The 55,275-nt window shown below is 68.3% G+C and carries 54 protein-coding genes (2 of these 54 running past the window's edge); 23 read left to right on the forward strand and 31 right to left on the reverse strand.

Translation table 11 applies throughout. The features are described 5' to 3' along the window. A protein-coding gene (locus WS45_RS30225; protein ID WP_044847841.1) for a response regulator transcription factor crosses the window boundary here: on the forward strand, positions 1 to 158 show its 3' end. Its footprint begins 385 nt before the window's first position; the window shows 158 of its 543 coding nt (coding positions 386-543); the start codon falls outside the window, past its left edge; it ends in the stop codon at positions 156 to 158. Positions 159 to 242: 84 nt separating this feature from the next. Here the strand turns inward: WS45_RS30225 and hslU are convergent, their stop codons facing one another. The 9 genes from hslU to lpxL all read right to left on the reverse strand — a co-directional run bounded on the left by hslU (position 243) and on the right by lpxL (position 9,577). Then, entirely contained in the window at positions 243 to 1,586 is a 1,344-nt protein-coding gene (hslU, locus tag WS45_RS30230) for an ATP-dependent protease ATPase subunit HslU (RefSeq protein ID WP_059703136.1), read from the reverse strand. Between the two features lie 10 nt (positions 1,587 to 1,596). Continuing rightward, the gene (hslV, locus tag WS45_RS30235; RefSeq protein ID WP_006760749.1) at positions 1,597 to 2,133 is read right to left on the reverse strand and encodes an ATP-dependent protease subunit HslV; all 537 of its coding nucleotides are present in this window, start codon (positions 2,131 to 2,133) and stop codon (positions 1,597 to 1,599) included. 237 nt (positions 2,134 to 2,370) lie between these two features. Then, a complete protein-coding gene (gene dksA, locus WS45_RS30240) occupies positions 2,371 to 2,787 on the reverse strand; it encodes an RNA polymerase-binding protein DksA (RefSeq protein WP_006477498.1) in 417 nt (138 codons plus the stop codon). Between the two features lie 495 nt (positions 2,788 to 3,282). Next, positions 3,283 to 4,356 (reverse strand): CobW family GTP-binding protein, encoded by a 1,074-nt coding sequence (locus WS45_RS30245; protein ID WP_059691931.1) that lies wholly within the window; start codon positions 4,354 to 4,356, stop codon positions 3,283 to 3,285. Positions 4,357 to 4,554: 198 nt separating this feature from the next. Beyond that, positions 4,555 to 5,769, reverse strand: coding sequence for a class I SAM-dependent rRNA methyltransferase (locus tag WS45_RS30250; RefSeq protein WP_059703138.1), 1,215 nt, complete (start codon positions 5,767 to 5,769; stop codon positions 4,555 to 4,557). A 77-nt stretch (positions 5,770 to 5,846) separates the two neighbouring features. Further along, the gene (gene xerC, locus WS45_RS30255; protein WP_059534976.1) at positions 5,847 to 6,767 is read right to left on the reverse strand and encodes a tyrosine recombinase XerC; all 921 of its coding nucleotides are present in this window, start codon (positions 6,765 to 6,767) and stop codon (positions 5,847 to 5,849) included. A 10-nt stretch (positions 6,768 to 6,777) separates the two neighbouring features. After that, on the reverse strand, positions 6,778 to 7,503 hold the full coding sequence (locus tag WS45_RS30260) for a DUF484 family protein (protein WP_059703140.1): 726 nt from the start codon (positions 7,501 to 7,503) through the stop codon (positions 6,778 to 6,780). 36 nt (positions 7,504 to 7,539) lie between these two features. Then, on the reverse strand, positions 7,540 to 8,409 hold the full coding sequence (gene dapF / locus WS45_RS30265; RefSeq protein WP_059534980.1) for a diaminopimelate epimerase: 870 nt from the start codon (positions 8,407 to 8,409) through the stop codon (positions 7,540 to 7,542). Positions 8,410 to 8,692: 283 nt separating this feature from the next. Then, positions 8,693 to 9,577, reverse strand: a complete 885-nt coding sequence (gene lpxL, locus WS45_RS30270; RefSeq protein ID WP_059534982.1) for a lauroyl acyltransferase LpxL — start codon at positions 9,575 to 9,577, stop codon at positions 8,693 to 8,695. 265 nt (positions 9,578 to 9,842) lie between these two features. Between lpxL and metK the strand changes: the two genes are divergently transcribed. Next, positions 9,843 to 11,030, forward strand: coding sequence for a methionine adenosyltransferase (gene metK, locus WS45_RS30275; protein ID WP_043184698.1), 1,188 nt, complete (start codon positions 9,843 to 9,845; stop codon positions 11,028 to 11,030). 118 nt (positions 11,031 to 11,148) lie between these two features. On the opposite strand, the gene WS45_RS30280 is transcribed toward metK, so the two are convergent. Continuing rightward, complete coding sequence (locus tag WS45_RS30280) at positions 11,149 to 11,490, reverse strand: hypothetical protein (RefSeq protein ID WP_059534984.1); 342 nt, start codon at positions 11,488 to 11,490, stop codon at positions 11,149 to 11,151. Between the two features lie 353 nt (positions 11,491 to 11,843). Here WS45_RS30280 and WS45_RS30285 point away from each other — a divergent pair, with 353 nt between their 5' ends. Continuing rightward, entirely contained in the window at positions 11,844 to 12,617 is a 774-nt protein-coding gene (locus WS45_RS30285) for a phytanoyl-CoA dioxygenase family protein (RefSeq protein ID WP_059534986.1), read from the forward strand. 157 nt (positions 12,618 to 12,774) lie between these two features. Here the strand turns inward: WS45_RS30285 and WS45_RS30290 are convergent, their stop codons facing one another. Then, positions 12,775 to 12,981: a DUF3185 family protein gene (locus WS45_RS30290; RefSeq protein ID WP_059534988.1), complete on the reverse strand. Its 207-nt coding sequence runs from the start codon at positions 12,979 to 12,981 to the stop codon at positions 12,775 to 12,777. A gap of 184 nt (positions 12,982 to 13,165) precedes the next feature. Between WS45_RS30290 and mgrA the strand changes: the two genes are divergently transcribed. Continuing rightward, on the forward strand, positions 13,166 to 14,209 hold the full coding sequence (gene mgrA, locus WS45_RS30295; protein ID WP_059691935.1) for an L-glyceraldehyde 3-phosphate reductase: 1,044 nt from the start codon (positions 13,166 to 13,168) through the stop codon (positions 14,207 to 14,209). Between the two features lie 119 nt (positions 14,210 to 14,328). On the opposite strand, the gene WS45_RS30300 is transcribed toward mgrA, so the two are convergent. Continuing rightward, positions 14,329 to 14,514, reverse strand: a complete 186-nt coding sequence (locus WS45_RS30300) for a hypothetical protein (protein ID WP_014895742.1) — start codon at positions 14,512 to 14,514, stop codon at positions 14,329 to 14,331. A gap of 303 nt (positions 14,515 to 14,817) precedes the next feature. Further along, the gene (locus WS45_RS30305) at positions 14,818 to 15,699 is read right to left on the reverse strand and encodes a DMT family transporter (RefSeq protein WP_059703142.1); all 882 of its coding nucleotides are present in this window, start codon (positions 15,697 to 15,699) and stop codon (positions 14,818 to 14,820) included. A 626-nt stretch (positions 15,700 to 16,325) separates the two neighbouring features. On the opposite strand from WS45_RS30305, the gene WS45_RS30310 reads away from it, so the two are divergent. Together WS45_RS30310 and WS45_RS30315 are read left to right on the forward strand one after the other, a co-directional pair. Then, positions 16,326 to 16,538 (forward strand): hypothetical protein, encoded by a 213-nt coding sequence (locus WS45_RS30310; RefSeq protein WP_011886311.1) that lies wholly within the window; start codon positions 16,326 to 16,328, stop codon positions 16,536 to 16,538. Positions 16,539 to 16,596: 58 nt separating this feature from the next. Continuing rightward, complete coding sequence (locus WS45_RS30315) at positions 16,597 to 17,619, forward strand: serine/threonine protein kinase (protein ID WP_373559453.1); 1,023 nt, start codon at positions 16,597 to 16,599, stop codon at positions 17,617 to 17,619. Between the two features lie 72 nt (positions 17,620 to 17,691). On the opposite strand, the gene WS45_RS30320 is transcribed toward WS45_RS30315, so the two are convergent. Further along, positions 17,692 to 19,134 (reverse strand): coniferyl aldehyde dehydrogenase, encoded by a 1,443-nt coding sequence (locus WS45_RS30320; RefSeq protein WP_059703147.1) that lies wholly within the window; start codon positions 19,132 to 19,134, stop codon positions 17,692 to 17,694. A gap of 720 nt (positions 19,135 to 19,854) precedes the next feature. Between WS45_RS30320 and WS45_RS30325 the strand changes: the two genes are divergently transcribed. Further along, positions 19,855 to 21,498 (forward strand): GMC family oxidoreductase, encoded by a 1,644-nt coding sequence (locus WS45_RS30325; RefSeq protein WP_059703150.1) that lies wholly within the window; start codon positions 19,855 to 19,857, stop codon positions 21,496 to 21,498. Between the two features lie 33 nt (positions 21,499 to 21,531). On the opposite strand, the gene WS45_RS30330 is transcribed toward WS45_RS30325, so the two are convergent. From WS45_RS30330 to fliF, 6 genes are read right to left on the reverse strand one after another with little or no spacing between them, the layout of a single operon-like run. After that, on the reverse strand, positions 21,532 to 22,899 hold the full coding sequence (locus WS45_RS30330; RefSeq protein ID WP_059703153.1) for a flagellar hook-length control protein FliK: 1,368 nt from the start codon (positions 22,897 to 22,899) through the stop codon (positions 21,532 to 21,534). A gap of 31 nt (positions 22,900 to 22,930) precedes the next feature. Beyond that, positions 22,931 to 23,389: a flagellar export protein FliJ gene (gene fliJ, locus WS45_RS30335; RefSeq protein WP_059607431.1), complete on the reverse strand. Its 459-nt coding sequence runs from the start codon at positions 23,387 to 23,389 to the stop codon at positions 22,931 to 22,933. A 5-nt stretch (positions 23,390 to 23,394) separates the two neighbouring features. Next, complete coding sequence (gene fliI, locus WS45_RS30340) at positions 23,395 to 24,936, reverse strand: flagellar protein export ATPase FliI (protein ID WP_059703155.1); 1,542 nt, start codon at positions 24,934 to 24,936, stop codon at positions 23,395 to 23,397. After that, complete coding sequence (fliH, locus tag WS45_RS30345; protein WP_059703157.1) at positions 24,930 to 25,613, reverse strand: flagellar assembly protein FliH; 684 nt, start codon at positions 25,611 to 25,613, stop codon at positions 24,930 to 24,932. The genes fliI and fliH overlap by 7 nt, the downstream gene beginning before the upstream one ends. Then, entirely contained in the window at positions 25,606 to 26,601 is a 996-nt protein-coding gene (gene fliG / locus WS45_RS30350; RefSeq protein WP_059535009.1) for a flagellar motor switch protein FliG, read from the reverse strand. The genes fliH and fliG overlap by 8 nt, the downstream gene beginning before the upstream one ends. Then, positions 26,591 to 28,354, reverse strand: coding sequence for a flagellar basal-body MS-ring/collar protein FliF (fliF, locus tag WS45_RS30355; protein WP_059703159.1), 1,764 nt, complete (start codon positions 28,352 to 28,354; stop codon positions 26,591 to 26,593). Before fliF ends, fliG begins: the two co-directional genes overlap by 11 nt. 250 nt (positions 28,355 to 28,604) lie before the next feature. On the opposite strand from fliF, the gene fliE reads away from it, so the two are divergent. The 6 genes from fliE to WS45_RS30385 all read left to right on the forward strand — a co-directional run bounded on the left by fliE (position 28,605) and on the right by WS45_RS30385 (position 32,634). After that, a complete protein-coding gene (fliE, locus tag WS45_RS30360) occupies positions 28,605 to 28,949 on the forward strand; it encodes a flagellar hook-basal body complex protein FliE (protein ID WP_059448462.1) in 345 nt (114 codons plus the stop codon). Between the two features lie 172 nt (positions 28,950 to 29,121). Beyond that, complete coding sequence (gene fliS / locus WS45_RS30365; protein ID WP_059535013.1) at positions 29,122 to 29,556, forward strand: flagellar export chaperone FliS; 435 nt, start codon at positions 29,122 to 29,124, stop codon at positions 29,554 to 29,556. Continuing rightward, positions 29,553 to 29,885 carry a flagellar protein FliT gene (locus WS45_RS30370; RefSeq protein ID WP_059703161.1) on the forward strand — a complete coding sequence of 111 codons (333 nt, stop codon included), beginning with the start codon at positions 29,553 to 29,555 and terminating at the stop codon, positions 29,883 to 29,885. The genes fliS and WS45_RS30370 overlap by 4 nt, the downstream gene beginning before the upstream one ends. A 75-nt stretch (positions 29,886 to 29,960) precedes the next feature. Beyond that, a complete protein-coding gene (fliK, locus tag WS45_RS30375) occupies positions 29,961 to 31,316 on the forward strand; it encodes a flagellar hook-length control protein FliK (protein ID WP_059703165.1) in 1,356 nt (451 codons plus the stop codon). Continuing rightward, entirely contained in the window at positions 31,313 to 31,633 is a 321-nt protein-coding gene (locus WS45_RS30380; protein ID WP_059703167.1) for an EscU/YscU/HrcU family type III secretion system export apparatus switch protein, read from the forward strand. Before fliK ends, WS45_RS30380 begins: the two co-directional genes overlap by 4 nt. Before the next feature lie 266 nt (positions 31,634 to 31,899). After that, complete coding sequence (locus tag WS45_RS30385) at positions 31,900 to 32,634, forward strand: PepSY-associated TM helix domain-containing protein (RefSeq protein ID WP_059703169.1); 735 nt, start codon at positions 31,900 to 31,902, stop codon at positions 32,632 to 32,634. 81 nt (positions 32,635 to 32,715) lie between these two features. Here the strand turns inward: WS45_RS30385 and WS45_RS30390 are convergent, their stop codons facing one another. From WS45_RS30390 to WS45_RS30425, 8 genes are all read right to left on the reverse strand, one after another. Beyond that, complete coding sequence (locus tag WS45_RS30390) at positions 32,716 to 33,741, reverse strand: XdhC family protein (RefSeq protein WP_059607548.1); 1,026 nt, start codon at positions 33,739 to 33,741, stop codon at positions 32,716 to 32,718. A 302-nt stretch (positions 33,742 to 34,043) separates the two neighbouring features. Further along, positions 34,044 to 35,450: an amino acid permease gene (locus WS45_RS30395; RefSeq protein ID WP_059535024.1), complete on the reverse strand. Its 1,407-nt coding sequence runs from the start codon at positions 35,448 to 35,450 to the stop codon at positions 34,044 to 34,046. Positions 35,451 to 35,648: 198 nt separating this feature from the next. Next, positions 35,649 to 36,305 (reverse strand): response regulator transcription factor RqpR, encoded by a 657-nt coding sequence (gene rqpR, locus WS45_RS30400; RefSeq protein ID WP_059535026.1) that lies wholly within the window; start codon positions 36,303 to 36,305, stop codon positions 35,649 to 35,651. A gap of 7 nt (positions 36,306 to 36,312) precedes the next feature. Further along, on the reverse strand, positions 36,313 to 37,128 hold the full coding sequence (rqpS, locus tag WS45_RS30405; protein ID WP_059703170.1) for a quorum system sensor histidine kinase RqpS: 816 nt from the start codon (positions 37,126 to 37,128) through the stop codon (positions 36,313 to 36,315). 415 nt (positions 37,129 to 37,543) lie between these two features. After that, entirely contained in the window at positions 37,544 to 38,314 is a 771-nt protein-coding gene (locus WS45_RS30410; protein ID WP_059535031.1) for a ferredoxin--NADP reductase, read from the reverse strand. Positions 38,315 to 38,588: 274 nt separating this feature from the next. Beyond that, positions 38,589 to 39,404 carry an endonuclease/exonuclease/phosphatase family protein gene (locus tag WS45_RS30415; RefSeq protein ID WP_059448471.1) on the reverse strand — a complete coding sequence of 272 codons (816 nt, stop codon included), beginning with the start codon at positions 39,402 to 39,404 and terminating at the stop codon, positions 38,589 to 38,591. A 5-nt stretch (positions 39,405 to 39,409) separates the two neighbouring features. Further along, the gene (locus WS45_RS30420) at positions 39,410 to 39,898 is read right to left on the reverse strand and encodes a hypothetical protein (RefSeq protein ID WP_059703172.1); all 489 of its coding nucleotides are present in this window, start codon (positions 39,896 to 39,898) and stop codon (positions 39,410 to 39,412) included. Positions 39,899 to 40,044: 146 nt separating this feature from the next. Beyond that, a complete protein-coding gene (locus WS45_RS30425; protein ID WP_059703174.1) occupies positions 40,045 to 40,764 on the reverse strand; it encodes a nitroreductase in 720 nt (239 codons plus the stop codon). Positions 40,765 to 40,991: 227 nt separating this feature from the next. Between WS45_RS30425 and WS45_RS30430 the strand changes: the two genes are divergently transcribed. From WS45_RS30430 to WS45_RS30475, 10 genes are all read left to right on the forward strand, one after another. Next, a complete protein-coding gene (locus WS45_RS30430; protein ID WP_059535036.1) occupies positions 40,992 to 41,972 on the forward strand; it encodes an AAA family ATPase in 981 nt (326 codons plus the stop codon). A 153-nt stretch (positions 41,973 to 42,125) separates the two neighbouring features. Further along, the gene (locus WS45_RS30435) at positions 42,126 to 43,235 is read left to right on the forward strand and encodes an NAD(P)/FAD-dependent oxidoreductase (protein WP_059703176.1); all 1,110 of its coding nucleotides are present in this window, start codon (positions 42,126 to 42,128) and stop codon (positions 43,233 to 43,235) included. A 149-nt stretch (positions 43,236 to 43,384) separates the two neighbouring features. Next, positions 43,385 to 43,696 (forward strand): high-potential iron-sulfur protein, encoded by a 312-nt coding sequence (locus WS45_RS30440; RefSeq protein ID WP_059535040.1) that lies wholly within the window; start codon positions 43,385 to 43,387, stop codon positions 43,694 to 43,696. A 188-nt stretch (positions 43,697 to 43,884) separates the two neighbouring features. After that, on the forward strand, positions 43,885 to 45,192 hold the full coding sequence (locus WS45_RS30445) for an MFS transporter (protein ID WP_059703177.1): 1,308 nt from the start codon (positions 43,885 to 43,887) through the stop codon (positions 45,190 to 45,192). A gap of 312 nt (positions 45,193 to 45,504) precedes the next feature. Next, the gene (locus WS45_RS30450; protein ID WP_059535044.1) at positions 45,505 to 47,133 is read left to right on the forward strand and encodes an ABC transporter substrate-binding protein; all 1,629 of its coding nucleotides are present in this window, start codon (positions 45,505 to 45,507) and stop codon (positions 47,131 to 47,133) included. Between the two features lie 118 nt (positions 47,134 to 47,251). Continuing rightward, complete coding sequence (locus WS45_RS30455) at positions 47,252 to 48,262, forward strand: ABC transporter permease subunit (RefSeq protein ID WP_059691952.1); 1,011 nt, start codon at positions 47,252 to 47,254, stop codon at positions 48,260 to 48,262. Positions 48,263 to 48,266: 4 nt separating this feature from the next. After that, a complete protein-coding gene (locus tag WS45_RS30460; protein ID WP_059535048.1) occupies positions 48,267 to 49,184 on the forward strand; it encodes an ABC transporter permease subunit in 918 nt (305 codons plus the stop codon). A gap of 1 nt (position 49,185) precedes the next feature. Then, positions 49,186 to 50,184: an ABC transporter ATP-binding protein gene (locus WS45_RS30465; RefSeq protein WP_059535050.1), complete on the forward strand. Its 999-nt coding sequence runs from the start codon at positions 49,186 to 49,188 to the stop codon at positions 50,182 to 50,184. Further along, positions 50,181 to 51,197 carry a peptide ABC transporter ATP-binding protein gene (locus WS45_RS30470; protein ID WP_059703179.1) on the forward strand — a complete coding sequence of 339 codons (1,017 nt, stop codon included), beginning with the start codon at positions 50,181 to 50,183 and terminating at the stop codon, positions 51,195 to 51,197. Before WS45_RS30465 ends, WS45_RS30470 begins: the two co-directional genes overlap by 4 nt. Continuing rightward, a complete protein-coding gene (locus WS45_RS30475) occupies positions 51,190 to 52,335 on the forward strand; it encodes a TraB/GumN family protein (protein WP_059703180.1) in 1,146 nt (381 codons plus the stop codon). The genes WS45_RS30470 and WS45_RS30475 overlap by 8 nt, the downstream gene beginning before the upstream one ends. Before the next feature lie 558 nt (positions 52,336 to 52,893). Here the strand turns inward: WS45_RS30475 and pxpA are convergent. The 3 genes in view from pxpA to pxpB are tightly spaced (at most 55 nt apart) and all read right to left on the reverse strand, a layout consistent with a single transcriptional unit that may run on beyond the window. After that, positions 52,894 to 53,658, reverse strand: coding sequence for a 5-oxoprolinase subunit PxpA (gene pxpA, locus WS45_RS30480; RefSeq protein ID WP_059535055.1), 765 nt, complete (start codon positions 53,656 to 53,658; stop codon positions 52,894 to 52,896). Between the two features lie 55 nt (positions 53,659 to 53,713). Further along, positions 53,714 to 54,781: a biotin-dependent carboxyltransferase family protein gene (locus WS45_RS30485; protein ID WP_059703181.1), complete on the reverse strand. Its 1,068-nt coding sequence runs from the start codon at positions 54,779 to 54,781 to the stop codon at positions 53,714 to 53,716. Further along, positions 54,778 to 55,275 carry the 3' portion of a 5-oxoprolinase subunit PxpB gene (gene pxpB / locus WS45_RS30490; protein WP_059703183.1) on the reverse strand. Its footprint extends 159 nt past the window's final position, so only the last 498 of its 657 coding nucleotides appear in the window; the start codon falls outside the window, past its right edge; it ends in the stop codon at positions 54,778 to 54,780. Before pxpB ends, WS45_RS30485 begins: the two co-directional genes overlap by 4 nt.

A 55,275-nucleotide genomic window follows, 5' to 3' on the forward strand; every position in this document is an offset into this window, starting at 1 on the left:
AGAATCCGGTCGTGCTGTCGGTCGACCGGCTCGAATGGGAGCACATCCAGCGCGTGCTGGCGGAGAACAACAACAACATCTCGGCGACCGCGCGCGCGCTGAACATGCACCGCCGCACGCTGCAGCGCAAGCTCGCGAAGAAGCCGGTGCGGCAGTAAAGGGGCGCGGCGGCATCGGCCGGACGCACCAACGAAAACGGGCGGCCCGCCGGGCCGCCCGTTTCGCATTCGACGCCGCGCGCGTTACAGCACGTAGCGCGACAGGTCTTCGTCCTGCGACACTTCGCCGAGCGCGCGATCGACGTACTTCGCGTCGATCGTCACGCGCTCGCCGGCGTGGTTGCCGGCCGAGAACGACACTTCCTCGAGCAACTTCTCGATCACCGTGTACAGCCGGCGCGCACCGATGTTCTCGGTCTTCTCGTTGACCGCGTACGCGATCTCGGCGAGGCGGCGGATGCCGTCTTCGGCGAACTCGAGCTGCACGTCTTCGGTGGCGAGCAGCGCCTGGTACTGCTTGACGAGGCTCGCGTCGGTCGCGACGAGGATCGCCTCGAAATCCTTCACCGACAGCGAGTCGAGCTCCACGCGGATCGGAAAGCGGCCCTGCAGTTCGGGAATCAGGTCGCTCGGCTTCGCGAGATGGAACGCGCCGCTCGCGATGAACAGGATGTGATCGGTCTTCACCATCCCGTACTTCGTGTTGACCGTCGTGCCCTCGACGAGCGGCAGCAGGTCGCGCTGCACGCCCTGGCGCGACACTTCGCCGCCGCTGCCTTCGTTGTTGCGCGACGTGATCTTGTCGATCTCGTCGAGGAACACGATGCCGTTCTGCTCGACGTTCTGCACGGCCTTCGTCTTCACTTCCTCGTCGTTGAGCATCTTCGCCGCTTCCTCGTCGGTCAGCAGCTTCAGCGCTTCCTTGATCTTCACTTTGCGGCGCTGCTTCTTGCCGCTGCCGAGGTTCGAGAACATCGAGCGGATCTGCTCGGTCATCTCTTCCATCCCCGGCGGCGCCATGATGTCCATGCCGGCCGACGGCTGCTCGAGGTCGAGCTCGACTTCCTTGTCGTCGAGCTGGCCTTCGCGCAGGCGCTTGCGGAAGGTCTGGCGCGTGGCGTTGTTGTCGTCGTTCGCGTTATCCGCGTTGCCGCCGAAGCCCACCGCGCGCGGTTGCGGCAGCAGGATGTCGAGGATGCGGTCTTCCGCCTGGTCGGTCGCCTTGCTGCGCACCTTGCGCATCTCGGATTCACGCGTCTGCTTGACCGAGATCTCGATCAGGTCGCGCACGATGCTGTCGACGTCGCGGCCGACGTAGCCGACTTCGGTGAACTTGGTCGCTTCGATCTTGATGAACGGCGCGTCGGCGAGCTTCGCGAGGCGGCGCGCGATTTCGGTCTTGCCGACGCCCGTCGGCCCGATCATCAAAATGTTCTTCGGCGTGATTTCCTGGCGCAGCGGGTCGGCGACCTGCTGGCGGCGCCAGCGATTGCGCAGCGCGACGGCCACTGCCTTCTTCGCCTTGTCCTGGCCGATGATGTGCTTGTCGAGTTCCGAGACGATCTCGGCAGGGGTCATGGTGCTCATGGTGCGGTCCTTACTCGATCGTTTCGATGATGCGGTTGTGGTTCGTGTAGATGCACATGTCGCCGGCGATCTCGAGCGATTTCTCGACGATCTCGCGCGGGGACAGCTCGGTGTTCTCCGCGAGCGCGCGGGCCGCGGCCTGCGCATAGGCGCCACCCGAGCCGATCGCGCAGATGCCGCCTTCCGGGTCGAGCACGTCGCCGTTGCCGGTGATCACGAGCGTGGTGGTCGCATCGGCCGTGATCAGCATCGCCTCGAGGCGGCGCAGCATCCGGTCGGTGCGCCAGTCCTTCGCGAGCTCGACGGCCGCGCGGGTCAGGTTGCCCTGGTGCTTCTCGAGCTTCGCCTCGAAGCGATCGAGCAGCGAGAACGCATCGGCGGTGCCGCCCGCGAATCCGACCAGTACCTGGTTGTTGTAGATCCGCCGCACTTTCCGCGCGCCACCCTTCATGACGATGTTGCCGAGGGTTACCTGGCCGTCGCCGCCGAGCGCGACCTTGTCGCCGCGCCGGACCGAAACGATGGTCGTGCCGTGAAATTGCTCCATCTGCGTTCCTTGAGAAAAACGGGGAAGAGTCGGGCGGCGCGGGGCGCCGCCGCTTGAATCGCAGTGCGCCGGGGAGCGGCCCGGCGCGCGTCCGTTTCATTTTAGGGCGGGCGCCGGGATATCAAGAGGGGGAGGCAAATCGGCCGGCGGGCCGGGAACCGGTGCCGGAAAAACAAAAAGCGCGCGGCAGGCCGCGCGCTTTCGGGAAGCAGCGTGTCAGAGCGGAACGCCGCTCGATCAGTCGCCGAACAGCTTCTGGCGCAGCTCGCGGCGCTCTTGCGCCTCGAGCGACAGCGTGGCCGTCGGGCGCGCGAGCAGGCGCGGGATGCCGATCGGCTCGCCGGTTTCCTCGCACCAGCCGTAATCGCCGGAATCGATGCGGGCGAGCGACTGCTGAACCTTCTTGAGGAGCTTGCGTTCGCGATCGCGCGTGCGCAGCTCGAGCGCGTGCTCTTCCTCGATCGTCGCGCGGTCGGCGGGATCGGGGACGATCACCGTCTCGCGCAGGTTCTCGGTCGTCTGGCCTGCGTTCTTGAGGATGTCCGCCTGCAACTGTTCGAGCCGATTTTTGAAGAAGGCGAGCTGATCCTCATTCATGTAATCCTTGTCGCTCATCTTCAGGATTTCGGCTTCGGTCAAGAGTTTCTTCGTCATCTGCTTGCTTCTTCAATGTGCGGCAAATCAGGAGATAGTGCCTGCACTTTGGGATTACCCGCAACTGCGCTTGCAATCATTTGCGATTTGCCGCCGCGGGGCCGAAAGCCTCTGGAAAACCGGTTCTCAAATACCAGGATAGGCCTGGCGCGGAGTTGCGCGCGCTGCGAACCGGTGTGCTGCGCGGCACATTGCATCGGCCGCGGCCGAGAGGCGGATTGGCGATCCGGCGCGGTTGCGATGCCCGGAAAACTGGTTCAGCAAGAACCGGGCCTGTTTGTTGCCGTACTCCAGCGGGCACGTATTGTAACTGAATCGCAAGCGGGCGCCGTATCGGGTCGATCCCCGTCGGCTGCGCCAATATCTAGAAAATATAACGCGCAAATCGCGAAAAAGCGATGACGGCGAAACCCTGCCCGGAAAAGGCACCGCGCAAGCGCCGCGGCCGCCCCGGAAGGCGGCCGCATGGAAGGCGCGCAACGCCGGCCCGAAGGCTCAGGCGAGGCAGGCGTCGAGGCCGTCGGTGATCAGGTCCTGCGGCAGGTCGACGCCGATGAACACCATCTTGTTGGTCTTCTTCTCGACTGGCAGCCACTTCGCGGCGAGGTCGCTGCCCATCATCTGGTGCACGCCCTGGAACACGACCTTGCGGTCGACGCCCTTCATGTACAGCACGCCCTTGTAGCGCAGCATCCGTTCGCCGTAGATCTGCAGGATGCCGCCGAGGAAGTCTTCCAGCTTGTTCGGGTCGAACGGGCGGTCGTTGCGATACACGAACGACTTGATCTTGTCGTCGTGGTGCGCGTGGTGGTGATGGCCGTGGTCGTGATCGTGCGCGCATTGACCGTGATCGTGGTCGCAATGCGCGTGATCGTGATCATGGTCGTGATCGTGGTGATGGTGCGCGTGGTCGTCCTCGGCGAGGAAGTCCGGGTCGATCTCGAGCTTCGCGTTCAGGTTGAAGCCGCGCAGGTCGAAGATTTCCTTGATGTCGGCATCGCCGAAGTTCACGATCTTGATCGTCGCCTTCGGGTTCATGTGCATCAGGCGGTGCTTGAGCGCCGCGACGGTCTGGTCGTCGACCAGGTCCGATTTCGTGACGAACAGGCGATCGGCGAAGCCGACCTGGCGCTGCACCACTTCGTGTTCGTCGAGTTGCGCGTCCGCATGCTTCGCGTCGACGAGCGTGATGACCGCGTCGAGCAGGAAATCGTCGGCGATCTCGCTGTCGATGAAGAAGGTCTGCGCGACGGGGCCCGGGTTCGCGAGGCCGGTCGTCTCGATCACGATGCGGTCGAAGTCGAGCTTGCCTTCGCGCTTCTTCGCGGCCAGATCGCCGAGCGCGCGCGCGAGGTCGCCGCGGATCGTGCAGCAGATGCAGCCGTTGCTCATCTGGATGATCTGCTCGTTCGTGTCTTGCACGAGGATCTCGTTGTCGATGTTCTCTTCGCCGAACTCGTTCTCGATCACGGCGATCTTCATGCCGTGCTGTTCGTTCAGGATGCGCTTGAGCAGCGTCGTCTTGCCGCTGCCGAGGAAGCCGGTGAGGATGGTGACGGGAGTGGCCATGTCGGTCGCCTGTGGTTCGTGAATCGGGGTCAAAACCAGGATGTGTGCGTCGCGCCGTCGACTCGCGAGCCGGGGCGCACAACCATCCATTGAAACATACCTGTCAAGCCCTCGCCCGTCGTCCGGACGACAGGCTCGAGCGCGGAGCCGCCAGCGGGGCGGCCGGGCGGACGCGGGTGTGCGCGTAGATCGGGGCGGTCACACGATTTGCAACAGCAGGCCCTTCAGATATTCGCCTTCCGGGAACGCGGCGAGCAGCGGGTGATCGACGCCCGCGCCGAGCCGCTTCAGGATCCGCGCGTCGACCTTCGCGTCGGCGGCCGCGCCCGCGACGATCCTCTGGAACAGGTCCATGTCGATCGCGCCCGAGCACGAATACGTGAACAGCAGGCCGCCCGGGCGCAGCAGCCTGAAGCCGCTCAGGTTGATGTCCTTGTAGGCGCGTGAGGCGCGGTCGACGCTGTCGCGGGTCGGCGCGAACTTCGGCGGATCGAGCACGATCAGGTCGAAGCGCTCGCCTTCGTCGACGAGGCGGCGCAGCGTCTTGAACGCATCCGCGTCGAGCCAGGTCGCGCGCCCGGCATCGAAGCCGTTCGCGACGACGTTCTGCTGCGCGAGCGCGAGCGCGTCGCCCGACGAGTCGATCGACACGACACGGTTCGCGCCGCCCTTGAGCGCCGCGAGCGAGAAGCCGCCCGTGTAGCAGAAGCAGTTGAGCACGTCGCGGCCGGCCGCGTATTGCGCGACGAGCGCGCGGTTGTCGCGCTGGTCGACGTAGAAGCCTGTCTTGTGGCCGTTCGGCACGTCGACGTGATAACGCACGCCGTTTTCGTTCGCGATCAGCGTCGCGGGCGGCGCGTCGCCGGCGAGCACGCCGGTCGTCTGCGCGAGCCCTTCCTTGTCGCGGATCGACACGTCCGAGCGTTCGTACACGTTCGGGCAGCCGGTCGCGCCGCTGAGCGCCGCGACGATCGCGTCCTTCCACGCCTCGACGCCCGCGGCCATGAACTGGCACACGAGCTGGCCGCGCGGCGCGGCGCCCGGCTCGGCCGTGTCCGCGACGTAGTAGTCGACGATCAGCCCCGGCAGCCCGTCGGCTTCGCCGAACACGAGCCGCACCGCGCCCGTGCCCGACACCATCGTCGTGCGGTGCGCGACCGCGCGCTGCACGCGGCGCTTGAAGAACGCGTGATCGATCGGCTCGTTCTCGTCGAAGCTCCACACGCGCACGCGGATCTGCGACTGCGGGCTGTACGCGCCGCGCGCGAGGAAGCGGCCGTCGTGCGCACGCACGATCACGGTCGCGCCGGGCGCAGGCGTGCCGTCGACGCGGTCGATCGCATTGGCATAGATCCACGGATGCCGGCGCAACAGCGATTTTTCCTTGGACGGTCTGAGTGTGACGGTTTGCATGATCGGATCGAAAGGAGCCGCGGACGGCGCCGGCCGTGGCCGGCCGCCATGCGCGGCGGGGAGGGCGGGGGCGCGCGTCAGTCGCGCTTCTTCGCGCGCGGATGTGCGCTGTCGTAAATTTTCGCGAGATGCTGGAAGTCGAGCGACGTGTAGACCTGCGTCGCGGCGACGCTCGCGTGGCCCAGCAGTTCCTGCACCGCGCGCAGGTCGCCGCTCGACTGCAGCACGTGCGTCGCGAACGAATGGCGCAGCACGTGCGGGTGGACGTTGGCGGGGATGCCCGCGGCCAGCGCCGCGCGCTTCACGCGGTCGCGCACGACGCCCGGCGCCATCCGGTTGCCGCGCACGGACACGAACAGCGGATGCGGATCGTGCTTCACGAATTCGCCGCGTACCGCGAGCCACGCGTTCAGCGCCTCGATCGCCTTGCGGCCGACCGGCACCTTGCGTTCCTTGTTGCCCTTGCCGCGCACGGTGACTTCGGCTTCGGCGAGATCGAGCCAGCCGGCCGAGCGGTAACCGTCCGCCTGCGTGTACATGACGTCGAGGCCGACCAGTTCGGCGAGGCGCAGCCCGGACGAATAGAACAGCTCGAGGATCGCGTGATCGCGGATGCCTTCGGTCGTGCCGGCGAGCGGCGCGTCCATCAATGCCGATGCGTCGTCGACCGACAGCGCCTTCGGCAGGGTCTTCGGTCGCTTCGGCGCACGCACCGCGGCAACGGGGTTCGCGGGCATCTCGATGCGCTGCGCGAGCCAGCGGTAGAACGCACGCCATGCCGACAGCCGGTGCGCGATCGAGCGCGCGGACAGCCCGCCCGCATGCGCGCGCGCGACCGCGCCGCGCATGTCGGCGGCCGTCAGCGCGTCGAGCGGGCGGCCGGCGGCGAGCTTCTTCAGTTCGTCGAGTTCGTGCGTGTACGCGCGCAGCGTGTGTTCCGACAGCTGCCTGACGTGCTTCAGGTTCGACAGGTAGGCGGCGATCGGATCGTCGGTCATGGGCGCGGGATCAGTGCGGCAGCAGGCGCGTGAGCGCGGCGCTCGCGAGCGTCGCGATCTGCGCGAGGAAGTCGGTCGCCATCCCGTCGTGGAAGCGGCGCGGATCGGGCGAGCCGAGCACCAGCAGGCCGAACGCGGGGGCGTCGGTGCCGCCGAGCGGCGCGCGCAACGCGAGCAGCGCGACCGAGGTGGCCGCGCCGTCGCCGGCCGGCGCGGCTTCGGCGCCTTCCGCCGCATTCACGGCCGGCGCCGCGAGCGCGGGCGCGAGCCACTGGGCCGCTTCGAATCCGGTGTTCGCGCCGCAGTACGGCGTCGACAGCCCGTTCGTGAACAGGCGCACTTCCTCGCCGACCTGGCGCGCGAAATCGGCTTGCGCGTAAGTGTCGGCGACGTCCCACACGCGCAGCGCGGTCTGCGGCACGTCGAACACGTCGGCGATGCCTTCGGCGATCGTGCGCGGCAGCGCGTACGGATCGCGTTCCGCGATCACGCGCGCGGTCCAGCGGCTGAACTTCGCGGACAGGCTGTCGTTCTCGTGGCCGTAGCGCACGAGCTCGGCGAGCCGGCGCTCGAGATGCTTGTTCTTGTCGCGCAGCATCTCCATCTGCCGCTCCTGCAGCGAGATCGCGGCCTTGCCGTGCGGGTTCGCGAGACGGATCGCCGCGAGCAGTTCCGCGTGTTGCGCGAAGAATTCGGGATTGGCGAGCAGGTAGTCGGCGACTTCGCGATCGTTCATGTGGCTGGAGCGTTCAGTTATCAGGACGTTGAAGGGTCAGACGTTCAGGTCGATCTCGCCTTCGAACACGGTCGCGGCGGGCCCGGCCATCATCAGCGCGGCGGTTTCGTCGCGCGCGCCGTCCCAGCTGATCGTCAGCGTGCCGCCGTGCGTGTGCACGGTCACCGGCGAATCGAGCAGGCCGCGCCGGATGCCGGCCGCCACCGCCGCGCACGCGCCGGTGCCGCACGCGAGCGTCTCGCCCGCGCCGCGCTCGTACACGCGCAGCTTCACTTCGTTGCGCGACACGATCTGCATGAAGCCGGCGTTCACGCGCTGCGGAAAGCGGGCGTGAAGCTCGATCAACGGGCCTTCGTCGAGCACCGGATACGCTTCGGCGTCGTCGACGACCTGCACCGCGTGCGGGTTGCCCATCGACACCGTCGAGATCCAGCGCGTGCGGCCGCCGACGTCGAGCGGCCACAGCGTGTCGTTGCCTTCGGTCCGGCCGTCGAGCCCCGAGGCGTCGAACGGCACCTGCGCCGGTGCGAACACGGGCGCGCCCATGTCGACGACGACTTCGCCGTCGTCCTGCATCGTCAACGTGATCAGGCCCTTCATCACCTGCACGCGCACGCTGCGCTTGTCGGTCAGGCCGCGGTCGCTGACGAACTTCACGAAGCAGCGCGCGCCGTTGCCGCAATGTTCGACTTCGCCGCCGTCGCAATTGAAGATCCGGTACTTGAAGTCCGCGCCGTCGACGGTCGGTTTCTCGACGAGCAGCAACTGGTCGGCGCCGATGCCGAAGTGTCGGTTGGCGAGCGCGCGCACCTGCGCCTCGGTGAGCGGCGGCAGCGCGCGCGAATAGCTGTCGAGCACGACGAAGTCGTTGCCCGCGCCGTGCATCTTGGTGAACGAGAGTTTCACTGGGTCCGGAATTCCATGGCGAACAGGGCGGTCGGCACGGCGGACGCGGCGTGCCGCCAGGGCGGGCGGCGTCGTTCGTCGTGCTGATCTCAACCGCAAATGATACATGCAGCCGACAGGGGCGTCCTGCGCGGGCGGGGCGTCATTCGGATGGCCGGGCGAGGAAAACGGCGGGAGGGCGGATCCGTGGCTCGCGCAGCAGTCGGCCCGCGATTTTCTGGCAGGCGCGCCGAAGGCGGCACGGGTGCGGGCGCGCATCCGACGGCGCGCCCGCGGGTTCGGCTCAGTAGAGGCTCGGCTCGCCGGGCGGGCGCGTCTTGAAGCGCTTGTGCACCCAGTAATACTGCTCCGGCATCAGCGGAATCTGCTCCTCGAGGAATTCGTTCATCCGCCGCGCGTCGAGATCGTCGTCGCCGGTCGGGTAGTTGTCCCACGGCTTGAACACCTTCAGCCGGTATCCCTTGTAGTTCGGCAGCACCTCGCCGATGAACGGCACGACCTGCGCGCGGCCCGTCTTCGCGAGCCGGCCGACGGCCGTCAACGTGCACGCCGGCACGCCGAAGAAGGGTACGAACGTCGAATTGCGCAGGCCATAGTCCATGTCGGCGCCGAGCATCACCGGCTTGCGGTCGCGCAGCCAGCGCAGCACGACGCGCGCGCTGTCCGCGCGGCCGACCATCTCGGCGTCGAAACGCCCGCGGGCCTGCTTCGCCTCTTCCTCGAGCACGGCGTTCGAGAACGGCTGGTACAGCGACCCGCAGCGGCGCTGCAGCGAACGGTTCAGCCAGATCGAGCCGGCTTCGATGCCGACGAAATGCAGGCCCAGGAACAGCGTCGGGGGCAGATCCGGATCGGTGAGATCGACCGCGCTGTCGACCTGGATCAGCTTCGCGAGCTTGCGCTCGGAGCCGAACCACTGGACGCTGCGCTCGACGTAACTGCGGATCGCGTGGCGGAAGTGCTGGCCCGCCACTTCCTCGCGCCGTTCGTCGCTCCAGTCGGGGAAGCAGAGTTTCAGATTGGTATGTACGATGCGCTTTCGCCGGCTGGGAATCTGGTACAGCAGCCAGCCGAGGCCGTCGCCGAACCGTGCGGTCAAGCCGTACGGCAGCAGGGCGAGCAGCTTCAGCAAGCCGATGGCGAGGTGCGTGCCGAGGCGGCCTAGCATGCGGAATCTCCGTGGGGCCGGCTGGCCGGCACGTTGCGAACAGGGGGATAGGACAGCGGACGATGCAGCACGGGTGGCGCTCTGTGACAATTCACGAAAGCCGCTATAATACGGGCTTCGCCGAGTTAACTGACAACTTGCGGGGCGAAGCCGGCTGGCGCGAAGCGCGCTGCCCGGTCCTGGTAATCCGCTAAAGCGTCGCCGCTTCAGGCCCAACGAAGCTGGCTACGTGAAACCAACCGTAACCACACAGGAGCCTGAAAAAGTGGCAAACGATTATCTCTTCACGTCCGAATCCGTCTCCGAAGGCCATCCGGACAAGGTCGCGGACCAAATCTCGGACGCGATTCTCGACGCCATCCTCGAGCAGGACAAATATTCGCGCGTTGCAGCCGAAACGCTGTGCAACACGGGTCTCGTCGTCCTGGCCGGTGAAATCACCACGACGGCCAACATCGACTACATCCAGATCGCGCGCGACACCATCAAGCGCATCGGCTACGACAACACCGACTACGGCATCGACTACAAGGGTTGCGCGGTGCTCGTCGCGTACGACAAGCAGTCGCCGGACATCGCGCAGGGCGTCGACCGCGCGCATGACGACAACCTCGATCAAGGCGCGGGCGACCAGGGCCTGATGTTCGGTTACGCATGCGACGAAACGCCGGAACTGATGCCGCTGCCGATCCACCTGTCGCACCGTCTCGTCGAGCGCCAGGCGAGCCTGCGCCGCGACGGCCGCCTGCAGTGGCTGCGCCCGGACGCGAAGTCGCAGGTGACGATCCGCTACGTCGACGGCAAGCCCGATTCGATCGACACCGTCGTGCTGTCGACGCAGCACGCACCGGACATCGAACTGCCGGCGCTGCGCGAAGCCGTGATCGAGGAAATCATCAAGCCGACGCTGCCGGCCGACCTGATCAAGGGCGACATCAAGTTCCTGGTGAACCCGACCGGCCGGTTCGTGATCGGCGGTCCGCAGGGCGACTGCGGCCTGACGGGCCGCAAGATCATCGTCGATACCTACGGCGGTGCCGCACCGCACGGCGGCGGCGCGTTCTCGGGCAAGGATCCGTCGAAGGTCGACCGTTCGGCAGCGTATGCCGGCCGTTACGTCGCGAAGAACATCGTCGCGGCAGGCCTCGCATCGCGCGCGCTGATCCAGGTGTCGTACGCGATCGGCGTCGCCGAGCCGACCTCGGTGATGGTCAACACGTTCGGCACGGGCCGCGTGTCGGATGCGGTGATCACGAAGCTCGTGCGCGAGCATTTCGACCTGCGTCCGAAGGGCATCATCAAGATGCTCGACCTGCTGCGCCCGATCTACGAGAAGACGGCAGCTTACGGCCACTTCGGCCGCGAAGAGCCGGAATTCTCGTGGGAAGCGACCGACAAGGCGCTCGCACTGGCCGAAGCGGCCGGCGTCGAGCCGACGGCACGCGTCGCGTAAGCGTCGTCCGCCCGAAACGAAAAACCCCGGCATGCCGGGGTTTTTTTTATGCACGTCGATCGCCGTCGGGATGACGGCGTCGCGGCGATCGTGGCGGGCGCTGCCCGCCGGCGCGGCTTCAGCGCGCGCTGAAGCCGAACCAGCCGTTGCTGGCCGCGAGGCGGCGCGGGCGGTTGATGCGGCGCTGCGGGCCCAGCGTGCGGCGCAGCGCGAGCGCGCGCAGCGACGACGGTTTCTGCAGCAGCGAGCGCAGGCCGGCGCGGCGTGCGAACGCCTGCGCGCTCATCATCGAGAAGAACGCGTGGAACCAGGCACGGATGCCGTCCAGCCGGCTGTGCGCGTGCGTGCGCTCGGCGAGCGCCTGCGTGCGTGCGCGGTGATGGCGCAGCGGGCGGGCGGGAGCGGACGGCGCGACGCGTTTCGCAGTGCGGTTGAGACGGGAAGTCAGACGGAATGGCATGTGAACGATGCTTCGCTTGTATGAATGGCGCCCTTGAAAAGCGCACTGGTATGAACGGCCTCGGAAGGCGCAACGGATCTTATCGAAAGTCGTTGCGCGCCGCGCCCGCCAGAATTGACAGGCCGCGACAGGCTACAAGGGATTCATGACGTGCAAAAGTCGCGATAAACCCTTGTGCCGCAAGCGTGTGGCTGCATACCGCCTGTCGCTGAGGCTCGCGCCGCGCCGCACAGTTCCCTTGCGCCAGATCAAATCGACGATTGGCATGCCCCTGCGTACGACAATGGCGCTGTTCGCGGCATCCGGCGCCGATTTACAATCGTCACATTCACACGATAAACGTCTGGCATCCCATGTCGTCTTCATTGCAGTCGGAATCGATCCGCGCGCAAGTCGCGGAATTGCGCGAACGCGGCTTCGTCGTCGCGCGCGGCCTCGTCGACGAGGCGCAGTGCGCGGCGCTCAAGCAAATCGCGGCGCGCCAGTTGCAGGAAGCGGCGGAGCCGATCGAGTTCGAGGCGGATTTGCGCTACCCGGGCGCGCCCGAATCGAAGCATGCGCCGGGCGGGCACACGGTGCGTCGGCTGCTGGATGCCTACACGCGCGATCCGGCGTTCGCCGCGCGCGCGATCGCGCCCGAAATCGGCGCGTGGATGCGCGAGTACTTCGGCGAGCAGCCGGTGCTGTCGCGCGCGCATCACAACTGCATGATGACGAAGCACCCCGCGTACGGCAGCCTGACGGGCTGGCATCGCGACTTCCGCTATTGGTCGTTCGAACGCGCGGACATGGTGTCGGTGTGGCTCGCGCTCGGGCCGGAAACGAATGAAAACGGTGCGCTCTGGCTCGTGCCGGGTTCGCATACGGCCGAATTCGGGCCGGAAGCATTCGACGACGCGAAATTCTTCCGCAGCGACTTGCCGGAAAACCGCAAGATGATCGACGCGGCAACCTGCCCGTCGCTCCAGACGGGCGACGTCGTGTTCTTCCACTGCAACACGCTGCATTCGGCGGGGCAGAACCGTTCCGACCAGGTGAAGTTCTCGCTCGTCTATACGTACCACGGCGTGAGCAACCGGCCGATGCCGGGCACGCGTTCGGCGGCGAAGCCGGAAGTGCAGTTCTAACGGCGGTTCGGGCGGCGACGCAGCCGCGCCGGTTGTCCGATGCGGCGCTGCGGCCGCGCGGGCGGATGAACAAACGGGCGGCCTGGGCCGCCCGTTGCGTTTCGTGCAGCCCGCTCGTGCGATGCGGGCCGCCGGCGTGCGTCGCGCGGCCGCGCGATCAGCGCTTGTTGCCCGGCATCGCGAGGCCGATCAGGCCGATCAGCGATGCGACGGCGCCGCCGGCGATCAGCAGGATCGTCTTCGTGGCGGGCGAGCCGGTGAAGAAGCGCGACACGTTGTCGTTGATCGAATGGAACGACTGGCCGCCGAAATACAGCAGCACGACGCCGCCGACGAGCAGCGCAACCGAGATGACGCGGGACATACCAACCTCGCTGTAACGGTGATTCGAGACGCCGCAGTGTAGGCGACGCACGCGGTCGCGTCCATGGCCGTGCGCGCTTCGGCCACGTTCGATACCATAACCGTCGTACGTTTCCCTCGCCGCCGGCGCGCGATGTTCGCGCGCGGCGCGCGTCCCATCCCCGACGTCTTCACGGAACCGACTCATGGCCTACGAAGCAGCTTCCGAACGTTATGCCGACATGCAATACCGCACCTGCGGCAAATCCGGGCTCAAACTGCCCGCCCTGTCGCTCGGCCTGTGGCACAACTTCGGCGACTCGACGCCGATCGCGACGCAGCGCGACATCCTGCGCACCGCGTTCGACCTCGGCATCAATCACTTCGACCTCGCGAACAACTACGGGCCGCCGTACGGCAGCGCCGAAACCAACTTCGGCCGGCTGCTGAAGGAAGATTTCCGGCCGTATCGCGACGAACTGCTGATCTCGACGAAGGCCGGCTGGGACATGTGGCCGGGGCCGTACGGCAGCGGCGGCGGGTCGCGCAAGTACGTGCTCGCGAGCCTCGACCAGAGCCTGCAGCGGATGGGGCTCGACTACGTCGACATCTTCTATTCGCACCGCTTCGACGCGCACACGCCGCTCGAGGAAACCGCCGGCGCACTCGCATCGGCCGTGCAGCAGGGCAAGGCGCTGTATATCGGCATTTCGTCGTACTCGGCCGCGAAGACGCGCGAGATGGCCGAATTGCTCGCGCAATACAAGGTGCCGCTGCTGATCCACCAGCCGTCGTACAACCTGCTGAACCGCTGGGTCGAGCAGGATCTGCTCGGCACGCTCGACGACATCGGCACGGGCAGCATCGCGTTCACGCCGCTCGCGCAGGGGCTGCTGACGTCGAAATACCTGAACGGCGTGCCGGCCGATGCGCGCGTGAACAAGCCGGGCGGCGGCTCGCTGAAGCAGGATCACCTGAGCGCGGACAACCTCGAGCACGTGCGCAAGCTCAACGGCATCGCGGAGCGGCGCGGGCAGAGCCTCGCGCAGATGGCGCTCGCATGGGTGTTGCGCAACGGCCGCGTGACGTCCGCGCTGATCGGCGCGAGCCGTGCGGAGCAGGTGCGTGAAAACGTCGGCGCGCTGAAGAATCTCGAATTCTCGGCCGACGAACTCGCGGAGATCGATCGCTACGCGACCGAGGGCGGCATCAATCTGTGGGAAAAACCGTCCACCGATCAGGCAATCTGATCGGCATCAAGGAAAGTCGATACGGGATGCGAACCATCGCATGCCGTATCGCTGCGCACGCACACAAGCGGTTACGTCGCCGCGATGCGGCGGCGTGACCGGCGCACGCCAACGCGTCGCTAGAGCAGCGCGGGCAGGCCTTCGACGAGCAATACCGCCACGCCGACGCCGAGGATGACGCCGAGCACGCGCAGCAGGTTGTGACGGAATTCGGTTGCGCACGGCACCGCGCCGAGAAATAGCGCGCCGGCCAGCGCCATCGGAATCAACAGGATGAAGTCGCCGATCGTGAAGTAGGTCGTCATGCGTGTCTCCATAGCCGGCCGGAACAGGCGCACGCGCGTCTTCCAGCCCCCATGCCGGGCATTTCTCGTATTGGGCCGGCCCCATTGCGAACGGGGGCGGTCAGTTCGAGTATAGGCAACCGCGCTGCGTTTTTCGCTATCCGAACCATTAAAAGTATGCGGAAACCCCCGGGGATTCCGCACTTTTCCGGCGAGTCGGACGAATGCCTTGCACCATTCTTTCCCGCTCCTTTCGGTTCGCGCTGAATCGTCGGACATGTTCGATACGGGCCGCCGCACCCGCAGGCGCGGCGGCCCGTCCGCCTACGCGCGATCGGGTCGAGCGCGAACGGCCGGCGTGCGGAACACGAGCGCGAGCCCCGCGACGATCGCGCCCATGCCGGCGAGCGCGAGCGGTTCGGGCCGGTTGCCGAGCCAGACCGCGTCCATCAGCGTGGTGACGACGGGCACGAGGTAGAACAGGCTCGTCACGTTGACGAGATCGCCGCGTTGCATCAACCGGTAGAACAGCAACTGCGCGATCACCGAGATCACGATGCCGAGCCACAGCAGCGGGACGATGAACGCCCAGCCCACCTCGACCGAGATCGGCCGGAACGGCAGGATCGCCACGCACAGCGCGAGGCCGATCGCGTTCTGCAGCGGCAACACGTCGGCGGGCGCCGCGCGCACACGCTTTTGCAGCAGCGAGCCGGCGGTCAGCGCGACGAGCGCCGTGAGCGCGCAGGCGACGCCCATGATCGGCAGGCCCGCACCGCCCACGCCGCGGCACACGACGAGCGCGAGACCGGCCAGCGACAGCCCGAGCCCCGCGACGCGCATCGGTTGCCAGCGCCGCTCGACGATCGCGAGCGTGAGGATCGGCTGCACGCCGAGGATCGTCGCCAGCACGCCCGGCGCGATCCCGCGCTCGAGCGCGAGCAGATAGAAGATCGAATAGCCGCCCATCATCAGCAGGCCGGTCAGCGCGGCCATGCGCCGCTCGCCGCGCGGCGGCAGCCAGCGTCCGCGCATGACGGCCGGCACGAGCAGCACGAGTGACGCGAGCGCGAAGCGTGCGGTGAGAAAGACGAACGCGGAGGCGTGACGCAGACCGAGTTCAGCGAAGATCGCGCCGCTGCTCCACAGCAAGATGAAGAGCGACGTCACGCCATGCGCGGCGAGCGCGCGTTTGAACGAAACCATGTGAATCCACCTGTCGAACGGATCGAAACGTTCCACGTCGCGCGCGCGGGAACGCGCCGTGCGTCATGGCGCACGAACGGCCGCAAACGGGCGAAGGGAAAACGGAAACCGGAAGCCGGCTGGTCAGCCGACGCGTGCCGCCGGCGGGGGCGGCGCGGCGCCGACGAACGGCGGTGCGACAGGAGGAGGGAGGACCGACGGATGCGCGCACGCCTGCGGCCGCGAGTCGAACTGCGGCCGGGAATTTGCGAGAGCGGACGTGAGCGGTTGCATCGTGTCGAATGCGCTTGAACGCGAATGAACGTCAAAGGTAACGCAGGGCGGCCGCCTGATGCAACCACGGTCGGCGGGAGGCCGGTGCCGCCTGTGCGGCCGGATTCGGCGGACGGTCACATTCGACAGGGTATGATGGGGGTATCCGCCCGTGCAAGCGCACGCGCGGCGCAGTGGTTGATTGGAGACATTCGACGAATTCGCGGCACTTCGCCTGCTTCTTCTTCTTTTCGCGCTTCGATAAACCGTGAACAATGGGATCACGCGCAACACCCCGACGAGGGCGGCGCGGATCGTGCATTTGCCGGCTCGCCAGCGAGCCGGGTTTCAAGTTTCAAGAGTGGGGAACCATCATGCATGTCGGGTCGATTGTCTGCACTACCCATATCGCGGTGCCGAAGGGCGCGCGCGGCATCGTTCAGCGTGTTCTGGGCGACATGGCCATGGTGACCTGGTACGCGGGCGTGCCGGGCGAGTCGAAGGAACTCAACACCGAGCCGTTCTTTCTCGAGGACCTGATCGACACCGGCGAATCCGTGCTGCCGGCCGGCGCCGCGATCCACTGAGCGCGCGTGCCGCACCGGACGCTCGTGTTTCGGCGCGGCTGACGGCACAATGCGGGGCATGAAAGACGTCACTTCCGCCCCCGCAGCTCCCGCCGGCCCGCCGTTCGCCGGCCTCACGCCCGAGTGCGTGCTCGACGCGCTCGACAGCGTGCTGATGCCGACCGGGCTGCGCACCGACGGGCGCCTGCTCGCCCTCAACAGCTACGAAAACCGCGTCTACCAGGTCGGCATCGAGGACGGTCCGCCCGTCGTCGCGAAGTTCTACCGGCCCGCGCGCTGGTCGGACGAAGCGATCCTGGAAGAGCACACGTTCGTCGCCGAACTCGCCGCGCGCGAGATTCCGGCGGTGCCCGCGCGCGTCATCGACGGCCGCACGCTGCACGCGTTCGACGGCTTCCGCTTCTCGATCTTCGAGCGGCGCGGCGGTCGCGCGCCCGACCTCGACCGCAGCGACACGCTCGAATGGCTCGGCCGCTTCATCGGCCGGATTCACGCGGTCGGCGCGACGCAGCCCTATGTCGCGCGTCCCGTGCTCGACATCCGCACGTTCGGCTACGAGCCGCGCGACTATCTGCTCGCTCACGATTTTCTTCCCGACGACGTACGGCCCGCCTACGAGACGGCGGTGACGCTCGCGCTTGAAGGCGTCGAGGCCGCGTTCGAGCGGGCGGGCGAGATCCGTCTGCTGCGCACGCATGGCGACTGTCATCCGAGCAACGTGCTGTGGACCGACGCGGGCCCGCATTTCGTCGACTTCGACGACAGCCGGATGGCGCCCGCGGTCCAGGATCTGTGGCTGCTGCTGCCCGGCGATCGCGAAGGCGCGTCGCGCGCGCTCGCGGATCTGCTCGCCGGTTATGAGGACTTCTGCGAATTCGAGCCGCGCGAACTGCATCTGGTCGAAGCGCTGCGCACGCTGCGCTTGATCCACTACGCGGCATGGCTCGCGCGCCGCTGGGACGATCCGGCGTTTCCGGCCGCGTTCCCGTGGTTCAACACGCATCGCTACTGGGAAGCACGCGTGCTCGAGCTGCGCGAGCAGATCGGCGCGATGCAGGAAGGGCCGCTCTGGCCCGTGTGACGGTGCGCGCGGCAACGTCGCCGCGCGGCAGGTTCGGGCGGACCGACGCGCAACGCGCGCGGCCCGCGCCGCTCAGAACTTCAACATCATCCTGATCACCGCGGCGAAGCGCTTGCCGTAAGGCGGCGCGATCAGCCCGCGGGTATTCAGGCGCGCCTGCGTGAGCACGGGCTTCATCTTCGAGAACGTCACGAAGCCGTCGTAGCCGTGATACGCGCCCATCCCGCTCGCGCCGACGCCGCCGAACGGCAAACTGCCGCACGCGATGTGCAGCAACGCATCGTTGACCGTCACGCCGCCGGAGATCGTTTCGCGCATCACGCGGTCGACCGTGCCGCCATCCTCGTCGAACAGATACAGCGCGAGCGGTCGCGGGCGCGCGTTCACGTACGCGATCGCTTCGTCGAGCCGCTCGTACGGCACGAGCGGCAGCAGCGGCCCGAAGATTTCCTCCTGCATCAGCTGCGACGCGGCCGGCACGTGCGTGACCGCGCACGGCACGAAGCGGCGCGACGCGGGATCGGACGGCGCGTCCGACAGCGGATGCAGTTGCGCGCCGGCGGCCTGCGCGTCGGTCGCGAGCTGTTGCAGCCGGGCGTAATGGCGCGGCGACACGATCGTCGTGTAGTCGCCGTTGGTCGACAGGTCCGGATACAGCTTCGCGAAGCGCGCGCGTGCGCGCTCGATGAACGCGGCTTCCATCCCGCGCGGCAGCAGCACGTAGTCGGGCGCGATGCAGGTCTGGCCCGCGTTCAGCGTCTTGCCGCCGATGATCGCGTCGACGGCCGCGTCGAAGCGTGCATTCGGGCCGACGATGGCCGGCGACTTGCCGCCGAGCTCGAGCGTGACGGGGGTGAGATTGTCGGCCGCGGCGCGCATCACGTGGCGACCGACCTGCGTCGAGCCGGTGAACAGCAGATGATCGAACGGCAGCGCGCTGAACGCGGCGCCGACCTCCGCATCGCCGTTCACGACCGCGACGTGGTCGCGCGAGAAGGTCTTCGCGATCAGCTGTTCGAACAGCGCCGACGTGCGCGGCGTCAGTTCGGACATCTTGACGATCGCGCGGTTGCCGGCCGCGAGCGCGCAGATCAGCGGGCCGGCCGCGAGCAGGATCGGATAGTTCCACGGCACGACGATGCCGACCACGCCGAGCGGTTGCGGCAGCACCTTCGCGCGCGCCGGCCGCAGCCACTTGTTCATCGGCTTGCGGATCGGCTTCATCCAGCGCTTGCCGTGCCTGAGCGCGTCGTCGATCTCTTCCTTCGCCATCCAGATTTCCGACAGCAGCACTTCCTGCTTCGCGCGATGCCCGAAGTCGGCGCTGATCGCATCGGCGAGCGCATCCGCGTGATCGATCAGCATCGTGCGCAGCGCGCGCAGGTGCTGCGCGCGGGTGTCCCACTCCGGGTACGGCGCGCGCAGGTAGGCCGCGCGCTGGTCGCGCAGCAGCGACGTCAAGGCATCGACCGACGGCAGCGCTTGCGGGGCCAGTTCGGGCAAATCGTTCTTCATGTCGTCTCCTCCAGGTGGGCGTGGCACGTCGGCCAGCAGTCAGGCCGCACGTGCCCGCTCGGCGAGCGTGGCGGGGCGGGTCGGGATGGCGCGCGTCGCGCGGCACGGGGCCGGATGCGAGGCACGGGCGAAAACAGGGTGCAGCGTGCGGCAAGCGTCGCATCCGCGCGACGGTGGTCGTGTCCGAAAACGGGATTGCATGGCCCGCGCGTACGGCCGGATGCGATGTCCAACCGGTGTGCGATCGCGCGCGGCGGGCACTTGCCGGCGCACCGAAGCAGGGCAGTGCGATGCGCGCGGCGACGCACGCATCGGCAGGTCGTGCGGCGCATGCGACGAGCCGTCCAAACGGTCGGCGATACGTGGCGTCGTTCGATTTCGACCGGCCGCGCGCACGGTGTTGCACGTCACCGTCCGGGCATCCGTTTGAAATGAAATGCGGGCCGCGCGCGGTGCGTCCGGACAACCCGGTCGGCACGCGGCCTGCAGAACGTCGCGCTGCATCGTCGTCTCCCCAGTTTCGCGACGGCGCGGCTTCTGGCGGCCGATGCATCGCGTCGCATCAATCGATACATCTTAAATTTAGTTCACGCGGGCGTTTAGAGGAATCGCTCTTGAATCGGCGTGCCGCGCGCGCGACGGCCATTCCTACAATGCCCGAACATTACAAGCGGGAGCCGGCCGCGCCGGGCGCCGTTCATGACACGAAGGAGACGTGACATGCAATACGACTACATCATCGTCGGCGGAGGGTCGGGCGGTTCGAGCCTCGCCAGCCGCCTCGCCGATGCATGCCCCGACGCGACGATCGCGTTGATCGAGGCCGGCTCGCACACGGAGCGCAACCTGCTCGTCAACATGCCGGTGGGAATCGCGGCGCTCGTGCCGTTCAAGCTCGGCACGAACTACGGTTACGAGACGGTGCCGCAGCCGGGCCTCGGCGGCCGCCGCGGCTATCAGCCTCGCGGGCGCGGAATGGGCGGCTCGAGCGCGATCAACGCGATGATCTACACGCGCGGCCACCCGGGCGATTACGACGAATGGGCGCAACTCGGCGCGACGGGCTGGGGCTGGCGGGACGTGCTGCCGTATTTCCGCCGCGCGGAAGGCAACGCGCGCGGCGCCGATGCATGGCACGGCGCGGACGGCCCGCTGACGGTGTCCGATCTGCGCTTTCGCAATCCGTTCTCCGAACGATTCATCCAGGCGGCGCACGCGGCCGGCTATCCGCTCAACAACGACTTCAACGGCGCGACGCAGGAAGGCGTCGGCTTTTATCAGGTCACGCATCGCGACGGCTCGCGCTGCAGCGTCGCGCGCGCATACATCTACGACCGCGACCGGCCGAACCTGCACGTGATCACCGATGCGACGGTGCTGCGCGTGGGCTTCGACGGCAAGCGCGCGGTCGGGGTCGCGGTGTCGCGCGACGGACGCGTCGAGACGCTCGGTGCACGCGCGGAAGTGATCCTGTCGGCCGGCGCGTTCAATTCGCCGCAACTGCTGATGTGCTCGGGGATCGGTCCGGCGGAACAACTGCGCCGCCACGGGATCGCCGTCGTGCAGGACGCGCCGGACGTCGGCGCCAACCTGATCGACCATATCGACTTCATCATCAACACGCGCGTGAATTCGTCGGAGCTGGTCGGCGTCTGCCTGCGCGGGATCGCGAAGATGACGCCGGCGCTCGCGCGCTACTTCTCGAGCCGCACGGGGATGATGACGAGCAACGTCGCGGAGGCCGGCGGCTTCATCAAGAGCGACCCGTCGCTCGATCGTCCGGACCTGCAGCTGCATTTCTGCACGGCGCTCGTCGACGATCACAACCGCAAGATGCACTGGGGCTTCGGCTATTCGCTGCACGTGTGCGCGCTGCGCCCGTTCAGCCGCGGCACGGTCGCGCTCGCGAGCGGCGATGCGCGCGACGCGCCGCTGATCGATCCGCGCTTCTTCAGCGATTCGCGCGATCTCGACCTGCTCGTGCGCGGCGCGCAGGCGATGCGCCGGATCCTGTCGCAGGCGCCGCTCGCGTCGCAGGGCGGGCGCGAGCTTTACACGCGGGCGGATCAGAGCGAAGCCGAGCTGCGCGCGACGATCGTCGCGCATGCCGACACGATCTATCACCCGGTCGGCACCTGCCGGATGGGCTCGGATGCGCGCGCGGTCGTGGATCCGCAACTGCGCGTGCGGGGCGTCGAAGGGCTGCGGGTGGTGGATGCGTCGGTGATGCCGACGCTGATCGGCGGCAACACGAATGCGCCGTCGGTGATGATCGGCGAGCGCGCGGCGGACTTCATCGTCGCGACGCGCCGGGGCGGCGGCGTGCCGCGCAACGAGGCGGCCGCGGCGGCGCACGGCCGCTGAGCGGCGCGCACCGGCACACGACCGACGCGATGCTCAGGCGAACGTATCGACGAGGCCCGCGCGGCTCACGGTCGCGCCGGCCGCTGCGGATTGCGCGGCGTCGACCGGTGCGTCGACGGCTGACGATCCGGCGCGCGCGCGCGGCGACGGCCGGCCGCCGGCGAAGCTTTGCTGCGGGTTCTGCTGCTGCGACGCGAAGCCGCCATCGCTGACGCTTGCGCTGCCCAGGCCGAGCCCGCCCGCTTCCATCGCTTCACGCAGTTTCGGCAGCGCGGCTTCCACCGCGTCGCGCACCTGCGCGTGCTGCGACACGAACAGCGCGTGCGCGTGGTTGTCCGCGACGCGCAGCACGACCTGCAGCGGGCCGAGGTCCGGCGGGTTCAGCGTCAGTTCGGCGCTCTGCTGGTGCGCATTCGACAGGAACACGACCTTCTGGCTCAGCGCATCGGTCCAGTCGGCGGTGCCGACGTGCGGCGCCAGCACGTGTGCGTTGGCCGCGGCGATCGAGCTGGCGGCGGGCGATGCCTGGAGGTTCGCCTGTGCGGCTGCCGCAGCCGTCGCGGCGGCGGCGACCGTTGCGTCGACGGCCGGGCCGGCGGTTTCTTCGGCGGTCGCGAACGCATGCTGCGCGGCGGGTTGGGCCGTTGCGCCGGCCTGCAGCGCCGGCGCGGTGGCCTGCGCGGGCGCCTGCTGCGTCGCGAGCGCGCCTTTCGCGTCGGCGAGCGTGCGGTCGAAGGTCGGGACTTTCGGCGTCGGCTGTGCGGCGGTGGCCGATGCGGAGGTCGTCGCCGCGGGCGCTGCCGCTGTCGTCGCAGCCGTGCCCGACGCGGGCATCGCGATGGCGCCCGCGCCGCCGGTCAGCTTCTGGAGTGCCGCCTGCAGCGTGTCGCGACCCGACACCGGCACGGCAGGCTCGGCGGCCGCGTCCTTGCTTGCGTGATTCGTCAGCGCGGCCCTGGCGTCGGGCTGGCCGGACACGGCCGTCGCTGTCGTGGCGGCGGCGGTGGCGGCGGTATCGGCATCGGCCGGCGCCGCGTCGTTCGCGCGCGCCTGCAGTTGCGCCTGCACGGCGGCTGCCGCGGCGAGCGCGGCTGCGTCGGGATTGAGTGTCGCGCTGGCGTCTTCGGTCGACGGGTCGTCGTCGCGGTCGGCGGACTTCGTGCCGGCGGCGGATGTCGACGACGCCTGTTTCGTCGAGGCGTCCGGCTGGTCGGCGGTTGCCGCGTCGTGCCGCGCGACGACGCTTTGCTTCAGCGTCTGCGCGAACGGCATGGCGGCCGGGCCGCTTGCGGCATCGTTGCCGGCGGACTTGGCGGAAGCGGACGAACCCGCGTCGCGGATCGCCTTGAGTGCGGTGCCGGCGGTGTCGAGCAGCACGCCGAGCAGGGGCAGGGGAGGCATGACGATTCTCTCGTTCGAAAGCGGTGAGCGGTTACGCCGAACGGGCCGCATCGGCCCGCATGCGCAGGATCTTCGCGGCGTGTTCGTCGGCGTCGCGCTGTTCGCGCTTCGCCGTACGCTGGGCTTCCTGCGCGACGCCGCGCGCCTGCAGGATTTCGTATGAACCGACGGTGCGTTTCTTCTGTTGCCAGTTGGGACGCGCCTCGTCGATGCGGACTTCGGCCGCGGCCAGCACGTTGCGCTGCTGCACGATCGCCGCGTCGAGCGTATCGATGAACGCCTGGAAGTTGCGCCAGTTGCCGGCCGGCATCCCGTGTTGCGCGGACTGCGCGAAGCGCGCGTGATACTCGTCGCGATAGCGCAGCAACGCATCGAGCTGGTCGGCGGCCGCGGTGCGGTCGCGCTGCGCGGTGCCGAGCTGCTTCGCGGCCGTGTCGAGATCTTCCTGCGCGCGGTCGAGCAGCAGTTGAAGGGGAAAGCCGTGTGCCATCGGGGTCAGCCTCCGTGTACGTCGAACAGCGCATCGAGCGCGCCGAGGCTCGACGCGAACGGCGCACATTCGCGAAAGCCCTGCTGCAGGAACGATTCGATGCGCGGGTAGAGCGCGATCGCGCGGTCGAGCTGCGCGTCGCGGCCGGGCGCATAGGCGCCGACCGCGATCAGGTCGCGATTGCGCTGGTAGCGCGACAGCATCTGCTTGAACTGCCGCACGCGGTCGAGATGCGTTTCGTCGATCAGCGCGGTCATCGCGCGGCTGATCGACGCCTCGATGTCGATCGCCGGATAGTGGCCGGCTTCGGCGAGCGCGCGCGACAGCACGATGTGGCCGTCGAGGATCGCGCGCGCCGAATCGGCGATCGGGTCCTGCTGGTCGTCGCCTTCGGTCAGCACCGTGTAGAACGCGGTGATCGAGCCGCCGCCTTCGGGCCCGTTGCCGGTGCGCTCGACGAGCGCGGGCAGCTTCGCGAACACCGACGGCGGATAGCCCTTGGTCGCGGGCGGCTCGCCGATCGCGAGCGCGATCTCGCGCTGGGCCATCGCGTAGCGCGTCAGCGAATCCATCAGCAGCAGCACGTGCTTGCCCTGATCGCGGAAATACTCGGCGAGCGACGTCGCATACGCGGCGCCCTGCATCCGCAGCAGCGGCGACACGTCGGCCGGCGCCGCGACGACGACGGAGCGCGCGAGCCCGTCCTCGCCGAGGATCTGTTCGATGAATTCCTTCACTTCGCGGCCGCGTTCGCCGATCAGTCCGATCACGATCACTTCCGCGCTGGTGTAGCGCGCCATCGTGCCGAGCAGCACCGACTTGCCGACGCCGGAGCCCGCGAACAGGCCCATCCGCTGCCCGCGGCCGACGGTGAGCAGCGCGTTGATCGCGCGCACGCCGACGTCGAGCACGTGGTTGATCGGCTCGCGATCGAGCGGGTTGATCGACGGCGCCGACAGCGGCGCGTCGACCTTCGACGCGAGCGGGCCGAGGCCGTCGAGCGGGCGGCCCGACGCGTCGACGACGCGCCCCAGCATTTCCCAGCCGACCGGCAGCCGTTTCGCGCCCGCGAGCGGATCGGCGACGGGCGCGGCCTCCAGCGGCCACACGCGCGCGCCGGGCAAGACGCCCGCGACGTCGGTGGTCGGCATCAGGAACAGGCGATCGCCGGAGAACCCGACGACTTCCGCTTCCGCATGCGGCAGCGTGCTGCCGGGCGGCAATTCGATCGTGCATTCGGCACCGACCGACAGGCGCAGGCCGATCGCCTCGAGCACGAGGCCGGCGGCGCGCGTGAGGCGCCCGCACGGCCGCAGCGGCAGCGCGCGGTGGCTGCGGGTCGCGAGGCCGTTCAGGTGCGTGCGCCAGTGCGCGAGATGCGGATTGTGCGGCGCGCGCGGCGTGTCGGCCGCGGCGTCCGTTGCGTGCGCCGGCGCGCCGTGCGCGGTGCCGTGCGGTTGCTCGGGGCCGAACGACGCGAGCGCGAGTTCGCGCTCGAGCGGCGTCATTCCGTCGTACAGGATCGATTCGGGCGTGGGCGTCACCATGCGCTCACCTTGCCGATCGCGGCGGCGACGCGCTGCCAGCGGGTGGGCAGCGTCGCGTCGACTTCGCCCGTCGCGGCGTGCGCGCGGCAGCCGCCGCGCTCGATCGACGCGTCGGTGCGCACGTTCCAGCCGAGCGTGTCGAGATCGTCCTGCAGATAGGCCTCGACGACGGGCAGGTCGGCCGGGTTCACCGCGAGATGCGGCGCGCCGGACAACGCCGGTTCGGCGGCGAGCACGTCGCGCACGGCCGCGACGAGCGCGGCGGGATCGTGCTTCACGTGCTGGCGCACGACCTGCTGCGCGATGTCGAGCGCGAGTTGCGCGAGGTCGGACGCGAGGTCGTGCTCGGCGCTCGACACGGCTTCGCGGAACGACGCGGCGAGCGCCGCGAGCTGCGCGGCCTGTTCGCGGGCTTCGGCCTGGCCGGCCTCGAAACCCTGTTCGCGGCCCTGGTCGAAACCGGCCTGATAACCCAGTGCCTGGCCTTCGACGTGACCGGCCGCGTGGCCTTCGGCATGCGCGGCGTCGCGCACGCGCTGCAATTCCTCGGCGAGCGCGGCGGCGGCCGCAGCCGCGTCGTCGGGCGGCGGCGGGGGCGGCGGCGGATCGAACGACGCCATCTCCCACCGCTGGTACGCGGTGAGGGTGCCGGCGCGGTCGCGCGCGGAATCAGACATAGGCGTCTTCCGCCTTGCCGCCGATCACGATCTGACCGCTCTCGGCGAGGTTGCGCACGATCTGCAGGATGCGGCGCTGCTGCGTCTCGACTTCGGACACGCGCACCGGGCCGCGCGCGTCGAGATCCTCGGCGAGCAGTTCGGCCGCGCGTTGCGACATGTTCGCGAGGAATTTCTGGCGCAGCGCGGGCGGCGCGCCCTTCAGCGCGATGATCAGCGTTTCCGACTCGACTTCCTTCAGCACCATCTGGATCGCGCGATCCTCGAGGTCGAGCAGGTTCTCGAACACGAACATCTGGTCGACGATCTTCTGCGCGAGGTCGGCGTCGTACTGGCGCACGCTTTCGAGCACGCCTTCCTCATGATTGCTCGTCATGAAGTTCAGGATCTCGGCCGCGGTGCGGATGCCGCCCATCGGGCTGCGCTTCAGGTTGTCGCTGCCGGACAGCAGGCCCGTCAGCACGTCGTCGAGCTCGCGCAGCGCGGCCGGCTGGATGCCGTCGAGCGTCGCGATCCGCAGCAGCACGTCGTTGCGCAGGCGCTCGGTGAAGCACGACGCGATCTCGGACGCCTGGTCGCGGTCGAGGTGCACGAGGATCGTCGCGATGATCTGCGGATGCTCGTTCTTGATCAGTTCCGCGACGGCGGCCGAGTCCATCCACTTCAGGCCCTCGATGCCGCTCGTGTCGCTGCCCTGCAGGATCCGGTCGATCAGCACGCCGGCCTTGTCCTCGCCGAGCGCCTTGGTCAGCACCGAGCGGATGTACTCGCTCGAATCGAGCGACAGCGCGGTGTGCTGCTCGGCTTCCTTCGCGAATTCGTGCAGCACGTCCTCGACCTGCTCGCGCGTGACGTTCTTCAGCGCGGCCATCGCGGCGCCGATCTTCTGCACCTCGCGCGGCGCGAGGAACTTGAATACTTCAGCGGCCTCTTCCTCGCCGATCGACATCAGCAGCAGCGCGCTCTTGGTCAGGCCTTCAGCGTTCATCGGACACCCAGTTCTTCACGACGGTGGCGACGATCTTCGGATCCTGGCGGGCGATCGTGCGCGCGTAGTCGAGGTTGCGTTCGTAGCGGTTCTTTTCGTTCTCGAAGCCGAGCAGCAGCGGATCGGGCTCGTCCGGCTGTTCCAGCGCGGGCAGGCCGTCGAGCGCGACCGGATCCTCCGGCGCCGCAAGTGCCGGCGCGGCCGGCTCGGGCGGCGGGAACGCGCGGCGCATCGCCGGGCGCACGAACATGAAATAGAGCGCCGCCGCGGCCGCCGCGATGCCGAGCCACTTCGCGGCTTCCTTCGCCATCGCGATCATGTCCGGCTGGCGCCACCACGGCAGGTCGGCGTACGGATCGTTGACGGTCGAGAACGCGCTGTTCACGACGTTCACCGAGTCGCCGCGCTTCTCGTCGTAGCCCATCGCGTCCTTCACGAGCTGCTCGATCTGCGCGAGCTTCGCGGGCGGCAGCGGCTGCATCGTCACGTGGCCCTTCGCGTCGGCGACCGGCTGGTAGTTGACGACGACGGCCACCGACAGCCGCTTCACGTTGCCCATCGGCTGCTCGACGTGGCGGATCGTCTTGTCGAGCTCGTAGTTGGTCGTCTGGTCCTTGCGGTCGCTGACGGGCGTCGACTGCGGCCCGTTCTGGCCGTTGCCGGCGACGATCGGCGCGGAGGCCGGCTGCGGCGGCGTGTTCGACAGCGCGCCCGGCACGCCCGATGCGCCGCCCTGCGCGAGTTCTGTCGCGCTGCTGGTCTGCTGGCTGCGGATCGCGGTCTGCTGCGGCGAGCCGTTCGGGCCGTAGCTTTCCGAGGTCTGCTCGAGCTTCGAGAAGTCGATGTCCGCGCTGACTTGCGAGCGCGCGTTGCCGGTGCCGAAGATCGGCGCGAGGATCGCGTCGATGCGCTTCTGCGTGTTGTGCTCGACCTGCTGCACGTACTTGAGCTGGCTCGCGTCGAGGCCGGTGGCCGATGCGGTCTGGGTCAGCAGGTTGCCGTCCTGGTCGACGATCGTCACGTTTTTGGCCGGCATGTCGGGCACGCCGGACGACACCATCCGCGTGATCGCCTGCACCTGGCCCTCGTCGAGCACGCGGCCCGGGTAGAGGTCGACGAACACCGACGCGCTCGGCGCTTCCTTGTCGCGCACGAACACCGACGGCTTCGGGATCGCGAGATGCACGCGCGCCGTCTTCACGGCGTTGATCGACTCGATCGTGCGTTGCAGCTCGCCTTCGAGCGCGCGCTGGTAGTTCACCTGCTCGGCGAACTGGCTGATGCCGAATTTCTGGTTGTCCATCAGCTCGAAGCCGACCGAGCCGCCCTTGGGCAGGCCCATCGCGGCGAGCTTCAGGCGCGTTTCGTGCACCTGGTTCGACGGCACGAGGATCGCGCCGCCGGCGTCGGCGAACTTGTAGGGAACGTTTGCCTGCTGGAGCGCGGTGATGATCGCGCCGCCGTCGCGGTCCGACAGGTTGCTGTACAGCACGCGATAGTCGGGCGTGCGGCTCCACAGCACGAGCGCGGTGATCGCGGCGATGGCGAGCGCGACGGCGATCACGAACGGCAGTTTCGGGTTGCCCTTCATCCGCGTGATGCCGGGGATGCGTTCCGCGAAGCCGCCGAACCCGAAGTCCGCGCCGGCGCCGCCTGCTCCCGGCAACGCGGCGGCCGCGATGGCGCCTGGCACCGGGCTGGCGAGGCCCGTGCGGGCGTCGGGGTTGATCAGCGAGTTGGCCTGCGAATCCATGCGTGGAATTTCTCCGGAGCGGGACGACTGAGCCGCTCGGACGAGCGGACGGACAATGACACGATGCGATTATCGGGACCGAAGCCCGACTCCGATCGACCGAAAAGAGCGGGGTTTCCCCCGTACTTTCGCGGCTTTGGCGCGCGCCGCGCTGCTATCCTTTTTCGCGATCCGGCATGGTGCGCATCGTGCGGCGCCGCCGGACCGCCCGGTGCGTCCGGGTCTCTTCTCTCATATGTCTGGGGACAGCATGGCTGCCAACGTCAGCGGAATCGGTTCGGTGTTGCAACAGATGCAGGCGATGGCCGCTCAGGCGAGCGGCGGCGTCGCGAGCCCGACGGCGGCACTCGCCGGTTCGGGCGCGGCGACGGCCGGCACGTTCGCGAGCGCGATGAAGGCGTCGCTCGACAAGATCAGCGGCGACCAGAAGCACGCGCTCGGCGAGGCGCAGGCGTTCGAGGTCGGCGCGGCGAACGTGTCGCTGAACGACGTGATGGTCGACATGCAGAAGGCCAACATCGGCTTCCAGTTCGGGCTTCAGGTCCGCAACAAGCTCGTGAGCGCGTACAACGACATCATGCAGATGTCGGTGTGACGCGACCGGCAACCGGGGACGGCCAGCCGCCGACGGGCATCCGCGGGCGGCCGACCGGCGGGCCGTGCGCCTAAAGCTTTTCAATTCCCTTCCGATAACTCTGGAACAAGGCCGCGTCATGCATTGCAGGGCGGCGGCTACCGCATAGCCAACGCATCACAAGGAGAAGCGCATGTTTTCCCCAGGACACGCTGGAGCCAGTGCATACGCGCGTGTCGGCGTCGAGACGGGGGTGATGGGCGCCTCCCCGCACCGGCTGATCGCGATGCTGTACCAGGGCGCGCGCCAGGCCATCGCGCTCGCGCGCATGCACCTGCAGCAGGGCAACGTGCCCGCACGCGGCGAAGCGATCGGCAAGGCGATCGGGATCGTCGAGAGCGGCCTGCAGGCGTCGCTGAACCGCGACGCGGGCGGCCAGATCGCCGGGCGCCTCGACGCGCTGTATACGTATATCGGCCGGCGCCTGCTGGAAGCCAACATGCATGCCAGCGACGCGATGCTGGTCGAGGTCGACGGGTTGCTCGCGACGCTCGAGGAAGCGTGGACGGGCATCGCTCCGGAAGTCGCGCGCATGGCCGCGCAACAGGCGGCGGGCGCGGCACGATGAATCTCAAGGCCGAATACTTCGCTCGCTACGAGGCGCTTGCGGCCGTGTCGGGCCGCATGCTGTCCGCGGCGCGCGGCGCGGACTGGCGCGCGCTGCCGGAGTTGCAGGCCGAATTCCTGCGTCTCGTCGACGGGCTGAAGGAGGCCCATCCGGGCGTCGCGCTCGACCAGGCGGACCTCGGCCGCAAGCTCGAGCTGATTCGCCGGATCCTCGCCGACGACGCCGCGATCCGCGACCTCGCGAGCCCGGACGTCGCACGGCTGTCCGCGCTGTTCGAGGCGCGGCGCTCGACCCAGGTATTGACCGATCTCTACCGCGCTCGCGGGTAGTGCCCGTTTGCCGGGGCGGCGGTTGCCGCATGCCCGGCTTCGCAACGATGTCGCTGAGGTGAGCAGGCTCCGATCATGACCGGTATCGACTCCGTTGCGGCCGCCCTGCTGGCGAGTCGCCTCGACAGCCTGCTGACCGGCCCCGTGATCGCGCCCGCCGGCGGCGGCGCGACCGCGCAGGTCGGCACGCCGGGCGCCGGCGCGTCGTCGCCGTCTTCGACCGTGGCCCCGCCGGCGCCGCCGCCGGCATCCGCGCAGACCGCCTTGTCCGATGTCGCGCTCGTGCTCGACGCGATTTCGCGCTCGGGCGGCGTCGCGACGCCCGTGATCGCCGGGCGCACGCCGCTGCTGGCCGATCCCGCCGTGTTGCTGAGCACGGCGGCGGGCGTGCCGCCGGACGGGCAGCCGACCGCCGGTCCGGCTGCATCCGCCGCCGCGCCTTCCACCGCAACGCCCGCGTCCGATGTTGCGGCCGCGCGCGATGCGGCGGCCGCGCCGCCCGTCGCGGCGCTGCGTGCGGCGCTCGCGCAGGCCGTCAGCGAAAGCGGCCTCTTTTACGAATCGCATCTCGCGCAGTGGCTGGCCGGCCAGCGCCCGCTCGCCGCGCTGATGCGCGAACCGCAGGCGCGGCTCACGACCGCGCCGGTGCAGCCGGCCCCGGATGCCGCGCAGCACGACGCGACCGACGTGCTCGACGAACTACTCGCGCAGCGCCTGCCGCTGCCGACGCCAGCGCGAACCGCCGTGCAGCCGGGCGCGCCCGCGTCGGGCGGTGCGGTGCCGCGCGAGCTTGCACAGAACGCGGCTGCCGCCGCTCGGCAAGGTGCGGCGTCGGCCACGGCCGCGACGACCGACCCGCTCGGCGATCGCCCGGACACGCGCTGGACGCCCGCGCGCGCCGAACTGGCCGCCGCGTCGGCCGATCCGCAGACGCAGACGCCGGCTCCCGTGCATCCTGCCGCCGTGCCGATCGTCCGGCAGCAGCTCGATGCGCTCGCGACCGATCAATTCCGCTGGGCAGGCGAGGCATGGCCCGGCGCGCGGCTCGACTGGACGATCGAGCCCGACGATCCGGGCGGCCGCGCGTCGCGCGGCGGCGACGACGCCGGCGACGGGATCGCATGGCGCACGCGGCTGACGCTCACGTTGCCGTCGCTCGGCACGGTCGACGCGGAGCTGGTGCTGAACGGCGCGCAGCTCGTCGCGCGACTGCGCGCGAATTCTGCCGGCGCCGACCGGCTCACACGGAACGAGGCCGCGCTGCGGCAGCGGTTCGAGGGATCGGGGCTGCAGCTCGGCGGACTGTCGATTCGCGCGGTCGGCGACGAACCGGACGGCTTCGACCCGCTTGTCGCGCAGGCGGCCGCCGCCGCATATGCGCGCAGCGCGGCCGGCGGCACGCCGGGCGCCGACGACGAGGTGCCGCGATGAGCATGACGTCCCGCAAGCGCGCGGCCGCGCTCGTCTACGATCCGAAGGGAGGCGATGCCGCGCCGCGCGTGGTCGCGAAGGGGTACGGCCTGCTCGCCGAGATGATCGTCGCCCGTGCGCGGGATGCCGGGCTGTACGTGCATACCGCGCCGGAGATGGTGTCGCTGCTGATGCAGGTCGATCTCGACGACCGGATTCCGCCGCAGCTTTACCAGGCCGTCGCCGATCTGCTGGCATGGCTGTACGCGCTCGATCGGACCGAGCCCGGGCCGGGCGACGCCGCGCCGCATTTTCCGCTACCGCCGCTGCGCCGCTGAGCGTTCGCCGGACCGTTTTTCTTGCGAAACGCTGTCCCGGACTTTCGCAATCATTTCACCGGCATTTCTCTTTTATCGACCTGGATCGGCGTGCAATCAGCACGCTTCGTCGGTTATCGTCGGATTGTCTTGTCGTCCGGACGTGCGCCGGCGGATTGAGCGGTCGCGCCATTTGTGTAATGATATCCATTCTCATTTTCATGTTATCCGGGCGGCGCATGTTTTCCGTGCGCCGCCCGTTGCTTTGAACGAATGGACACTCTCGCGTGAACGCGCCCGAAACGATCGCCCCGCCGCAGGCGGGCAGGCCCACCGCGGGCGTCACCGTGCTGCGTCCGGCTGCACGGCCTCTGAGCGACGCCGAACTGGCGGCGCGCCGCCAGCGCTCGCGGCGCGCGACCTTCATCAAATGGCTGCGCAAGGTGCATGGCTGGGTCGGGCTCTGGGGCGCGGTGCTCGGGCTGCTGTTCGGCGTGACGGGCGTGCTGCTCAACCACCGTGCGCCGCCGCTGAAGATCCCGACCGGCGAACCGCAGGTCGAGCAGATGCAGATCGCGTTGCCGGACCCGGCGCCGAAGTCGCCGGCTGCGATGACGAAGTGGCTGCAGCACGAACTGCACTTCGACGGCCGGCCGGGCCGCGTGCGCACGGAGCCCGCGCAGCCGGTCGCGTGGGGCGACAAGCGCGTGATGCAGCCGGAGCACTGGCAGATGGGCCTGTTCGGTCCGCGCCAGAACCTGCAGGCCGAATATTGGGTCGGCAACGGCTACGTATCGGTGAAGCGCACCGGCAATACGTTCCTGACGACGCTGAACAACCTGCATCGCGGCGTCGGCATGAATCTCGGCTGGGTGCTGCTGATGGACACGATCGCGGGTTCGCTGATCCTGTTGTCGCTGACGGGCGTGCTGCTGTGGACGGAGCTGAACAAGCGCCGCACGGTCGGCGTCGTGCTGGTGGTTGGCTCCGTCGCCGCGGCGCTCGCCGCGGGTCTCGCCTGACGTTACCCTCGACGCGCGCCGGTGTCCTGCCGGCGCACGATGGCCCGCCGGCGCGGCCATGCGCCGCGCGGGCGACCGGCCTCAGAGGCCGCAGGTCGCGCCGCTGTTTGCCGCGATCTCGCGGGCGGCCTTCGCGCCCTCGACCTGAAGGATCGTCGGCAGCGACACGTTGTTCTTCGCGGCCGTGATCTCGGCGAGGATCGAGATCGCGATTTCCGGCGGCGTGCGGCTGCCGATGTAGATGCCGGCAGGCCCGTGCAGCCGCGCCAGTTCCGCCTCGCTCAGGTCGAATTCGAGCAGCCGCTCGCGCCGGGCCGCGTTGTTGCGTCGCGAGCCGAGCGCGCCCACGTAGAACGCGGGCGTCTTCAGCGCCTCCATCAGCGCGAGATCGTCGAGCTTCGGGTCATGCGTGAGCGCGATCACGGCCGAACGCGCGTCGAGCTTCATGTCGAGCACCGTGTCGTCGGGCATCGTGTGCACGACGCGCGTGCCCGTCACGTCCCACGCATCCGTGTACTCCTCGCGCGGATCGCAGACCGTCACCTGGTAATCGAGCCCGACCGCGATCTGGCACAGATAGCGCGACAACTGTCCCGCGCCGATCACGAGCATCCGGTAGCGCGGCCCGTGGATCGTCACGAGCCGGTCGCCGTCGAACGCGAGCCCGTCGGTCGCCTGCGCGGGCGACAGCGACGCGCGGCCGGTCGCGAGCGTCATCGTGCGCGTGACGAGGCGGCCGGCCTCGACTTCCGCGCACAGCGCGGCGATCCCGCTGTCGGGCGTGAGCGGCTCCAGCACGAGCTGGATCGTGCCGCCGCAGGGCAGCCCGAAGCGGTGCGCTTCCTCGGCCGTCACGCCGTACTTGACGGCTTCCGGGCGTGCATCGGCCGCGATCCCGCTTGCATGCACGCGGGCGATCAGGTCGTCCTCGATGCAGCCGCCGGACACGGAGCCGACCACGAGGCCGTCCTCGCGCACCGCGAGCATCGCGCCTTCGGGGCGGGGCGACGAGCCCCACGTCTTCACGACCGTGACGAGCAGCACGCGGCGCCCTTCGTCGAGCCAGCGCGCGCTGGATTTCAGTACATCGAGATCGACGCTTTCCATCATCCTGTTCCTGTTGCCGGACGGCCCGCCGGGCCGTCGTTCGATGGCCGGATTATGAACCGCTCGGCGCGCGCGTGCTGGCAGCGTGCAAATCGTGTGGGAAAATCCGGACGATCGGGCAAGAAATCGCGACGATCGGGCAGCGATCGCGCGTGTGCGGGGCGCGGCGGCGCGCGTCGTGCGCCGCGCGGGGGCGCCGATGGCCGGGCCGGTTCGGGCGGGGAGGGGGCGCGCACGGGGCCGGTGACGGCCCGGCGTGGCGTCGTGTCGCTGCGCGCGGCGTGCGCGCGCAGCGACGGCGGTCAATGTGCGTCGTGCTGACCGTGCGCGAGCTTCGAGTGATGCCGCGAATACAGGAAGTAGATCACGAGGCCGATCACGAGCCAGATGCCGAACGCGGCCCACGTGACGGGCTGCAGGTTCAGCATCAGGAACAGGCATGCGCCGACCGCGAGGATCGGCACCACCGGCACGCCCGGGCAGCGGAACGCGCGCGGCAGTTCCGGGTGCGTGCGGCGCAGCACCAGCACCGCGATCGACACCATCGAGAATGCGGCGAGCGTGCCGATGTTGATCAGCTCGGCGAGCACGTTGAGCGGCACGAGCGCGGCGATCAGCCCGAAGAACAGGCCGACGAGCCAGGTCGTCAGGAACGGCGTCGCGTAGCGCGGATGCACGCGCGACAGCGCCGCCGGCAGCAGGCCGTCGCGCGACATCGCGAAGATGATCCGCGTCTGGCCGTAGCTCATCACGAGGATCACGGTCAGCATGCCGAGCACCGCGCCGAGATCGATGAAGCCCGCGACCCACTTCTCGCCGGCGATCTGCAGCGCATACGAGATCGGATGCGACACGTTTGCGTACTGCGCCGACGGCACGATGCCGGTCGCGACCGCCGCGACCGTCACGTACAGCACCGCGCACACCGCGAGCGACGCGATGATGCCGATCGGCAGGTCGCGTTTCGGATTCTTCACTTCCTCGGCCGCCGACGATACGGCGTCGAAGCCGATGAACGCGAAGAACATCACGGCCGCCGCGCCGAACACGCCGTTCCAGCCGTGCGGCATGAACGGCTTCCAGTTCGCGGGCGTGACGTGGAAGATGCCGACCGCGATCACGAGCAGCACGACCGACACCTTGATGAACACCATGACGTTGTTGATGCGGGTCGACTCGCGAATGCCGATCGACAGCAGCGTCGTGATCACCAGCATCACGAGGAACGCCGGCAGGTTGAACCACGTGACGACACCCGGGATCGCGCCGGGCGCGGCCGTCAGCACGGTCGGCAGCGTTAGCCCGAAGCCCTGCAGCAGCGATTGCAGGTAGCCCGACCAGCCGACCGACACGGCCGACGCCGCGAGGCCGTATTCGAGCATCAGGTCCCAGCCGATGATCCAGGCGACGAGCTCGCCGAGCGTCGCGTACGAGTACGTGTAGATCGAGCCCGCGACCGGAATCGTCGACGCGAATTCGGCGTACGACAGCGCCGCGAGGCCGCACGCGATCGCGGCGATCACGAACGACAGCATCAGCGCGGGGCCGGCCTGTACGGCGCCCGTGCCGGTCAGCACGAAGATGCCGGTGCCGATGATCGCGCCGATGCCGAGGAAGGTGAGGTCGATGGCGCCGAGCGCTTTCTTGAGCCCGGCGCCGTGCGCGCCGGCGATCATGCGATCGACGTTTTTCTTGCGGAAGAAGGACATTGCGGATGAGTTTCCAGCGCGCGCGAGCGCGGCGGCGCCGAGTGAGTGAAAACCCGCAATTTTAGCCGATTTGGCGTGGAAGACCCGCTGCGGCGCAGCGGTGCGCCCGGGAATCGTCCGATAAAACAATTGCTTGTGCGCGGCGTGCGGCGCGCCGGGGCCGGCGTGGAGCCGGCCGGGTGCGGCGAGGACGAAGAATCAGGCGCCCGACGCGGGCGCCATGTCGACGAGCCGGTTGCTCATCACGTAGAACGTCAGTTCCGCATTGTTCGACAGCCGCATCTTCTCGAGCAGCCGCGACCGGTACACGCTGACCGTCTTCACCGACAGCGACAGCGTGTTCGCGATGTCGGTGAGGCGCTTGCCCGATGCGAGCATGCAGAGCGTCTGGTATTCGCGATCGGACAGCTTCTCGTGCGGCAGCGGTTCGTTCTCGAACGACACGTATTCGGCGAGCGCCTCGGCCATCGCCGGGCTCACGTACTTGCGGCCGGCCGCGACCTGCTGGATCGCGCCGATCATCTGCGCGGCATTCACCGTCTTCGACAGGTAGCCGGCCGCGCCGGCCTTCAGCGCGCGCACCGCGTACTGGTCCTCGCGGTACATCGAGAACATCAGCACCGGCGCGCCCGGCAGCTTGCGCTTGATGCGCTTGAGCACCTCGATGCCATTCGTGTCCGGCAACGAGATGTCGAGCAGGATCACGTCGAAGGCGTCGCGGTCGACGGCCGCCACCGCATCGCTGCCGGTCTCGGCCTCGGTCACGTTACGCGCGATGCCGCGGTCGATCAGCAAGTGGCGGATCCCTTGACGGACGATCGCGTGATCGTCGACGAGCAGGATGTTCAGGCTCATGACGGCCTCACGAAAGCGACGCGCGGCGCGCGGCCGCCGGCGCCGCGAACAGCGAGTCCCACGCGAAGCGCGCGGTGACGCGCGTGCCGCGGCCCGCTTCCGGTGCGCTCGCGTCGAAGCTGCCGCCGAACGCCTCGCAGCGTGCGCGCATCCCGGCGAGGCCGTAGCCGGTGCGTCGGCTGCGCGCGAAACCGGTCCCATCGTCGGTGACGATCAGGGACATATGCGAGTCGTCGGTGTCGATCTGCACGTCGACGGACGTCGCGCGCGCATGCTTCGCGACGTTCGACAGCGCTTCCTGCGCGACGCGGAAGATCGCGAGCGCGCCGGCGCCGCCGAGTTGCGTGAGCCGTGCGTCGGCCGCGCAGACGAAGCTCGTGCGCAGGCCGGTGCGCGCCGTGTGGCTGTCGACCCACGCCGACAGGGCGCCGACGACGCCGCCGTCGAGTGCCGGCGTGTCGCGCTCGTCGATCAGCCGGCGGTTGGCGTCGGTGGCGGAGTCGAGCGCCTGCTGCGCCAGCTCGAGCGCGCGCAGGCAGCCGTCCGGCGCATTTGCCGGCAGCCACGTTTGAACGTTTGCGAGCGCGAAACGTGCGGCGGTGAGTTCGGCGCCGAGTCCGTCATGCAGTTCGCCGGCGAGATGGCGGCGGGCCGCCTCGTCGGCAACCATCAACTGGAGGGACAGCGCCGCGATCCGCGCGGCGGACGTGTCGCGTTGGGGCAGGGCTTCGGCCACGGGCGCGGCCGCGTCGCAGCCGTGCACGAGCGGCTGCGACGGGAACGGGGCATGAGCGCCCGTGGGCGCGTTGAGCGACGTATCCATGACTCTCCCTGCTGTCAGAAAGCGGTTCAGACACCGGCTGGCTGCGTGGATCGGCTGCCGTTTCGATGACGGCCGCCGCCAGAGAATCGCCCCGTGCCGAGGTAACAAAAGTTACATCTTGTAACGTTTGAGTCCGACCCTCCAATGGTCGCCCGATCGGCGACCACGCGGGGCGAATAATATCTCAAAAATTTGGAAAACGTCATGCTGGGCGGACATTTAAGGGTAAATGTGAATAATCCGAGTGAAGCTGTTGTAGGAAAAACACTGACGCGAAAGCACACGGATCGCCCGTATCCAAATGTAACGATTTGACATGAAATGATCGTGGCTTGTTACGAATTCGCCAAGTAGGGACGAAAAAAAACCGGAGCTTTTGCTCCGGTTCTTGATGTGGCACAAATTAGGGGTTCGATCAGTCCACGAATGCGCGTTCGATCACGTAGTGACCCGGCGCGCTGTTCTTGCCTTCGACCAGGCCGGCCTGCTTCAGCAGGTCCGTCGTGTCCTTCAGCATCGCGGTGCTGCCGCACAGCATCACGCGGTCGTTTTCCGGCGAGAACGCCGGCACGCCGAGGTCCGTGAACAGCTTGCCCGTCGCGATCAGGTCGGTGATCCGGCCCTCGTTGTCGAACGCCTCGCGCGTGACCGTCGGGTAGTAGACGAGCTTTTCCTTGATGATGTCGCCGAGGTACTCGTGGCCCGGCAGGTCGTGCTTGATGTAGTCCATGTACGCCAGCTCGCCCTTCAGGCGGCAGGTGTGCGTCAGGATGACCTTGTCGAAGCGTTCGTAGATGTCCGGGTCGCGGATGATCGACATGAACGGTGCGAGGCCCGTGCCGGTCGACAGCATCCACAGCGTCTTGCCGGGCAGCAGGTTGTCGGCGACGAGCGTGCCGGTCGGCTTCTTGCCGATCAGCACCGAGTCGCCCACCTTCAGGTGCTGCAGGCGCGACGTCAGCGGGCCGTTCTGGACCTTGATGCTGAAGAATTCGAGGTGCTCTTCGTAGTTCGGGCTGACGATCGAGTAGGCACGCGCGAGCGGCTTGCCGTCGACCTCGAGGCCGACCATCGTGAATTCGCCGTTGTTGAAGCGCAGGCTCGGCTCACGGGTGCAGGTGAAGCTGAAAAGCGTGTCGGTCCAGTGATGGACGGATTGGACGGTGGCGGTGTCGTATTTGCTCATGGCTTTGAAAACGGACGCGCGTAGCGGACGCGTGTAACGGGCCCAAAAACGGGCAAAAAAACCGAGTGCGTCGGCCCGATCGCGGATCGGCCGGCCGGCGCGTCGGACACGCGCCTTCTCGATGACAGACGATTGAGGAACTCGTTATTTTACCCTGCTTGGGGCAGATGCGGGCTTGACCCGCGCGGCCGCGCGGATTTGGCGCAACGAAATCTTGCAACCGGCTTTCAGCGACCGGCCGCGAGCTTCGCGCATGGCGCGCCGCGCTACCGCGTCACTGCGGATCGAGGCGCAGCCGCGCGATATACGGCAGGTGATCCGACAGCCACGCGGTTTCGCCGGACGGCGCCTGCCATTCGAGCGGCGTCAGCCCGCGCACGAACATCTTGTCGAGCGCGAGCGCGGGGGAGAACGCGGGGAACGTGCGGCCCGACTGGCCGAGCAGCGTCGCGACCTCGGACAGCCCGATCTCGCCGAACAGCGCGACCGAATCGTTGCGCCAGTCGTTGAAGTCGCCGGCGAGCACGAGCGGGTCGTCGCCCGCGTTGCGCACGATCCAGTGCGCGATCCAGTGCATCTGGCGCAGCCGCGCCGCGCGCGTGAGCGCGAGGTGCGCGCACAGCAGCGTGACGGGCCGTGCGCCCGCGAGCGTCGCGCGCGCGACCAGCAGCCCGCGTCGCTCGAAGCGGTGCGCGGAGATGTCCCAGCGGCCGCCGAGGTCGAGCGGATGCGGCGACAGGATCGCGTTGCCGTGCCGCCACGACGGCTTGAACACGTTCGGTCCGAGCGCGATCTGCCAGTCGAGCGCCTGCGCGATCTCGGTGGCCTGGCAATGCCACACGTCGTCGACGGCGTCGTCCATCGGCGCGCCGAAGCCGGGGGCGAGCATCGGGCGCGGCATGCGGCGCGCCATCGCCTCCTGCAGGAAATACACGTCGGCGTGCGTCGACTGCATCCAGTTGCGCATCGCGTTCCATGCGGTGAAGCCGAGCGGCGAGCGGCCCTTGTGCAGGTTCCAGCTGACCGCGGTGATTTCGTCGGGCGCGGCGTGCGGTTCGGCGAACGGCAAGGACAGGGCGTCGGCGGACATGGCGCTCAGTCCTTCGCGACGTGCGCGCGCACGCGGTAGACGAGATGCGGGCTCTGCTCGACGAGCGTCCAGTCGGTCCACGCATCGCCGCCGACCGACAGCCCCGGATGGCTCGCGACGATCTGCCGCGGCGACGCGGGCAGGCACGGATCGCTGCGCGTCGCGTTTTCGTCGTCGAGGGTTTCCTGCACGTCGAGCGCGAGCGATACCGTGTGCGCGGCGTCGTCGACGGCGAGCGGCGCGACCGTCACCGAGCGCGAGCGCTCGGTCGGCACGACGCGCGCGGCATTGCCGCAGCCGACGGGCACGGCGGACGGATAGCGATGGGTGTCGGTACGGGATTGACCCACGGTGGTGCGCTGCTGGAACGTGTCGATCGTCTGACCGTCGCGCACCACCTGGATCTCCCACGCGACGACGGCTGGGGCGGGGCTCTGCGCATGGGCCGCGAGCGCGGCGCTCGCGAGCAGGACGGCCAGGCCGTGTTTCAGCATGAAACTTCTCCGGAAACGCGGGGTAGCGGGGAACGGACGCACATCTTACGCCCGATCGATTTGGACGGTGGTGTGACAGGACGCATCGCCGCAGGTTCGCAGCACGATCCGGTCCTGATCAAAAGGTAGGTACGCGTCACGCGTTTTCAAGCGAAAAAGCGCGCGAATTCGGCGACGCTCGCGCGCTCGGTGACGAGGCGGTTCTCGATCGCGTCCGGGTCGGCATGGCCGAGCGACATCCCGCAGACGAGCTGCTCGTTGGCCGGCATGTCGAGATGCTCGGCGACGATCCGGTGGAACGGCACGAACGCGGCCTGCGGGCAGGTGTCGAGGCCGCGTGCGCGCGCGGCCGTCATCACGCCCTGCAGGAACATGCCGCAGTCGAGCCATGCACCGTGCGTCATCACGCGGTCGAGCGTGAAGAACAGCGCGACCGGCGCATCGAAGAAGCGGAAGTTGCGCGCGTGCTGCGCGTGCATGCGGGCCTTTTCGTCGCGGCCGATGTTCAACAGACCATACAGGTCCCAGCCGACCTTGCGGCGCCGGTCGATATACGGCGACACCCATTCGCGCGGATAGTAGTCGTATTCGGCGACGTATTTCTCGTCGCGCGCCGGATCGTCGTACGCGGCGGTGAGGGCCGCGGCGAGTGCGTCGCGGGTCGCGCCGGTCGCGACGTATACGCGCCACGGCTGGATGTTGGTGCCCGACGGCGCGCGGCTCGCGGCTTCGAGGATCGCCTCGAGCGTGTCGCGCGGCACGGGCGTCGGCAGGAACGCGCGAATCGCGCGGCGCGACTTGAGCGCGGCGTCGACGGCGCGGATCGCATCGGCGTCGATGCGCGGGACGGCAGCGGGGATGGACATCGGCAACCCTTCGAGACGAAGCGCACGGCGCCGCGCGGGCGCCGTGGCGAGGCCGGCGCGGCGGCCGGTGAACGTTCGATCATACGCCGCGCGGCGCTGCGCTGCAGCGCGCGCGCGGTGTTAGCAGCAGACCGGGGCGGCTGCTTGCTTGCACGCCGATGCGGGATCGCTACACTGAAATCGTAAGGGTCTGATGGTCGTGTGACGGTAGCGGTAGCGAGGTTGGTATGACGACGGCGATGGTGAAACAGGAATTGGCGGTGGCGTCCTTCAGCACGGTGTACGACCTCGAGCAGGTCGAGACCGCGTTGAACGACCTGAACGAGAGCGCGAGCGACGCACTGCGCGCCACCTACGAGCGCATGCTCAAGACCGGCAATCTGCGCTTTTGCGTGAAGCCGAACCGGATGCCGTCGTTCGACGAACTCGGCGACGCGCTGCCCAATTTCACCGAGCCGCTCGACGACGTGCGCAAGCAGGTCGCGCTGTGCCTCGAGACGGACGACCGGCTCGAACTGATGCCGATCCTGCTGCTCGGGCCGCCCGGCATCGGCAAGACGCATTTCGCGAAGGCGCTCGCGCACCTGCTCGGCACCGCGTATCACTACGTGCCGATGAGTTCGCTGACGGCCGGCTGGATCCTGTCGGGCGCGTCGTCGCAATGGAAGAACGCGAAGCCCGGCAAGGTGTTCGATGCGCTCGTCAACGGCAGCTATGCGAACCCGGTGATCGCGGTCGACGAGATCGACAAGGCCGGCAGCGACGCGCAATACGATCCGCTCGGCGCGCTGTACGCGTTGCTCGAACACGATACCGCGCGCGCGTTCGTCGACGAATTCGCCGAAGTGCCGATCGATGCGGGCAACGTGATCTGGGTCGCGACCGCGAACGATGCGCAGGCGATTCCGGAGCCGCTGCTGAACCGGATGAACGTGTACGAGATCGCGCCGCCGGACGCGGCCGGCGCGCGCCGGATCGCGCAGACGATCTACGACGAGATCCGCACGTCGCACGCGTGGGGGCGGCGCTTCCCCGACACGCTCGACGACGACGCGCTCGACGTGCTGGCCGCGACGCCGCCGCGCACGATGCGCCGTGCGCTGCTGCATGCGTTCGGCGCCGCGCGGCTCGACGGCCGCGACGTGATCGCACCGTCCGACATCCGCGCCGACGAGGGCGCGGCGAAGCGCCGGCCGATCGGATTCTGAGCCGGCGGCGCGCGCTTCGCCGCGACCTGCACGCGTCGCGCCGAGCCTCGCCGCGCGACGCGTACAGGCCGATACGGACGCGTCCGGCAAGCGTGCGAACCGGGACGTACAATTCTCTTCTCTCCCCTTGATGCGCAAGCGACGCGAAACGTCATGGAGCAGATGGATTGTGTGGTGGTCGGCGTGGGTGTCGTCGGTCTTGCGATTGCGCGGGAACTGGCCGCGCGCGGGCGCGAAACCGTCGTGCTCGAGGCGGCCGACGCGATCGGCACGGGCACGAGCTCGCGCAACAGCGAGGTGATTCACGCGGGGCTTTACTACCCGCGCGGTTCGCTCAAGGCGATGTCGTGCGTGCACGGGCGCGACCTGTTGTACGAGTTCTGCGAGACCCGCCACGTGCCGCACCGGCGCGTGGGCAAGCTGCTCGTCGCGACGAGCGCCGCGCAGGTGAAGCAGTTGAAGGCGATCGCCGCGCGCGCGGCGGAAAACGGCGTGCTCGACCTGATGCCGCTCACGCGTGCCGAGGCGCAGACGCTCGAGCCCGCGCTCGAATGCGCGGAGGCGCTGTTCTCGCCGAGCACCGGTATCGTCGACAGTCACCAGTTGATGCTCGCGCTGCTCGGCGACGCCGAGCGCGACGGCGCGATGTGCGCGCTGAAATCCCCGGTCGAGTCGATCGACGTGCTGCGCGGCGGTCGCTTCGTGGTGCGTACCGGCGGCGATGCGCCGACCGAAATCGAGGCCGCGTGCGTGATCAACAGCGCGGGCCTCGGCGCGCAGGCGCTCGCGCGCCGCACGCGCGGGCTCGATCCGCGCTGGGTGCCGCCGCTCTATCTCGCGCGCGGCAACTACTTCAGCCTGTCCGGGCGCGCGCCGTTCTCGCACCTCGTCTATCCGATGCCCGACCGCGCGGGGCTCGGCGTGCACCTGACGCTCGACCTGGCCGGACAGGCGCGTTTCGGCCCGGACGTCGAGTGGGTCGATGCATTGCGCTACGAAGTCGATCCCGCGCGCGCACCGGCGTTCTACGCGTCGATCCGCACATACTGGCCGGGGCTACCCGACGACGCACTGCAGCCGGCCTACGCGGGAATCCGGCCAAAGCTCGCGGGGCCCGGCGAGCCGCCGGCCGACTTCATCGTGCAGGGTGCGGCGCAGCACGGCGTGCGCGGGCTCGTGAACCTGTTCGGCATCGAGTCGCCGGGGCTGACCGCGTCGCTCGCGCTCGCGCAGCGCGTCGGCGACATGACGTCACATGCGTGACGCACGCGGCCCGCATTCGTGCGGGCCGGCCGTGTGAAATCCCTTATTTCCGGCATTTCGGCGCGCACATTCATTCGCTTGAGCGTTATTCTGTCGAACGGCCGTCGCCAGAACGGCTTTCAAACCGATAACGTTGGAGCGAGTCCCCCATGAAAACATCCCGTCGGAGTTTCCTGATTACGAGCATTGGTGCCGTGTCCGCGCTGGCGCTGTCGCGCGAAGCGCTGGCCGACGCGCCGATGCTGTCGGAAACGGATCCGGCCGCGGTGGCGCTCGGCTACAAGGCCGATGCCACGAAGGTCGACAAGACGAAGTATCCGAAATACGCAGCAGGCCAGGATTGCGCGGCCTGCATGCTGTATCAGGGCAAGAAGGGCTCGGCCTCGGGCCCGTGCGGTGCATTCCCCGGCAAGCAGGTATCGGCGAAGGGCTGGTGCAGCGCATTCACGAAGATGGGCTGACGTCCGCGGCGGCATCGTGCGATGCCGCAATGTGGCGAAAACCGCAAAACGCCCGCCATCGTCCGATGGCGGGCGTTTTTTATGCTTGAAAACGGTTCCGTCGCTTTCTACACTCGCTGCAAACCAGCGCGCCGCGGCCCCCCGTGCGCCGCGCCACCCGATGGCGAATTCACGAGGACGAGGCACGCATGGCGACGATTGCGAATTCAACGAAAACGGTCCGGCCCGAGCGTGCGCTGAACCGGCGGGCCGTCGCGGCGGCCGTGATCGGCAACGCGCTCGAGTGGTACGACTTCACGGTGTTCGGCTTCATGACCGTCGTGATCGCCGAACTGTTCTTTCCGACGACCAGCGAATACTCGTCGCTGCTGCTGACCACCGCGACGTTCGGCGTCGCGTTCTTCATGCGCCCGATCGGCGGCATCGTGTTCGGCCTGTACGCCGACCGCGCGGGCCGCAAGGCCGCGTTGTCGCTCGTGATCCTGCTGATGACGGCCGGCATCTTCCTGCTCGCGATCGCACCGCCCTATGCGGCGATCGGCATCGGCGGCCCGATCCTGATCGTGCTCGGCCGCCTGCTGCAGGGATTCTCGGCGGGCGGCGAATTCGGCAGCGCGACCGCGCTCCTGATCGAAGCCGCGCCGTTCTCGAAACGCGGTTTCTACGGCAGCTGGCAGATGGCGAGCCAGGCGGCCGCGCTGCTGATCGGCGCGCTCGTCGGCGCGGCCGTCACGCGCGGGCTGTCGCACGACGCGCTGCGCAGCTGGGGCTGGCGCGTGCCGTTCATCCTCGGGCTCATGATCGGCCCGATCGGCTTCTACATCCGCCGTCATCTCGCGGATTCCGAAGCATTCCTGCACGCGCAGCAAAGCGCCCGCCGCGCGACGCTCGGCGAAGTGTTCACGCGCCATCCGCGCGAGGTGCTGTGCGGGCTCGGCTCGGTGATCGCGCTGACGGTGACGATCTACGTGCTGATCAGCTATCTGCCGACCTTCGCGGTGAAGCAGCTGAAGCTGCCGTATGCGGAATCGTTCTATGCGGTGATCGTCGGCAACCTGCTGTTGATGGTGCTGTCGCCGGTCGCGGGCGCGTGGTCGGACCGCATCGGCCGCAAGGGGCTGTCGCTGTGGTCGCTCGTGCTGACGCTCGCGTTGATGTATCCGTTGTTCGCGTGGCTCGACGCGGCGCCGAGCATCGGGCGGCTGATCGCGGTGCAGGCCGTGCTGTCGGTGACGCTCGCCGGCTACTACGGGCCGTTCGGCGCGATGATCGCCGAGCTGTTCCCGGCCAACGTGCGCTCGACGGGGCTGTCGATCGCGTACAACGTCGCGGTGATGCTGTTCGGCGGTTTCGGGCAGTTCATCGTCACGTGGCTGATCAAGGTGACGGGCACGCCGCTCGCGCCGACCTATTACGTGATGGCGGGGCTCGCACTGTCGATCGTCGCGGTCGCGTTCGTGCCCGCGCGCAGCGCGGATCTCGACGCCCCGGCCTGACGGGCGCATTGCAGCGCGACCATCATTTCGAAATCCGCAACGATGCGGACCCTGGCCCCGAAATCGGCGCGGCGATCGTTCGCGCCCGCGTACGAATTGTTTAGTTGTCGAAGGAAACACGCGCGGGATGAACGAATTCGCCGCTCGCGCGCGCAGACGCACTTTTTGCGTGCGCGAGACATCCGCAAAAACCCGCGCAAATGCGTCTAGAAGAGTTTTTTCTCCAGCTTGTTGCAAAATCGCTAGCTCAAGTAATATCCGCGTACCCGGCCCCAGGGGGGACCGGTTCCGATCTGGAGACCTGGAGGAAACATGGAATACAACCGTCTGTTGCACACCCTGCGTGTTACCGCCATTGCAGGCGTGGCAGCGGCATCGCTCGGCGTCGCGGGTTCTGCATTCGCACAGATCCCGAACAAAACGCTCGTCTACTGCTCAGAAGGCAGCCCGGCGGGTTTCGATTCCGCGCAATTCACGACCGGCGTCGATTTCACCGCCGCCACGTTCACCGTCTACAACCGCCTCGTCGAATTCGAGCGCGGCGGCACCAAGGTCGAGCCGGGCCTCGCCGAGAAGTGGGACGTCTCGTCCGACGGCAAGGTGTACACGTTCCACCTGCGCCACGGCGTGAAGTTCCACACGACCGACTTCTTCAAGCCGACGCGTGAATTCAACGCGGACGACGTCGTGTTCTCGTTCGAGCGCATGCTCGATCCGAACCAGGCGTTCCGCAAGGCCTACCCGGTGTCGTTCCCGTACTTCACCGACATGGGCCTCGACAAGCTGATCACGAAGGTCGAGAAGGTCGATCCGTACACCGTAAAGTTCACGTTGGCCGAGCCGAACGCGCCGTTCATCCAGAACATGGCGATGGAATTCGCGTCGATCCTGTCGGCGGAATACGGCGATCAGCTGATGAAGGCAGGCAAGGCCGCCGACATCAACCAGAAGCCGGTCGGCACGGGCCCGTTCATCTTCCGCAGCTACACGAAGGACGCGACGATCCGTTTCGACGGGAATCCTGATTACTGGAAGAAGGGCGCCGTGAAGCTGTCGAAGCTGATCTTCTCGATCACGCCCGACCCGGGCGTGCGCGTGCAGAAGATCAAGCGCAACGAGTGCCAGGTGATGAGCTATCCGCGTCCGGCCGACATCGCGACGCTGAAGGCCGACTCGGGCATCGACATGCCGTCGCAGCCGGGCTTCAACCTCGGCTACCTCGCGTACAACGTCGAGCACAAGCCGGTCGACAAGCTCGAAGTGCGTCAGGCGCTCGACATGGCGATCAACAAGAAGGCGATCCTCGAATCCGTCTATCAGGGCGCGGGCCAGGCCGCCAGCGCACCGATGCCGCCGACCCAATGGTCGTACGACAAGAACCTGAAGATGGCGCCGAACGACACCGCGAAGGCGAAGGCGCTGCTCGCGAAGGCCGGCTATCCGAACGGTTTCGACATCACGCTGTGGGCGATGCCCGTGCAGCGCGCGTACAACCCGAACGCCCGCCTGATGGCCGAGATGATCCAGGCCGACTGGGCGAAGATCGGCGTGAAGGCGAAGATCGTCACGTACGAGTGGGGCGAGTACATCAAGCGCGCACACACGGGCGAGCAGGACACGATGCTGATCGGCTGGACGGGCGACAACGGCGACCCCGACAACTGGCTCGGCACGCTGCTCGGCTGCGAGGCGATCAAGGGCAACAACTTCTCGCACTGGTGCTACAAGCCGTTCGACGAGCTGATCCAGAAGGGTCGCACGACGACCGGCCAGGACGCGCGCACGAAGATCTACATGCAGGCCCAGCAGATCTTCGCGCAGCAGCTGCCGTTCTCGCCGATCGCGAACTCGACGGTCTACCAGCCGGTGCGCAAGAACGTGGTCGACATGCGCATCGAGCCGCTCGGCTATGCGCGTTTCGACGGTGTCAGCGTGAAGTAACCGACCTGGCCTAAGCTGTCGTCATTGAGAAGACCGGCTTGAAATCATCCGGCGGCGAGGGGCCAAAAGCCCCTCGTCGCCGGTCGCACATTTCCCACAAGAAAATACGAGACGCATCATGTTCACATTCGTGTTGCGCCGCGTGGGGATGGTGATCCCGACCTTCATCGGCATCACCATCCTGGCGTTTGCGCTGATTCACCTGATACCGGGCGACCCCATCGAAGTGATGATGGGCGAGCGCGGCGTCGATCCCGCGATGCATGCGGAGGCAATGAAACGCCTCGGGCTCGACCAGCCGCTGCCCCTGCAGTACGTCCACTACATCGGCCGGGCGCTGCATGGCGACCTCGGCACGTCGATCATCACCAACACCAGCGTCGCGGGCGAATTCTTCGCGCGCTTCCCGGCGACCGTCGAGCTGTCGCTGTGCGCGCTCGTGTTCGCGCTCGCCGTCGGGCTGCCGGCCGGCGTGATCGCCGCGCTGCGGCGCGGCTCGGTCGTCGATCACGGCGTGATGGGCACCGCGCTCACCGGCTACTCGATGCCGATCTTCTGGTGGGGGCTGATCCTCATCATGGTGTTTTCGTCGTACCTCGGCTGGACGCCCGTGTCCGGGCGCATCGCGGTCGAATACGACTTCCCGCATCCGACCGGCTTCATGCTGATCGACGCGCTGCTCGCGCCGGACGAAGGCTCGTTCAAGTCGGCGGTCAGCCACCTGATCCTGCCCGCGATCGTGCTCGGCACGATCCCGCTCGCGGTGATCGCGCGGATGACGCGCTCGTCGATGCTCGAAGTGCTGCGCGAGGACTACATCCGCACCGCCCGTGCGAAGGGGCTGTCGCCCGCGCGCGTGGTCGTCGTGCATGCGCTGCGCAATGCGCTGATCCCGGTCGTCACGGTGATCGGCCTGCAGATCGGCACGCTGCTGGCCGGCGCCGTGCTGACCGAGACGCTCTTTTCGTGGCCCGGTGTCGGCAAGTGGCTGATCGATGCGATCGGCCGCCGCGACTATCCGGTCGTCCAGGGCGGCATCCTGCTGATCGCGACGCTCGTGATCGTCGTGAACCTGGTCGTCGACCTGCTGTACGGCGTGCTGAATCCGCGCATCCGCCACACGAGGTAATTCCATGAGCAATCTGCAAAACACCCTGCCGAGCGAATCCGCGCCGGCCGGCGGCCGTGCGCTCGCGCTGCGCGAGTTCTGGGCCAACTTCTCGCGCAACCGCGGCGCCGTCGGCGCCGGCATCGTCGTGCTGATGCTGATCCTGGTCGCGCTCCTCGCGCCGCTGATCGCGCCGCACAGCCCGGTCGAGCAATACCGCGACTACGTGAAGATCCCGCCCGCATGGCTCGCGGGCGGCAACTGGCAATTCATCCTCGGCACCGACGAAGCGGGCCGCGACATCCTTTCGCGCCTGATGTTCGGCGCGCGCATGTCGTTCTGGATCGGCTTCGTGTCGGTCGTGCTCGCGCTGATCCCGGGCATCGTGCTCGGGCTGGTCGCCGCGTTCTTCCAGAAATGGGCCGACACGCCGGTGATGCGCATCATGGACGTGCTGCTCGCGCTGCCGTCGCTGCTGCTCGCGGTCGCGGTCGTCGCGATCATCGGCCCGGGCCTCACCAACACGATGTTCGCGATCGCGATCGTCGCGCTGCCGGCCTACGTGCGTCTCACGCGTGCGTCGGCGCTCGGCGAACTGCAGAAGGAGTACGTGACGGCGTCGCGCGTGGCCGGTGCCGGCACGCTGCGCCTGATGTTCTCGCAGGTGCTGCCGAACTGCACGGCGCCGCTGATCGTGCAGGCGACGCTCGGCTTTTCGTCGGCCATCCTCGACGCGGCCGCGCTCGGCTTCCTCGGCCTCGGCGTGCAGCCGCCGACCGCGGAATGGGGCGCGATGCTCGCGTCCGCGCGCGACTACATCGACAACGCATGGTGGATCGTGACGATGCCCGGCCTGTCGATCCTGATTTCGGTGCTCGCGATCAACCTGCTCGGCGACGGGCTGCGCGACGCGCTCGATCCCAAACTGAAGCGGATGGCCTGACATGACCCAGAATCTTCTGACCATCCGCAATCTCGCGGTGAACTTCAACGGCCTGCCCGCTGTCGACCGGATCAACCTGTCGATCGCGCCGGGCGAGGTGGTGGGCGTCGTCGGCGAATCGGGCTCGGGCAAGAGCGTGACGATGATGGCGCTGATGGGCCTGATCGACGCGCCCGGCAAGGTGACGGCCGACGAGGTCACGTTCAACGGCGTGGACCTGCTGAAGGCGTCGCCGAAGGCGCGCCGCAAGATCGTCGGCAAGGACATCGCGATGGTGTTCCAGGACGCGCTGACGAGCCTGAATCCGAGCTACACGGTCGGCTACCAGATCAAGGAGGTGCTGAAGCTGCACGAAGGCCTGCGCGGCGACGCGCTGCACCGGCGCGCGCTCGAACTGCTCGATCAGGTCGGCATTCCCGACGCGAAGAACCGCATCACGGCGTTCCCGCACCAGATGTCGGGCGGGATGAACCAGCGCGTGATGATCGCGATGGCGGTCGCGTGCAACCCGAAGCTGCTGATTGCCGACGAGCCGACCACCGCGCTCGACGTGACGATCCAGGCGCAGATCATGGATCTGCTCGTGAAGCTGCAGAAGGAGCGCGGGATGGCGCTCGTGCTGATCTCGCACGACCTGGCCGTGGTGTCGGAGGTCGCGCAGCGCGTCGCGGTGATGTATGCGGGCGAGGTCATCGAGACCAATCGCGTGCCGGACATCTTCCGTGCGCCGCATCATCCGTACACCGAAGCGCTGCTCGCGGCGATTCCCGAGCACAATCAGGGGGCGCGTCGCCTTGCCGCATTGCCGGGCATGGTGCCCGGCCGCGATGATCGCCCGTCCGGGTGCCTGTTCGCGCCGCGCTGCAAGTACGTCGTCGACGACTGCCGCAAGGCACGTCCGGCGCTCGATACGCTGGTGCCGGCCAACGATGCGATGCGTGCGCGCTGCATCAAGCCGCTCAATGTTTCCAACCTCGACCTCACGGGAGGCGCACGATGAATGCAGTCCACGAAACGCCTCGCGTGCCGCACGACGAGGAAGCGGTGCTGGTCGCCGACCAGCTCGCGAAGCACTACACGGTCAAGCGCGGGATGTTCGGGCAAGGCACGGTGAAGGCGCTGAACGGCGTGTCGTTCACGCTGAAGCGCGGCAAGACGCTCGCCGTCGTCGGCGAATCAGGCTGCGGGAAATCGACGCTCGCGCGCCAGCTCACGATGATCGAGACGCCCACCTCGGGCCACCTGACGATCGACGGCAAGGACGTGGCCGGCGCGAGCCGCGAGACGGTCGCCGACCTGCGCCGCCGCGTGCAGATGGTGTTCCAGAATCCGTTCGCGTCGCTGAACCCGCGCAAGACGGTCGAGCAGACGCTCTCCGAACCGCTCGAGATCAATGCGAACCTGACGGCCGCCGAGCGCGCGGCGCGCATCGCGCAGATCATGCGCACGGTCGGCCTGCGGCCCGAGCATGCGAAGCGCTATCCGCACATGTTCTCTGGCGGCCAGCGCCAGCGGGTCGCGATCGCGCGCGCGATGATCCTCGATCCGCGGATCGTCGTCGCCGACGAGCCGGTGTCCGCGCTCGACGTGTCGATCCAGGCGCAGATCCTGAACCTGTTCATGGATCTGCAGGAGCAGTTCAAGACGAGCTACGTCTTCATCTCGCACAACCTGTCGGTGGTCGAGCACGTCGCCGACGACGTGATGGTGATGTACTTCGGCAGCGTCGCCGAGCTTGGCGACAAGGCGACGATCTACGCGCGGCCGCGCCATCCGTACACGCGCGCGCTGATGTCGGCGACGCCGGCGATCTTCGAGGAAGACCGCCGCGTGCAGATCAAGCTGCAGGGCGAGCTGCCGTCGCCGCTCAATCCGCCGTCGGGCTGCGCGTTTCACCAGCGCTGCCCGTACGCGGTCGAGCGTTGCCGTGTCGAGGAACCGCAGCTGCGCGACGTCGACGGACGCCGCGTGGCCTGCCATCGCGCCGAGGAGGTGGGGGAGGCGAATGCCTGATGGTTTGGCGGCGCGCGCGTCCGGCGTGCGCCGTTCGGGGGCCGGCAGCGCGCGCGTGATGCGCGCGTGCCGCAACGCACGGCGCTGGAGCGTGCGCACGGTCACGGGCGCGGCGCTGGCCGGCGCGTGCGTGGCGGCCGGCCTCGTCGTTTCCGTCGAGTCGGCGCGCGCCGAAGGGCGCGCGCCGGCGAGTTCGCCGATCCATACGTCGCAGGTTCCGCCGCCCGGCATGAGCCTGCCGGGCTTCCACGCGCCTTCCGTGTCCAACGGCACGGTCGCGCGCGGCACGGTGCGCGTGCAGCCCGCGCGCATGCCGTTCTATGTCGCCACCCGGGGCAAGGTCACGCTGTACGTGCTCGGCACGCTGCATACGGGCGACCCGTCCGACTATCCGCCCGCTCAGCCGTTCCGGCCGCGCATCCTCGGAGCGCTCGCGGCGTCGCCGACGCTCGCGCTCGAGCTGTCGCCGGACGATCTCCTCGAATCGCAGGACGACGTGTCGAAGTATGGTGTGTGCCGCTCCCCGTGCCTGCAGCGCCTGTTGCCCGAGCCGCTGTGGCAGCGCCTCGCGGGGCGCCTGCGCGGCAATCCGGCCGCGCTCGCGGAGATTCGCCGGATGCGGCCGTGGCTCGCGGCGCTGGTCGTCGAAACCTACGACTCGCTGGCGGCCGGCCTGCAGACGGAATACGGCACCGAGGCGCAACTGCAGAACGTATTCCTGAAGAAGAAGGGCGGCCGCGTGATCGGGCTCGAGACGCTCGCCGAGCAGATGCGCGCGTTCACCGGGCTGACGCTCGCCGAGCAGCGCGAGATGCTCGCGCAGGACATGGTGCAGACGCCGGCGCAGAACGCCGACGACATCAAGGCGCTGCACCGGCTGTGGCAAATCGGCGACGCCGATGCGATCTCGGCGTGGGCGGTCGCGAAGAGCGAGCGGCTGGCCCGTTCGAAGGCGCTGTCGGCGTCGATCGACAACAAGATCCTGTACGAACGCAACCGGCGCTTCGTTGCACGGATGACTGCAATCGCCGCGCCGAACCGGCCGGTATTCGTCGCCATCGGCGCGCTGCATCTGGGCGGCCCGCGCGGCGTGCTCGAATTGTTGCGCCAGCAAGGGTATCAGGTCGACGCGAACTGATCGCGCCGGGCGCCGCGCACCGATCCTCCCCTGTTTGATCGACGATACGCACGCGCTGCGAAGCGCCTGTGCGGCCGCGCGATTCGATAAGGAAAACCCTTGAATCCTCAGGAAATAGCGTTTAAAACGATTGACATCCGGTTCTGCCGATCTCTATTCTTCATCCCACAAGTTGAAAAATTGAAAAGAATAGAAAAAGTTCTACGGGGTAGCAGAAAACAAAGCGCGGGGTTAGCGTAGCCGGCACGTGATGATCGTGCCGGCCGCGGAGTGTCTGCATGCACGGCGGGGCCAACATCGTCGGGACAACAAATGCATGCGACAGACTTGCGGATAAGCGACGTTCCGTCGTCCGACCGGGGGAAGCAGCAATCGGGCGGCGGCGGACGTTTTTTAATCCGGAGCATTATTCCGGTCACCGTCGACAGACGGTTTCGGGGGGCGAATCGACAGACGGCGAAGTCCGCGGCGATTGCGCCAACAGAAAAGCGCCACGAGGGCGCTTTTTTTCTTTGGTGCGGCGGTTTTCGTCGGGCGGCGGCGCGGCTTGCGCGCCGGTCAGGCGCCTTCGTCGGCTTCCAGCGCGCCCGGGGCGACGACGTCGATGCCGGCCGCTTCGAGCGCCGCGCGGATCCGCTTCGCGAACGCGAGCGCATGCGGGCCGTCGCCGTGCAGGCAGACCGTCTGCGCATTGAGCGGCACCCACTCGCCGCTCACCGACTGCACCCGCCGATCGCGCACCATGTCGAGCGTGCGGGCGAGCACCGCGTCCTCGTCATCGATCAGCGCGCCGGGCTGGCTACGCGGCACGAGCGAGCCGTCCGCGCGGTAGCCGCGATCGGCGAACACTTCCTCCACCGCGGCGAGCCCCGCGTGGCGCGCGGCCGCGACGAACACGCTGTTCGCGAGCCCGAACACGGCAAGCGACGGATCGAAGTCGTGGATCGCGGACACCACCGCGTCGGCGATCATCGGATCGCGCGCGGCCTGGTTGTACAGCGCGCCGTGCGGCTTCACGTGCGCGATGCGGCCGCCCTCGGCCTGCGCGATCGCCGACAGCGCGCCGAGCTGATACAGCACGCCGGCATAGATGTCGCCGGCCGGCAGCTGCATTTCCTTGCGGCCGAAATTCTCCGGGTCGTGAAAGCTCGGGTGCGCGCCGATCGACACGCCTTTCTGCACGGCCCAGCGCACGCAGTCGCGCATCGCATTGGCGCCGCCTGCATGCCAGCCGCACGCGATGTTCGCCGACGTGACGAGGTCGAGCAGCGCCTCGTCCGATCCGCATCCTTCGCCGAGATCGGCATTCAGATCGATTTCCATGATGTTCCTCGTCCACTGATGGCGTGGCGCGTCCTTCGTCCTGCTTCCGCCATTGTCACGCCGCGCGCGATTGCGCGCGGCGGCGGGTCTCCTCGCGCATCTCGATCGCGACGTCGATCTGACGCAGATAGGCACGTTCCGCGGTCAGCGCGGCGCGCGCGGCGTCGGGTGTCGTGCGCACGAAGCGGATCGGCAGGTTGAGCCGCGCCTGTGCGAGTTTCCAGAGATCCGCGCGGATCACCGTGCCGATCTTCGGATAGCCGCCGGTGGTCTGCGCGTCGTGCATCAGCACGATCGGCTGGCCGTTCGGCGGCACCTGGATCGTGCCGGGCAGCACCGCGTGCGACAGCAGCTCGACCGGCCGCTCGCGCACCAGCTCGGCGCCGGCGAGACGATAGCCCATCCGGTTGCTGTTCGCGGTGACGAGCCATTCCTCGTCCCAGAACGCCTGCTGCGAATCGGCCGCGAACGACGCGTAGTCGGGGCCCGGCAGCACGCGCACGGGCATCGCCCACGGCGCATGCGCGGGCCGGTGGCGGCGCGGCGGTTCGTCGACGCGCACGAACGCGCACCACGCGGGCGCCTTCACGCCGAATTCGGGCGCATCGGCCGCGAGGCAGCCGGCGCCGGCCGGCGGCACACCGACCGGAAGCCGATCGCCGTCGCGCAGCGCGCGGCCGCCGAGGCCGCCGAAGCGCGATGCGAGATCGGTGCTGCGCGAGCCGAGCATCGGCAGCACGTCGATGCCGCCGGCGATGCACAGATAGCCGCGCATCCCGCGTTTCGCGGCCGGCAGCACGAGCGTTTGCCCGGCCTCGACCGGCAGGCTCCACCAGGAATACACGGGCTTGCCGTCGAGCGTCGCGCCGAATTCGGTGCCGGTGATCGCGATGCGCGTCGCGCGCGTGAAGCGGAACGCGGCCGGGCCAATCGTGATTTCGACGGCCGCCGCGTCGGGGCGATTGCCGACCAGCCGGTTGCCGACTTCGAGCGCGAGGCCGTCGAGCGCGCCGCCCTGCGCGACGCCGAGATGGCGCATGCCGCGGCGGCCGAGATCCTGCACGGTCGACAACGGGCCGGCGCGGACCACCTCGATCGTGCCCGGTGCGGTGTTCTGGGTCATGTCGCGTCGACTCCGGCAATGGTGAAGCGCACGCGGTCGCCGGGCAGCAGCAGCGCCGGCTGCGGCCGCGCCGGGTCGAACAGCACGTGCGACGTGCGGCCGATCAGCTGCCAGCCGCCGGGCGACGTGGCCGGGTAGATGCCCGTCTGCGCCCCGCCGATGCCGACCGAGCCGGCCGGCACTTCCAGGCGCGGCGCCGCGCGGCGCGGCGTGTGCAGCGACGCATCGAGGCCGCCGAGATAGGCGAAGCCCGGCTGGAAGCCGACGAAGAACACGACGTATTCGCCGGCCGCATGACGCGCGACGACTTCGTCGGCCGGCAGCCCGGTGTGCGCGGCGACGGCCGCCAGGTCGGGGCCGGCCGCACCGCCGTATTCGACCGGGATTTCGATTTCCCGGCCGTCCGCATGCTCGACGTCGGCGGTTTCCCACGCATCGCGCAGCGCGGGCGTGAGCGACTCGGCCGTCGCGGCGAGCGCGTCGAACACGATCGT

The organism is Burkholderia sp. RF2-non_BP3 (genome assembly GCF_001522185.1).
Classification (GTDB): Bacteria; Pseudomonadota; Gammaproteobacteria; order Burkholderiales; family Burkholderiaceae; genus Burkholderia; species Burkholderia diffusa.

What these genes read in the sequence shown, in the direction of transcription:
- hslU (WP_059703136.1), bottom strand. Translation starts at nt 1,586, where the DNA reads ATGAGCACCATGACCCCTGCCGAGATCGTCTCGGAACTCGACAAGCAC.
- hslV (WP_006760749.1), bottom strand. Translation starts at nt 2,133, where the DNA reads ATGGAGCAATTTCACGGCACGACCATCGTTTCGGTCCGGCGCGGCGAC.
- dksA (WP_006477498.1), bottom strand. Translation starts at nt 2,787, where the DNA reads ATGACGAAGAAACTCTTGACCGAAGCCGAAATCCTGAAGATGAGCGAC.
- WS45_RS30245 (WP_059691931.1), bottom strand. Translation starts at nt 4,356, where the DNA reads ATGGCCACTCCCGTCACCATCCTCACCGGCTTCCTCGGCAGCGGCAAG.
- WS45_RS30250 (WP_059703138.1), bottom strand. Translation starts at nt 5,769, where the DNA reads ATGCAAACCGTCACACTCAGACCGTCCAAGGAAAAATCGCTGTTGCGC.
- xerC (WP_059534976.1), bottom strand. Translation starts at nt 6,767, where the DNA reads ATGACCGACGATCCGATCGCCGCCTACCTGTCGAACCTGAAGCACGTC.
- WS45_RS30260 (WP_059703140.1), bottom strand. Translation starts at nt 7,503, where the DNA reads ATGAACGATCGCGAAGTCGCCGACTACCTGCTCGCCAATCCCGAATTC.
- lpxL (WP_059534982.1), bottom strand. Translation starts at nt 9,577, where the DNA reads ATGCTAGGCCGCCTCGGCACGCACCTCGCCATCGGCTTGCTGAAGCTG.
- WS45_RS30280 (WP_059534984.1), bottom strand. Translation starts at nt 11,490, where the DNA reads ATGCCATTCCGTCTGACTTCCCGTCTCAACCGCACTGCGAAACGCGTC.
- WS45_RS30285 (WP_059534986.1), top strand. Translation starts at nt 11,844, where the DNA reads ATGTCGTCTTCATTGCAGTCGGAATCGATCCGCGCGCAAGTCGCGGAA.
- WS45_RS30290 (WP_059534988.1), bottom strand. Translation starts at nt 12,981, where the DNA reads ATGTCCCGCGTCATCTCGGTTGCGCTGCTCGTCGGCGGCGTCGTGCTG.
- mgrA (WP_059691935.1), top strand. Translation starts at nt 13,166, where the DNA reads ATGGCCTACGAAGCAGCTTCCGAACGTTATGCCGACATGCAATACCGC.
- WS45_RS30300 (WP_014895742.1), bottom strand. Translation starts at nt 14,514, where the DNA reads ATGACGACCTACTTCACGATCGGCGACTTCATCCTGTTGATTCCGATG.
- WS45_RS30305 (WP_059703142.1), bottom strand. Translation starts at nt 15,699, where the DNA reads ATGGTTTCGTTCAAACGCGCGCTCGCCGCGCATGGCGTGACGTCGCTC.
- WS45_RS30310 (WP_011886311.1), top strand. Translation starts at nt 16,326, where the DNA reads ATGCATGTCGGGTCGATTGTCTGCACTACCCATATCGCGGTGCCGAAG.
- WS45_RS30315 (WP_373559453.1), top strand. Translation starts at nt 16,597, where the DNA reads ATGAAAGACGTCACTTCCGCCCCCGCAGCTCCCGCCGGCCCGCCGTTC.
- WS45_RS30320 (WP_059703147.1), bottom strand. Translation starts at nt 19,134, where the DNA reads ATGAAGAACGATTTGCCCGAACTGGCCCCGCAAGCGCTGCCGTCGGTC.
- WS45_RS30325 (WP_059703150.1), top strand. Translation starts at nt 19,855, where the DNA reads ATGCAATACGACTACATCATCGTCGGCGGAGGGTCGGGCGGTTCGAGC.
- WS45_RS30330 (WP_059703153.1), bottom strand. Translation starts at nt 22,899, where the DNA reads ATGCCTCCCCTGCCCCTGCTCGGCGTGCTGCTCGACACCGCCGGCACC.
- fliJ (WP_059607431.1), bottom strand. Translation starts at nt 23,389, where the DNA reads ATGGCACACGGCTTTCCCCTTCAACTGCTGCTCGACCGCGCGCAGGAA.
- fliI (WP_059703155.1), bottom strand. Translation starts at nt 24,936, where the DNA reads ATGGTGACGCCCACGCCCGAATCGATCCTGTACGACGGAATGACGCCG.
- fliH (WP_059703157.1), bottom strand. Translation starts at nt 25,613, where the DNA reads ATGTCTGATTCCGCGCGCGACCGCGCCGGCACCCTCACCGCGTACCAG.
- fliG (WP_059535009.1), bottom strand. Translation starts at nt 26,601, where the DNA reads ATGAACGCTGAAGGCCTGACCAAGAGCGCGCTGCTGCTGATGTCGATC.
- fliF (WP_059703159.1), bottom strand. Translation starts at nt 28,354, where the DNA reads ATGGATTCGCAGGCCAACTCGCTGATCAACCCCGACGCCCGCACGGGC.
- fliE (WP_059448462.1), top strand. Translation starts at nt 28,605, where the DNA reads ATGGCTGCCAACGTCAGCGGAATCGGTTCGGTGTTGCAACAGATGCAG.
- fliS (WP_059535013.1), top strand. Translation starts at nt 29,122, where the DNA reads ATGTTTTCCCCAGGACACGCTGGAGCCAGTGCATACGCGCGTGTCGGC.
- WS45_RS30370 (WP_059703161.1), top strand. Translation starts at nt 29,553, where the DNA reads ATGAATCTCAAGGCCGAATACTTCGCTCGCTACGAGGCGCTTGCGGCC.
- fliK (WP_059703165.1), top strand. Translation starts at nt 29,961, where the DNA reads ATGACCGGTATCGACTCCGTTGCGGCCGCCCTGCTGGCGAGTCGCCTC.
- WS45_RS30380 (WP_059703167.1), top strand. Translation starts at nt 31,313, where the DNA reads ATGAGCATGACGTCCCGCAAGCGCGCGGCCGCGCTCGTCTACGATCCG.
- WS45_RS30390 (WP_059607548.1), bottom strand. Translation starts at nt 33,741, where the DNA reads ATGGAAAGCGTCGATCTCGATGTACTGAAATCCAGCGCGCGCTGGCTC.
- WS45_RS30395 (WP_059535024.1), bottom strand. Translation starts at nt 35,450, where the DNA reads ATGTCCTTCTTCCGCAAGAAAAACGTCGATCGCATGATCGCCGGCGCG.
- rqpR (WP_059535026.1), bottom strand. Translation starts at nt 36,305, where the DNA reads ATGAGCCTGAACATCCTGCTCGTCGACGATCACGCGATCGTCCGTCAA.
- rqpS (WP_059703170.1), bottom strand. Translation starts at nt 37,128, where the DNA reads ATGGATACGTCGCTCAACGCGCCCACGGGCGCTCATGCCCCGTTCCCG.
- WS45_RS30410 (WP_059535031.1), bottom strand. Translation starts at nt 38,314, where the DNA reads ATGAGCAAATACGACACCGCCACCGTCCAATCCGTCCATCACTGGACC.
- WS45_RS30415 (WP_059448471.1), bottom strand. Translation starts at nt 39,404, where the DNA reads ATGTCCGCCGACGCCCTGTCCTTGCCGTTCGCCGAACCGCACGCCGCG.
- WS45_RS30420 (WP_059703172.1), bottom strand. Translation starts at nt 39,898, where the DNA reads ATGCTGAAACACGGCCTGGCCGTCCTGCTCGCGAGCGCCGCGCTCGCG.
- WS45_RS30425 (WP_059703174.1), bottom strand. Translation starts at nt 40,764, where the DNA reads ATGTCCATCCCCGCTGCCGTCCCGCGCATCGACGCCGATGCGATCCGC.
- WS45_RS30430 (WP_059535036.1), top strand. Translation starts at nt 40,992, where the DNA reads ATGACGACGGCGATGGTGAAACAGGAATTGGCGGTGGCGTCCTTCAGC.
- WS45_RS30435 (WP_059703176.1), top strand. Translation starts at nt 42,126, where the DNA reads ATGGAGCAGATGGATTGTGTGGTGGTCGGCGTGGGTGTCGTCGGTCTT.
- WS45_RS30440 (WP_059535040.1), top strand. Translation starts at nt 43,385, where the DNA reads ATGAAAACATCCCGTCGGAGTTTCCTGATTACGAGCATTGGTGCCGTG.
- WS45_RS30445 (WP_059703177.1), top strand. Translation starts at nt 43,885, where the DNA reads ATGGCGACGATTGCGAATTCAACGAAAACGGTCCGGCCCGAGCGTGCG.
- WS45_RS30450 (WP_059535044.1), top strand. Translation starts at nt 45,505, where the DNA reads ATGGAATACAACCGTCTGTTGCACACCCTGCGTGTTACCGCCATTGCA.
- WS45_RS30455 (WP_059691952.1), top strand. Translation starts at nt 47,252, where the DNA reads ATGTTCACATTCGTGTTGCGCCGCGTGGGGATGGTGATCCCGACCTTC.
- WS45_RS30460 (WP_059535048.1), top strand. Translation starts at nt 48,267, where the DNA reads ATGAGCAATCTGCAAAACACCCTGCCGAGCGAATCCGCGCCGGCCGGC.
- WS45_RS30465 (WP_059535050.1), top strand. Translation starts at nt 49,186, where the DNA reads ATGACCCAGAATCTTCTGACCATCCGCAATCTCGCGGTGAACTTCAAC.
- WS45_RS30470 (WP_059703179.1), top strand. Translation starts at nt 50,181, where the DNA reads ATGAATGCAGTCCACGAAACGCCTCGCGTGCCGCACGACGAGGAAGCG.
- WS45_RS30475 (WP_059703180.1), top strand. Translation starts at nt 51,190, where the DNA reads ATGCCTGATGGTTTGGCGGCGCGCGCGTCCGGCGTGCGCCGTTCGGGG.
- pxpA (WP_059535055.1), bottom strand. Translation starts at nt 53,658, where the DNA reads ATGGAAATCGATCTGAATGCCGATCTCGGCGAAGGATGCGGATCGGAC.
- WS45_RS30485 (WP_059703181.1), bottom strand. Translation starts at nt 54,781, where the DNA reads ATGACCCAGAACACCGCACCGGGCACGATCGAGGTGGTCCGCGCCGGC.